Origin of the sequence: Streptomyces sp. NPDC057939, assembly GCF_042887545.1 — a bacterium.
Lineage (GTDB): Bacteria > Actinomycetota > Actinomycetes > Streptomycetales > Streptomycetaceae > Streptomyces.
In genome coordinates this window covers 232317-289204 of the sequence record NZ_JBHVPG010000003.1, presented here as the reverse complement: position 1 = coordinate 289204, position 56888 = coordinate 232317, and the positions used below count along the sequence as shown (strand labels likewise).

General features: G+C 70.0%; 50 protein-coding genes, 1 pseudogene and 1 CRISPR repeat array (1 of these 52 only partly in view). Of the genes and pseudogenes, 22 read left to right on the top strand and 29 right to left on the bottom strand.

The window, feature by feature from the left end; genetic code table 11:
• Both casA and ACFVS6_RS05620 read right to left on the bottom strand, forming a co-directional pair.
• On the bottom strand, positions 1-1443 hold the 5' end (the start) of the coding sequence (gene casA, locus ACFVS6_RS05625; RefSeq protein ID WP_389700908.1) for a type I-E CRISPR-associated protein Cse1/CasA. It extends 3099 nt beyond the left edge of the window; the window shows 1443 of its 4542 coding nt (coding positions 1-1443); the start codon lies at positions 1441-1443; its stop codon lies beyond the left edge, outside the window.
• A 134-nt stretch (positions 1444-1577) separates the two neighbouring features.
• On the bottom strand, positions 1578-1796 hold the full coding sequence (locus tag ACFVS6_RS05620) for a hypothetical protein (RefSeq protein WP_389700906.1): 219 nt from the start codon (positions 1794-1796) through the stop codon (positions 1578-1580).
• A 564-nt stretch (positions 1797-2360) separates the two neighbouring features.
• Positions 2361-4224: direct repeats of the CRISPR family, unit length 29 nt; unit sequence CTGCTCCCCGCACCTGCGGGGATGTTCCC.
• Positions 4225-4710: 486 nt separating this feature from the next.
• Here ACFVS6_RS05620 and ACFVS6_RS05615 point away from each other — a divergent pair.
• Positions 4711-5208, top strand: coding sequence for a GNAT family N-acetyltransferase (locus ACFVS6_RS05615; RefSeq protein WP_389700905.1), 498 nt, complete (start codon positions 4711-4713; stop codon positions 5206-5208).
• A 209-nt stretch (positions 5209-5417) separates the two neighbouring features.
• Here ACFVS6_RS05615 and ACFVS6_RS05610 read toward each other — a convergent pair whose 3' ends face one another.
• A complete protein-coding gene (locus tag ACFVS6_RS05610) occupies positions 5418-5594 on the bottom strand; it encodes a hypothetical protein (protein ID WP_389700903.1) in 177 nt (58 codons plus the stop codon).
• A 1102-nt stretch (positions 5595-6696) separates the two neighbouring features.
• Between ACFVS6_RS05610 and ACFVS6_RS05605 the strand changes: the two genes are divergently transcribed.
• The 7 genes from ACFVS6_RS05605 (at position 6697) to ACFVS6_RS05575 (ending at position 13071) form a co-directional block, all read left to right on the top strand.
• On the top strand, positions 6697-8088 hold the full coding sequence (locus ACFVS6_RS05605) for a trypsin-like serine protease (protein ID WP_389700901.1): 1392 nt from the start codon (positions 6697-6699) through the stop codon (positions 8086-8088).
• 293 nt (positions 8089-8381) lie between these two features.
• Positions 8382-9182: a hypothetical protein gene (locus ACFVS6_RS05600; RefSeq protein ID WP_389700899.1), complete on the top strand. Its 801-nt coding sequence runs from the start codon at positions 8382-8384 to the stop codon at positions 9180-9182.
• Positions 9183-9257: 75 nt separating this feature from the next.
• Positions 9258-9815: a matrixin family metalloprotease gene (locus tag ACFVS6_RS05595; protein WP_389700897.1), complete on the top strand. Its 558-nt coding sequence runs from the start codon at positions 9258-9260 to the stop codon at positions 9813-9815.
• A 1-nt stretch (position 9816) separates the two neighbouring features.
• Positions 9817-10356, top strand: coding sequence for a hypothetical protein (locus tag ACFVS6_RS05590; RefSeq protein ID WP_389700895.1), 540 nt, complete (start codon positions 9817-9819; stop codon positions 10354-10356).
• Positions 10357-10506: 150 nt separating this feature from the next.
• Positions 10507-10998 carry a hypothetical protein gene (locus tag ACFVS6_RS05585; RefSeq protein WP_389700893.1) on the top strand — a complete coding sequence of 164 codons (492 nt, stop codon included), beginning with the start codon at positions 10507-10509 and terminating at the stop codon, positions 10996-10998.
• A 147-nt stretch (positions 10999-11145) separates the two neighbouring features.
• Positions 11146-11754 (top strand): hypothetical protein, encoded by a 609-nt coding sequence (locus ACFVS6_RS05580; RefSeq protein WP_389700891.1) that lies wholly within the window; start codon positions 11146-11148, stop codon positions 11752-11754.
• Positions 11755-12588: 834 nt separating this feature from the next.
• Positions 12589-13071 (top strand): GNAT family N-acetyltransferase, encoded by a 483-nt coding sequence (locus ACFVS6_RS05575; RefSeq protein ID WP_389700889.1) that lies wholly within the window; start codon positions 12589-12591, stop codon positions 13069-13071.
• A 727-nt stretch (positions 13072-13798) separates the two neighbouring features.
• Here ACFVS6_RS05575 and ACFVS6_RS05570 read toward each other — a convergent pair.
• Together ACFVS6_RS05570 and ACFVS6_RS05565 are read right to left on the bottom strand one after the other, a co-directional pair.
• Entirely contained in the window at positions 13799-14299 is a 501-nt protein-coding gene (locus tag ACFVS6_RS05570; RefSeq protein ID WP_389700887.1) for a hypothetical protein, read from the bottom strand.
• A 218-nt stretch (positions 14300-14517) separates the two neighbouring features.
• Positions 14518-15639, bottom strand: a complete 1122-nt coding sequence (locus ACFVS6_RS05565) for a serine hydrolase domain-containing protein (RefSeq protein ID WP_389700885.1) — start codon at positions 15637-15639, stop codon at positions 14518-14520.
• Between the two features lie 131 nt (positions 15640-15770).
• On the opposite strand from ACFVS6_RS05565, the gene ACFVS6_RS05560 reads away from it, so the two are divergent.
• From ACFVS6_RS05560 to ACFVS6_RS05545, 4 genes are all read left to right on the top strand, one after another.
• On the top strand, positions 15771-16403 hold the full coding sequence (locus ACFVS6_RS05560; protein ID WP_389700883.1) for a TetR/AcrR family transcriptional regulator: 633 nt from the start codon (positions 15771-15773) through the stop codon (positions 16401-16403).
• Between the two features lie 180 nt (positions 16404-16583).
• Positions 16584-17021 (top strand): glutaredoxin domain-containing protein, encoded by a 438-nt coding sequence (locus ACFVS6_RS05555; protein ID WP_389700882.1) that lies wholly within the window; start codon positions 16584-16586, stop codon positions 17019-17021.
• Positions 17022-17307: 286 nt separating this feature from the next.
• Complete coding sequence (locus ACFVS6_RS05550) at positions 17308-17814, top strand: hypothetical protein (protein ID WP_389700880.1); 507 nt, start codon at positions 17308-17310, stop codon at positions 17812-17814.
• Positions 17815-18449: 635 nt separating this feature from the next.
• On the top strand, positions 18450-18968 hold the full coding sequence (locus ACFVS6_RS05545; RefSeq protein ID WP_389700878.1) for a hypothetical protein: 519 nt from the start codon (positions 18450-18452) through the stop codon (positions 18966-18968).
• A gap of 185 nt (positions 18969-19153) precedes the next feature.
• Here the strand turns inward: ACFVS6_RS05545 and ACFVS6_RS05540 are convergent, their stop codons facing one another.
• Complete coding sequence (locus ACFVS6_RS05540) at positions 19154-19639, bottom strand: hypothetical protein (protein WP_389700876.1); 486 nt, start codon at positions 19637-19639, stop codon at positions 19154-19156.
• 340 nt (positions 19640-19979) lie between these two features.
• On the opposite strand from ACFVS6_RS05540, the pseudogene ACFVS6_RS05535 reads away from it, so the two are divergent.
• Positions 19980-20372, top strand: a pseudogene (locus tag ACFVS6_RS05535) (zinc ribbon domain-containing protein); the annotation flags it as partial.
• A 420-nt stretch (positions 20373-20792) separates the two neighbouring features.
• On the opposite strand, the gene ACFVS6_RS05530 reads toward ACFVS6_RS05535, so the two are convergent.
• The 3 genes from ACFVS6_RS05530 to ACFVS6_RS05520 form a co-directional block, all read right to left on the bottom strand.
• Entirely contained in the window at positions 20793-21560 is a 768-nt protein-coding gene (locus ACFVS6_RS05530) for an enoyl-CoA hydratase/isomerase family protein (RefSeq protein ID WP_389700874.1), read from the bottom strand.
• Positions 21561-21594: 34 nt separating this feature from the next.
• Positions 21595-22569 carry a cytochrome P450 gene (locus tag ACFVS6_RS05525; RefSeq protein WP_389700873.1) on the bottom strand — a complete coding sequence of 325 codons (975 nt, stop codon included), beginning with the start codon at positions 22567-22569 and terminating at the stop codon, positions 21595-21597.
• Positions 22570-23034: 465 nt separating this feature from the next.
• Positions 23035-23703, bottom strand: coding sequence for a TetR family transcriptional regulator (locus ACFVS6_RS05520; protein ID WP_389700871.1), 669 nt, complete (start codon positions 23701-23703; stop codon positions 23035-23037).
• 845 nt (positions 23704-24548) lie between these two features.
• Between ACFVS6_RS05520 and ACFVS6_RS05515 the strand changes: the two genes are divergently transcribed.
• Entirely contained in the window at positions 24549-24983 is a 435-nt protein-coding gene (locus ACFVS6_RS05515) for a hypothetical protein (protein WP_389700869.1), read from the top strand.
• A 451-nt stretch (positions 24984-25434) separates the two neighbouring features.
• On the opposite strand, the gene ACFVS6_RS05510 is transcribed toward ACFVS6_RS05515, so the two are convergent.
• From ACFVS6_RS05510 to ACFVS6_RS05500, 3 genes are all read right to left on the bottom strand, one after another.
• On the bottom strand, positions 25435-26826 hold the full coding sequence (locus ACFVS6_RS05510; RefSeq protein ID WP_389700868.1) for a multicopper oxidase family protein: 1392 nt from the start codon (positions 26824-26826) through the stop codon (positions 25435-25437).
• A gap of 392 nt (positions 26827-27218) precedes the next feature.
• Entirely contained in the window at positions 27219-27407 is a 189-nt protein-coding gene (locus ACFVS6_RS05505; RefSeq protein ID WP_389700866.1) for a hypothetical protein, read from the bottom strand.
• Between the two features lie 240 nt (positions 27408-27647).
• The gene (locus ACFVS6_RS05500) at positions 27648-27827 is read right to left on the bottom strand and encodes a hypothetical protein (protein WP_389700864.1); all 180 of its coding nucleotides are present in this window, start codon (positions 27825-27827) and stop codon (positions 27648-27650) included.
• Between the two features lie 338 nt (positions 27828-28165).
• Here ACFVS6_RS05500 and ACFVS6_RS05495 point away from each other — a divergent pair, with 338 nt between their 5' ends.
• Positions 28166-28702, top strand: coding sequence for a hypothetical protein (locus ACFVS6_RS05495; RefSeq protein ID WP_389700862.1), 537 nt, complete (start codon positions 28166-28168; stop codon positions 28700-28702).
• A gap of 114 nt (positions 28703-28816) precedes the next feature.
• On the opposite strand, the gene ACFVS6_RS05490 is transcribed toward ACFVS6_RS05495, so the two are convergent.
• The 3 genes from ACFVS6_RS05490 to ACFVS6_RS05480 all read right to left on the bottom strand — a co-directional run bounded on the left by ACFVS6_RS05490 (position 28817) and on the right by ACFVS6_RS05480 (position 31919).
• A complete protein-coding gene (locus tag ACFVS6_RS05490; RefSeq protein ID WP_389700861.1) occupies positions 28817-30352 on the bottom strand; it encodes an MFS transporter in 1536 nt (511 codons plus the stop codon).
• A 320-nt stretch (positions 30353-30672) separates the two neighbouring features.
• Positions 30673-31314 (bottom strand): TetR family transcriptional regulator, encoded by a 642-nt coding sequence (locus ACFVS6_RS05485; protein ID WP_389700859.1) that lies wholly within the window; start codon positions 31312-31314, stop codon positions 30673-30675.
• A 248-nt stretch (positions 31315-31562) separates the two neighbouring features.
• Entirely contained in the window at positions 31563-31919 is a 357-nt protein-coding gene (locus ACFVS6_RS05480) for a putative quinol monooxygenase (RefSeq protein WP_389700858.1), read from the bottom strand.
• Between the two features lie 282 nt (positions 31920-32201).
• Here ACFVS6_RS05480 and ACFVS6_RS05475 point away from each other — a divergent pair, with 282 nt between their 5' ends.
• A complete protein-coding gene (locus tag ACFVS6_RS05475; protein ID WP_389700856.1) occupies positions 32202-34016 on the top strand; it encodes a glycoside hydrolase family 15 protein in 1815 nt (604 codons plus the stop codon).
• 149 nt (positions 34017-34165) lie between these two features.
• On the opposite strand, the gene ACFVS6_RS05470 is transcribed toward ACFVS6_RS05475, so the two are convergent.
• Positions 34166-34735 carry a TetR/AcrR family transcriptional regulator gene (locus ACFVS6_RS05470; protein WP_389700854.1) on the bottom strand — a complete coding sequence of 190 codons (570 nt, stop codon included), beginning with the start codon at positions 34733-34735 and terminating at the stop codon, positions 34166-34168.
• A 160-nt stretch (positions 34736-34895) separates the two neighbouring features.
• On the opposite strand from ACFVS6_RS05470, the gene ACFVS6_RS05465 reads away from it, so the two are divergent.
• Complete coding sequence (locus ACFVS6_RS05465; protein ID WP_389700853.1) at positions 34896-35912, top strand: NADP-dependent oxidoreductase; 1017 nt, start codon at positions 34896-34898, stop codon at positions 35910-35912.
• A 486-nt stretch (positions 35913-36398) separates the two neighbouring features.
• The gene (locus ACFVS6_RS05460) at positions 36399-37691 is read left to right on the top strand and encodes a bifunctional adenosylcobinamide kinase/adenosylcobinamide-phosphate guanylyltransferase (RefSeq protein ID WP_389700852.1); all 1293 of its coding nucleotides are present in this window, start codon (positions 36399-36401) and stop codon (positions 37689-37691) included.
• Positions 37692-37818: 127 nt separating this feature from the next.
• Here ACFVS6_RS05460 and ACFVS6_RS05455 read toward each other — a convergent pair whose 3' ends face one another.
• Complete coding sequence (locus ACFVS6_RS05455) at positions 37819-38997, bottom strand: barstar family protein (protein ID WP_389700851.1); 1179 nt, start codon at positions 38995-38997, stop codon at positions 37819-37821.
• Between the two features lie 250 nt (positions 38998-39247).
• On the bottom strand, positions 39248-39850 hold the full coding sequence (locus ACFVS6_RS05450; protein ID WP_389700850.1) for a TetR family transcriptional regulator: 603 nt from the start codon (positions 39848-39850) through the stop codon (positions 39248-39250).
• Positions 39851-39999: 149 nt separating this feature from the next.
• On the opposite strand from ACFVS6_RS05450, the gene ACFVS6_RS05445 reads away from it, so the two are divergent.
• A complete protein-coding gene (locus ACFVS6_RS05445; RefSeq protein WP_389700849.1) occupies positions 40000-42129 on the top strand; it encodes an MMPL family transporter in 2130 nt (709 codons plus the stop codon).
• 379 nt (positions 42130-42508) lie between these two features.
• Here the strand turns inward: ACFVS6_RS05445 and ACFVS6_RS05440 are convergent, their stop codons facing one another.
• Both ACFVS6_RS05440 and ACFVS6_RS05435 read right to left on the bottom strand, forming a co-directional pair.
• On the bottom strand, positions 42509-43045 hold the full coding sequence (locus ACFVS6_RS05440; protein WP_389700848.1) for a hypothetical protein: 537 nt from the start codon (positions 43043-43045) through the stop codon (positions 42509-42511).
• 24 nt (positions 43046-43069) lie between these two features.
• Positions 43070-43558 (bottom strand): hypothetical protein, encoded by a 489-nt coding sequence (locus tag ACFVS6_RS05435; protein ID WP_389700846.1) that lies wholly within the window; start codon positions 43556-43558, stop codon positions 43070-43072.
• A gap of 510 nt (positions 43559-44068) precedes the next feature.
• Between ACFVS6_RS05435 and ACFVS6_RS05430 the strand changes: the two genes are divergently transcribed.
• Positions 44069-44296 (top strand): hypothetical protein, encoded by a 228-nt coding sequence (locus ACFVS6_RS05430; RefSeq protein WP_389700845.1) that lies wholly within the window; start codon positions 44069-44071, stop codon positions 44294-44296.
• A 153-nt stretch (positions 44297-44449) separates the two neighbouring features.
• Here the strand turns inward: ACFVS6_RS05430 and ACFVS6_RS05425 are convergent, their stop codons facing one another.
• From ACFVS6_RS05425 to ACFVS6_RS05415, 3 genes are all read right to left on the bottom strand, one after another.
• On the bottom strand, positions 44450-45913 hold the full coding sequence (locus tag ACFVS6_RS05425) for a membrane-associated oxidoreductase (RefSeq protein WP_389700844.1): 1464 nt from the start codon (positions 45911-45913) through the stop codon (positions 44450-44452).
• Positions 45914-46048: 135 nt separating this feature from the next.
• Entirely contained in the window at positions 46049-46489 is a 441-nt protein-coding gene (locus ACFVS6_RS05420) for a GNAT family N-acetyltransferase (protein ID WP_389700842.1), read from the bottom strand.
• A 176-nt stretch (positions 46490-46665) separates the two neighbouring features.
• A complete protein-coding gene (locus ACFVS6_RS05415; RefSeq protein ID WP_389701132.1) occupies positions 46666-47724 on the bottom strand; it encodes a protein kinase family protein in 1059 nt (352 codons plus the stop codon).
• A gap of 501 nt (positions 47725-48225) precedes the next feature.
• Between ACFVS6_RS05415 and ACFVS6_RS05410 the strand changes: the two genes are divergently transcribed.
• On the top strand, positions 48226-48921 hold the full coding sequence (locus ACFVS6_RS05410) for an ABC transporter ATP-binding protein (protein ID WP_389700840.1): 696 nt from the start codon (positions 48226-48228) through the stop codon (positions 48919-48921).
• A gap of 50 nt (positions 48922-48971) precedes the next feature.
• Positions 48972-51101 carry a hypothetical protein gene (locus ACFVS6_RS05405; protein ID WP_389700838.1) on the top strand — a complete coding sequence of 710 codons (2130 nt, stop codon included), beginning with the start codon at positions 48972-48974 and terminating at the stop codon, positions 51099-51101.
• 76 nt (positions 51102-51177) lie between these two features.
• Here the strand turns inward: ACFVS6_RS05405 and ACFVS6_RS05400 are convergent, their stop codons facing one another.
• The 6 genes from ACFVS6_RS05400 to ACFVS6_RS05375 form a co-directional block, all read right to left on the bottom strand.
• The gene (locus ACFVS6_RS05400; protein WP_389700836.1) at positions 51178-53295 is read right to left on the bottom strand and encodes a HelD family protein; all 2118 of its coding nucleotides are present in this window, start codon (positions 53293-53295) and stop codon (positions 51178-51180) included.
• A 414-nt stretch (positions 53296-53709) separates the two neighbouring features.
• Complete coding sequence (locus ACFVS6_RS05395) at positions 53710-54144, bottom strand: YdeI/OmpD-associated family protein (protein WP_389700835.1); 435 nt, start codon at positions 54142-54144, stop codon at positions 53710-53712.
• Positions 54145-54223: 79 nt separating this feature from the next.
• On the bottom strand, positions 54224-54637 hold the full coding sequence (locus ACFVS6_RS05390) for a VOC family protein (protein WP_389700833.1): 414 nt from the start codon (positions 54635-54637) through the stop codon (positions 54224-54226).
• A gap of 75 nt (positions 54638-54712) precedes the next feature.
• Positions 54713-55378, bottom strand: coding sequence for a glyoxalase (locus ACFVS6_RS05385; RefSeq protein WP_389700831.1), 666 nt, complete (start codon positions 55376-55378; stop codon positions 54713-54715).
• On the bottom strand, positions 55378-55956 hold the full coding sequence (locus ACFVS6_RS05380) for a helix-turn-helix transcriptional regulator (protein WP_389700829.1): 579 nt from the start codon (positions 55954-55956) through the stop codon (positions 55378-55380). The genes ACFVS6_RS05385 and ACFVS6_RS05380 overlap by 1 nt, the downstream gene beginning before the upstream one ends.
• 189 nt (positions 55957-56145) lie before the next feature.
• Positions 56146-56556, bottom strand: a complete 411-nt coding sequence (locus ACFVS6_RS05375) for a VOC family protein (protein WP_389700827.1) — start codon at positions 56554-56556, stop codon at positions 56146-56148.
• Positions 56557-56888: the final 332 nt, after the last annotated feature.

Below are 56888 nucleotides of genomic sequence, written 5' to 3'. Positions count from 1 at the left end.
GTGGACCTCGTCGATGACGACGACCTTGCCGGCCAGGGCCAGATGCCTCAGAGCCAGATGCCTGCTCTTGAGCCCGGCGAAGAGCAACTGGTCGATGGTGCCCACGACGAAGGGCGCCAGCATGCCCTTCTTACGACCCCGCAGCCACTGGTGCGCCACGAGTTCGGACGCGGCGACACGTTGGTCGGCCCGCTCGGAGCGCATCGAGCGTGTCGCCCCGTCGATGTCGACCGCGGCGATCGTACGGGCGCCGGCACGCAGGTCACGGGCGAAATCGTCGTTGAGGAAGGCTTTGGAGTGCGCCAAGGAGATGGTGTGTTCGGTGGGTTCGGTGCGTTCCTCACCACCGGGAAGGCGCCGCAGCCAGCTGCGCATGCGGCCGTACATGGCGTTGGCCGTCGCACGGGTGGGCAGGGCGATGAAACATCCTCCGGCCCGTGTCCGCGAGGCGAACACCTCGGCGACGGCGAGCGCGGCCTCGGTCTTCCCCTCCCCCATCGGAGCCTCGATGATCATCAGGCCCGGCGACTCGGCCTCGCGCGCCAGGCGCAGTGCCTCTTCCTGGAGCGGTCGGGGTCCCGGGAGTGCGAAGCGGGCCGTGAAGTGCTCGCCGGCGCTCGCGGTCACCTCGGCGGGGAACCAGGGCCGAGGAAGCTCGATGCCGCGCCACGCGGATTCGATCCGCTGCGCTTCGCCGCGGGGCCGCTCCTCGGGGTAGAGCAGGAACAGATCCGGATTGCTGGCGATCCAGTCGGCCAGGATGACGACTGCGCCGAGTACGACCTGCACGGTCTGGGGCAACTTGACGGTGCGCCAGTGCGGCAGCCGGTCCTGAACCCCGTACGCCGCAGCGCACGCGTCGAGCAGTTCCGTCTGGATTCCCGCCCAGAGTTGTTCGCTCCGGCCGGGGGTCCGCAGCAGTTCGGTGTGCTGGTGCAGGAAGGGGAATGCTTCGTGCCCGGGAGGCACACCGTGGTGGCCGCCCACCGCGACCGCGAAGGTCATGGCGGCACGGGGGGCCCATCCGTGCCGCTTCAGCCAGTCCTCCAACAAGACCTGGCCGGCCAACCCGTGCGGGGCGCGCTTGCGTTCATCGCCGAACTGCTTCGACGACGGCATGTCCAGCCCCTTGTCCCGCATGTTCTGGGCCAGCTGTTCAACCTGACAGGCGAAGGCCGGAGTGGCCTTGCCGATGTCGTGAACGGCGGCCAGCCAGACCGCGAGGGCTCGGGCGTCCGCGTCCCCTCCGGGGAGGCACTCCGCGACCAGCACGCGCACGTTCAGCGGAAGCCATTGGTCCCACAGCCGTTCCGCCATGGCGGCCGAGTCGGCCATGTGCCTCCAGAGCTGGAGCCACTTCTCCGACTTCCGATCATGTTTGGCCCACACGGAGCGCGCTGCTGTCGTCAGCCCCGCGCTCCAATGCGGCGCGTCGTGATGCATCCGAATCCCCCCAGGATTCCGGTACTTGCCGGCCGGCGCCGGCGCCGGCTTCCTCCGAGGGAGCGGGGTCCCTCTGCCCACTCCGTGACAGAGGGACCCCGCTCATGATCAAGGAAGAGGCCACGCCTCGAACGTCATTCCCCGGCAATCACCCGTGTGGGTGACCGACGCGCGACGATGAGCACCACGATCACGACCACGGTGACGAAGGTGCCGCCCCGGATCCAGGCATCGACCGGCACCGACGAACCGGCACCCCCCGCCAGCACGGCAACGAGTACGGGCAGCAGCCACGACTGTGGCTGCTGCCCGTTGATGACCAGGGAGACCTTCCGAAGTAAGCTTCCAAACATTCGCTTCTCCTTCGCGAATCAGGATCGAGCCCACTCCTGCGTCTTGGTCGACGGGTGGGCTCGGCCTGCGCGCTGACGCGCAGGTTCGCTCGGATGTCTGACGACTTCGAGGCCCTTGCCGGGCCGTCACACATGACCGTAGCGCATCGACAGGGGTCCCAAGTCTCGTCTTGTTAAACGAACTTGAGCTCAATCTTGGTGTGAGGAACATGCACAGTTGCCTCACCCGAAGAAGAGGATCTCTCCAGGTGTCACCCATCCCCACCGGAGCGGGGAGCATCGATGTGCTGAACACGCACAGGGGTCATCCCCACGAGTCGGCGGGGAACATCGAACCGGTGGACCACACCGGCTCGCCTCCAGCACCAGAACAGTACCCAGCGCCCCAGCACCGCGCAGCCGATGCACGCAATACGAGCCACCAAGCACTTCAGCGGGGCGGCGGCCTGACGGCCCGGGGAGCGGACCCGCCTGAGGTAGAGGCCGGTTCGACAGCATATGACCGTTTCAGCGAAAGTGAGTGAAACGAAAGCCTTGCCAGCATAAAATCGCAGTTCAGCAAGCCTGCTCCCCGCACCTGCGGGGATGTTCCCGGAGCGGCCGGCGTCCGGCTCACCGGGTGGGTCTGCTCCCCGCACCTGCGGGGATGTTCCCCCGCGCGGATCGCTCTTGTCGTCGCTCCACTCCTGCTCCCCGCACCTGCGGGGATGTTCCCGACGTCGCTACGGGTCAGCAGCTCGAAGAGGACTGCTCCCCGCACCTGCGGGGATGTTCCCAACCCCCCAGAGTCACGACACCCGCTGACGGACTGCTCCCCGCACCTGCGGGGATGTTCCCGTGACAGAGAACGCCCCCGAGGCGAGCGCGACCTGCTCCCCGCACCTGCGGGGATGTTCCCTCCCACATTCACGCCCTGATCTGGACCGACGACTGCTCCCCGCACCTGCGGGGATGTTCCCCAAGCAGGCCGACGCCGCCCGAGTCACCCAACCTGCTCCCCGCACCTGCGGGGATGTTCCCATCCGGAGGATGGCCGGCTCGGACACGGCGGACTGCTCCCCGCACCTGCGGGGATGTTCCCTCGCCGTGCTCTCCATCGACGTGTCCCAGCACCTGCTCCCCGCACCTGCGGGGATGTTCCCAGCGCGTGTACCGCTACCGGTGCGCTCAGTGCCTGCTCCCCGCACCTGCGGGGATGTTCCCTGCCAGGATTGGCCCGGTAGTTCGGGACATCACTGCTCCCCGCACCTGCGGGGATGTTCCCACGCGGATGAACTCCTCCGCGCGGCCGAGGGCCTGCTCCCCGCACCTGCGGGGATGTTCCCGGGCACCCGTCGCACAGAGCGATTGCCGTCCGCTGCTCCCCGCACCCGCGGGGATGTTCCCCAGCTCGTTCGGTCCGCGACGTGGGAGTACACCTGCTCCCCGCACCCGCGGGGATGTTCCCACCCTCTACGCGTGGATGTCGGAGGCCGGCATCTGCTCCCCGCACCCGCAGGGATGTTCCTCACCATGAAAGCCAATGCTTTCAAGCCCATTGCTGCTCCCGGCACCCGCGGGGATGTTCCCTGGAACGGTCCGACCGCCCGCTCGTATTCGGTCTGCTCCCCGCACCCGCGGGGATGTTCCCCACGGGACCACGCTCCTGGCGTCGCTCTACGACTGCTCCCCGCACCCGCGGGGATGCTCCCACCTCCGCCACGTTGGCGGGGGTGATGTGCTGCTGCTCCCCGCACCCGCGGGGATGTTCCCGTCCCGTTCTCGCACCACACGCCCTTCGGCGACTGCTCCCCGCACCCGCGGGGATGTTCCCATGTCGATGATCTGCTCATGCCAGATCGTCACCTGCTCCCCGCACCCGCGGGGATGTTCCCTGGTTGGCCTGGCGGGCCCGCTCCATGGCGTCCTGCTCCCCGCACCCGCGGGGATGTTCCCACGTGGATCGTGACCAGCCTCGCGGTATCGGGCTGCTCCCCGCACCCGCGGGGATGTTCCCGCGCGGCCCTGCTCAGCCTCTACGCCGAGGTACTGCTCCCCGCACCCGCGGGGATGTTCCCGTCTACCGGGGCTCGGCGTCGGCCACCTCCGTCTGCTCCCCGCACCCGCGGGGATGTTCCCCTCGCCCGGAACGCTGGAGGGAACGGGGGCCTCTGCTCCCCGCACCCGCGGGGATGTTCCCGAGAACTGCGTGACGCGACGTCCCTTCAGCAGCTGCTCCCCGCACCCGCGGGGATGTTCCCCACGGTCACCCTTCGGGGTGTCGCAGACGTAGCTGCTCCCCGCACCTGCGGGGATGTTCCCGCCGTCTCGTGCAACGTCGCCCAGTGGCTGGGCGCTGCTCCCCGCACCCGCGGGGATGGTCCGCCCTGGCAGGCCCGATATCGGGACCCGAACGGCAACTGCTCCCCGCGCCCGCAGAGTGGCCCCGACAATGGCCTGTCGTAAACGATTCGGATCCCGTGGGCGATCGCCATCCGGGTTCTCGGGAGTGCTGTCCTCGTTGCTCGGCCCGGACCCCTCGATCCATACTCATGGCACTGCGCCGGCGGGCGATGTGACACTCGCGATGGTCGACCAGGTCGGAGTGCGGTGGCAGGCCACCGCGGAAGCCGAGTTCCTGACGGTTGTGTGCCCGATCGACCTTGCTGGGACGCCGCGTGCCTTTCGCCTGTGGGTGGCGGCTTCCTGCTCCGGGCGGTCCGCTCGGGCCGGGCCGCCGCCGCTGCCGCTGCCGCCAACGTATTGGCCTCGTACGTCAAGGGCCCGTTTCGGACTGCCGATCCGGTGCGGGGCGTCGTTTGGGCTTGCCCTCGTCCAGCTCGGCTCATGGTAGGGCGGGCGGCCGATGGCCGTCTCCCGGGCGGCAATGGGTCGTCGCCGACTTTCCGGCAGGGCTGTTGGGTAGGGTGAGTGGATGATCGAATGTCGTCGTGCCAGGGCTGACGATGGGGACGTTCTCGGTGAAATCCACGCTGCGGCCTGGGAAAGGACGTACGCCCCCTTCTTCGAGGCGAAGTTCGCGGCACGAGCGGTCGAAAGCCGTCGCACCCGCTGGCACGAGCGGGTCGCGCGGGCGACGCCGGAGATCTTGGTCGCCGAGCTGGGCGATCGGCCGCAGGCCTTGTCCTCGTTCGCGCCGTCCGAGACCAGGCCCGGGGCCGCCGAGATCCTCAGTTTCTACAACCACCCGGACAGCTGGGGCAGCGGCATCGCCGCCGCCCTGATGGCCGAGACGCTGCGGCAGCTACGGGCCGATGGGTTCACCGAGGTACATCTGTGGACCCTGAGGGACACCCCGCAGTCCCGGCGCTTCTACGCGAAGACCGGTTTCAGCGAGAGCGGAGCCGCACGGGACTGCGACTTCGGCGAGGGGCACGTCCTTACGCAGGTCGAGTACGAGCGGCGGGACTGAGGTCGAGCGGCGGCCCGTCGGCCCATTGCGCGCCCGGATGATCGTTCAGTGGTCCGCGCCGAACCAGCAGGCCGGTTGGGAGCCGCCGATCGCCGATGATCGTCACACGAGCCATTCCACACCACGCGAAACCACACGAACGCGCTCATGGATCGAGCCCCGGCGCCGCGCCGCCAACCACGCACGAGCACACGTCAGGTCAGTTCGGGTCAGGTCAGGTCGGAGATCGCCATCGGGAACGTGTTCGTTTCGCTCCCGGTCGGCACCACGCGCGCGTTGTTGATGTACAGGTGCAGCAACCCGTCATCCGGACACCTCAGGGCCACTGTGAGACCACAGATCCTGCGACCGGCGGTGAGAGCGACGGCGATGGCGGTCTCGAACACGCGGTGTCCTTCCGGACACCGAATGACGGGTTGGATTCCCGGACCGGACGGCGATGAGGGCAACGGGGTGTCCGAAGGCTCAAGCCTCCACGCGTACTGTCCGGGGAACCCGGCCTCCCAGCCGTTCGGTAGGCCCAGTGGCAGGCAGCAGCCGAAGCACCAGCACTCGCCGTTGAGCTCGAACTCCTCCGAGCCGCACGTGGTGCACACGAGCAGCATGGCCTCGGCCCGATCGCTTCGAGCCGACCCCCTCACCAGTCGCAGGAGGGCTCCACGCCCCTCAGCCTCGTCGACAGGTCCAGCACTCCACACAGTTTCACTCCCCTTGGCCCGGTCAATCATTCTGCACAGTCGCACCTCGACGGACAGCAACCGCAGTTCAGAACCTGGACAGCCCGGACGGCTCGTAGGACGCCGGTCCCTCCGTATCAGTCGGGGGCCTTGACCTGTCGGGCCTCGTCGGCCGCCTCGACATTCGAGCCAGGTCGCGCGTGAGGCGCGCCAGGAGCATGGGGTGCCGGTCGCTCGGGCGGAGCGGGACTGGGCGCGCAGCGCAGGCAGCCGGGCGCGGTCCACTTCGGCGAGGCTCGCCCAACGGCAACAACGCACGAACGCATCGATCACGCCGCTGTCGTCGGTTCGGCCGGTGCTCCGGTGAGCCGTTCCGGCGTGCGCTCCAGCGACAGCTTGTCCCGGGTGGTCTCCAGTCGGCGGAAGAGGAGCGGGCACGTTCCGCAAGGGAATCTCAGCGCGAAGGCCGGCTCGTCGTCGACCGTCAGCAAGCGACGCCGTGGGCCGCCGCCGAACTCGTGCAGTTCCGCATCCAGTGCGTCCGTGCCTCGGAGGGGAGGTACGCCGACAGTTCGGGGACGGCCCGGTTTTGGTCATCACGGACCGACCGGGCCCGCAGGCGGCCGGGGTCCTTGACGGGGGGTCCGGCGTGCGCGGTGTCCCTGTGCCAACAAACTCTTTGCACCGTGCGACACCGGTGTGCAGACTGGGCGCCGTTTCACGTTGATGACCAGGGGGGTCAGTGAGAATTTCCTTCGCGCGCACGGCTGCACTCATGACGGCAGCGGCATCTGTCGGCGTCTGTGGGTTGTTGGCAGCGTCACCCGCGCAGGCCATCGTCACCAACCCGTCCAACATCGGTGGCTGGGCCGAGACCGTCAAGATCGACATCGGCAACGGGCAGCGCGTCTGCACCGGTGCCCTCGTCCGCGACGATCTCGTCGTCACCGCCGCCGGTTGCTTCGCCGAACGCCCCGGTGCGGCCCTGCTGCGCGGCAAGCCGGCGATGGCGGCCAAGGTCTGGGCCGGTACCGACGACCTGGCCACGGCCCAGGTCCGGAAGATCGTCAGCCTGGATCCCGCCCCCGGCGGCCGGGATCTGGTCCTGGCGCAACTCGAAGCCAGGATCCTCGGGGCCCCCGTGCTGCACGTGGCCGCGTCGGACACCCCGGTGTTCGAAGAGGTGCACACCGTCGTGGGTTGGGGCCGTACGGCGACGGAGGCCGCTCCGAGCCGCTCCCGTTACACGGGCCTGATGCTCGGCCAGATCGGTGCGGCCGACATGAGCGCCCGCGTCAACTCCTCGGCCGACTCGCTCTGCGCGGGCGACACCGGTGCCCCGTTGATCCAGTCGGAGCCGGGCCACCGCTACCTGACCGGCATCGTCAGCGGCTTCGCGCAGGCGGGTTGCCTGGGCGGTCCGGCGACCGGAGCCACCAACGTCACCGTCACGCGGACCGACAACGCCGCTTCCTGGCTTCGTAGCCGCCTGTCCTACGGCGACCCGGCGTACCCGACGCTTCCGTCGGGTGGGCGTCTGAACCCGGGTGCCGTGTTCTACGCCCACGGCAAGGCCTCGCTGATCATGCAGGCCGACGGGAACCTCGTCCTCTACTCGGAATCCGGCGCGGCTTTGTGGTCGTCCAACACCTACGGGAATCCCGGCGCCTACGCCTCCCTCCAGAGCGACGGGAACTTCGTCGTCTACAAGAAGGACGGCGGTGAGGGCAAGGGCGGCGCACTGTGGTCCACCGGCACCTGGGGCAACCCCGGCGCGACGCTCAAGCTCCAGGCGGACCTCAACCTGGTGCTCTACCGCCAGAACGGCTCCGCCGCCTGGGCCTCCAACACGTGGGCACACGGTTCGGACACCCTGGCGGCCGGCCAGAACCTGGGCTCCGGCCAGACGTTCGGGGGCGCCGCAATGGAATCCGGCGGCAACCTCACCCTCCGCAATTCCGAGACCAATGCGGTGATCGCTTCCTACCCCAACGGCTGGAACCCCGGGGCGTACGCCCGCATGCAGGCCGACGGGAACTTCGTCATCTACAAGAAGGACGGCGGTGAGGGCAAGGGCGGCGCGCTGTGGTCCACCGGTACCTGGGGCAACCCCGGCGCCCGGCTGGTCGTGAGCTTCGGCAACCTCACCCTGTACAAGAAGGACAGCAACGAGATCCTGTGGCAGAGCGTCCCCGGCCGTTGATGCCCTGATCTCCATGACGCCGCCCCGCTGCGGCCGCTGTGGAAGCGCTGGTCGAGGCCGTTCGTCATGGCTTCGACCGGCGCGGTCGGCAAGCTCGGCATCTCCTGTAACCCCAGTGGCGTACGGGCGCTCTTGACGGTCGCGACCGGAGAGCCCCTGTCGGCCCGGGCAAGGGCGACGTGCGTACAACGCCGCCGGCCGGAAGCGGGCTCCGTCCTGAGCTCGTGCCACAGGGGGCGGCGTCATGTCGGCCCCTCGCCGAAGGGCGGATCCGAACCTGGGACCATGAGCGGATGTCCGAGGAACCGAACCCGATGTCCAGCCTGTGGCCGCTCGCGCCGTCCGGGGCGAGCGATTGGCTGCTGGAGCTGTGCGGCGACGGCCTGACCGGGTTCATGCCTCCGGCGATGCCCGACGCGGCGTGGGTGCTCAACGCCATGTACGAGCACGAGCGGGGGCCGGTCGACGTGTCGTACGAGGAGTACCACCGGGCCGGTCTTGCCGACGGGAGCGCCCGGCCGCACATCGTCGGGGGCATCGATCTCGACGAGGTGAGCATCACCACGGGTGGGGGTCTGGGCCGTGCCCGGCACCCCGGAACCGGTTGGCGGCGGCTGCGCTGGACCGAGCTCGCGCGGCGGACCGGTGACCCTATCGTGCCGGACGGGCTGATGCCCTCCCATCGCTGTTTCCCATCGGCCAAGAAGGAGGGAAGCTGGCCGCTGGGCACCGTCCCGCCCACCGAGGGGAGCCTGGATCGTGAGACGTGGAGCCGGTTGATCACCCTGCTCATCGAGTACGGTCCGGCGGGCCCCGACACCCGCTGCCTGGCCTACCACAGCCCGTTGGTGCTCGGAGCGGACGACTACGACAACCTTCAGGTGCGTGCGGGGCGGCTCGGCGATGCCGAGGTCCTGTACGACCGGTCCGAAGCCGACTTCAGCCCGTCCAACCTCTGGTCCGAGGACCGCTCCTGGGTCCTGTGCACCGACTACGACCTGTGGGCCACCAAGATCGCCGGTTCTCCGGCCCTCATCGAAACGTTGTTGAACGACTCCGAGGTCGAGGCCGTTCGCCTGCCTTGGGCCCACTGACGACGACCCTCCTCGGCACCCTCCCACCATGGAGCGCGCGAACGCGCACCCTGTGTAGCCAATACGATGCGGTGCGTGAAACGTCGACGCTTACCACTGCTCTCCGTCGCAGCGGCCTGCGCAGTGCTCGCCGCCGCTCCTCCGTCGCCGGCCCACGCGGCGGATCCCCTCCCCTGTGTGAAGGGCGAGTCCGAGTCGAGAGACAGGTCGGCCGTCGACGACGGGGAGATCCGCTTCACCGACGAGACCGCCTACGACGACGCGCGCAGGTTCGCGATCTCGGCCTGGCAGTACGGCGGCGCGAGGATCAAGATCCTCGGCGACAGCGCCACGACCGTCAACGACCTGGAGTTCCGCGACGAGAACCTCGGCAGCGGCAGGGACGCGCCGGTCGGGGAGTACCGGTACCGCGCGGCGCCCGGCTTCACCGACTACATCGTGTTCAACAAGCAGCGGATGGGCAAGGACGCCGATTACCAGCGTCACGTCGCACTCCACGAGTTGGGCCACGCCCTGGGCCTGTGCCACAAACCGGAGGGCAAGGTCGCCACCCTGATGTGGAAAGAGATCAGGATCTCGATGAACCGGCCGACGGACGCGGACAAGGCCAACCACAAGAAGCTCTGGGGCTGAGATGAAGAAGGTACTTCTGTTCGGGGCCTGCGGCGCCGTCGCGGTCCTCACCGCGACCGGCGGGTTCCTGTACTACGACCGCGCGGCTTCGAGCACCGAGAGCCTGTGCTCGACGGACCTCTCCTCGGACGCCGCGGTGCTGCGCAATTCCGACGTCGTCGCCCTCGTCACCGTGCTGGGGAAGGGCAGGCTCTACAACGAGACGGTGGAGGACTCCGACGGGGTCCAGGTGTTCACGGTGCGCACCGACAACGTGTTCAAGGGCACGCTGCCCGGGCAGACGCAGATCACGCAGAGCACCGCGCCGACGGAGGAGGGCAACCGGCCCTTGGAGCCGGGCAGCCAGTTCGAGGTGGCGGTCCAGCAGCTACCCCCGGGCCAGTACGCGGAGGGTGTCGTCTTCCCCGAGGCCGGAGAGGGCGCGGTCGTGTTCGCGCGGCCGGCACGGGGCAAGGCCGCCGCCGCGCTGGCCGAGCACTGGAAGGCCGAGCTGACGAAGAAGTACGTCGAGCCGGCGTGCAACGACGTGGTCTCCAACTGAGTCCCGGGGGGCACAGCGGATCGGCTCCGGCCGCCCACGGTCTTGACGCACGCGGTGTCGCCGATCCCCGGCCGCGCCGATCATGGACATCATCGGTACCCGGTCGGGTAGCGACCGGATTGACGACCTGTGAGGTACCCCTTGGGAAGAATGCTGGACGCTTTCGAGACCACGGTTTCGCCGAGCTATCGAATATTCGGTCTGGTCGATACGAGCGTCGACACGTATTCGCCGGACGCGGATCGCGGGAGATGGCTGCTTTCCGCGCCGGGAATGGTGTACCTGCAAGTACCGCCCCAGGTGGGCCGGGCCCGGATACGACTGGAGAGCTGGACGACGCCCGCCCCGACGAACGATGCCTCCTGGTCCGGGGCCGAGGATGTGGAAGTGGAGCTTCCTGAGGGCGAGCTCGCGCTGGAGACCATCGATCAAGGGCAGTGGCCCGTCCCCCTCATCCTGCCCTCGGCCGGCGTGTACCGGATGCGCTGGCAGTGGATCTTCAACCGGGAACGCGGGCCGTTCACGTCGCCCTTGGCGGGGGTACGAGAGACGCTGCCAATGCCGTCGGGCTTCGAGGACAAGCTGGGGGATCTGGACCAGTACTGCCTGGTCCAGATCTGGCGCACGTCCGCAGCCGCATGACAGTGCTGTCGTGGGTGCCCGTCCCGCCTCGAAAGTGGGACGGCCGCCAGACCACCCTCCCCGGCGGGCGCGCCCGGGGGGGGGGCCGGAACCGGAGTCCCCTTTCACCCCCGGAAGAGTCCGAAGGCCTCTGATTCACTGGGACGCATGGGAATCCACGAATTGGGCGCGAGGACACGCCGGTTGATGGCCCACGAGGGACGGTGGATGACGAGCCTCGGGCTATGGGTGGCACGGCGCACGGACGGGGTGGGGGCCGGCGACGTTCCTGTCGGGTACGCACGTGCTCAGGCGCCGACCGCGTACGGGCTGATCTTCGTGTTCGTGGTCGAGACGGTCGGCGTGTCGTTCATGCTCGCCGCGTACCCGGTCGCCCATCTGATCATGCTCCTCCTCGATCTCTACACGGTGTGCCTGGTCACGGGGCTGCACGCCGCGGCCGTCACACGCCCCCACGTCGTGGGGCCGCACGGGCTCCGGGTGCGACGCGGTGCGGCCCTCGACCTGTGGATACCCATGGACAAGGTGGCGTCCGCTCGCCACGACCTCCGGTTCCCGGACGCGAACAGGCCTCAGGACGGCGTGCTGGAGCTGGCCGTCGCCTCGCAGACCTCGATCACCGTCGAACTGCTCCAACCGGTGATCGCGGTGAGTCTCCTGGGAACACGCACGGAGGTTCACACGGTCCGCTGCCACGCCGACGACCCACGAGCCGCCGTCACGGCCATCAACAGCTTCCTTCGGATCAACAGCTGACAGATCCGCAATTGACGGGTCGACAGCCGGCGGGGGGGGCACCGCCACCATCGGTCGGGCCGGGCAACCGCCCGGCCGTGAGGTACGAGGAGCCGGTGCCGCGGGAAGGACCCGCGACCCGCCCCCGGGGGCAAGGGCCGATCACCATGGGCCGGCCCCACCCTGTCCGAACTCTCCCCCGAATTTCTCGCCGAGCCGGCCGAACCGGGCGCCATCGGCGGTGCGGCCGGTTCAGCGCACTTGACGGTCCTGCGCGGCTCATTCCGGGCGGCGTCGCCGTGGGTGTCGTCCGAGACCTGCCCACCGACACGGAGTTTCGCCTGATACGACAACGGTGGTCGATGTCCTTCAGTCCGCCGGGGACGCGGGCCCCTTCGTACCCTCGCGTCCCGGTCGGCGTCAGGGCCTTCCCCTCCGCCTTGGACTGGGACACGGCACTCCTCCTACCAGCGTCCAACGAGAACGGCACGGGACGCTCCCCCGCCCGGGCATTCTGGTCGTCGATCCGCGACGACGGCCCGCACCCCCTCGTTCCGGATGGCGAGCCGGGGCCGTTCGACTTGGAGCTGTCGGAGTACGCCGGCACCGTTCGGGACATGGTTCCCCCGAGCGACACCTGGAACGGACGATCCGATCCGCGCGGCACCCACCTCGACGGATACGGCGGAGCCACTCACACCACGCCGAGGAGCTGCCACAGAACGGTAGGTCGGCCCTCGATGCGGTATCCGGCACCACCCACAACGACCCCGAGTTCACCGAACGCGGCCGACGCACCCGGCTACCGCTTCCCGCCGTCAGTCACCCCCGGCCACTCTCCGGAAGGACAACAGCGTGCACCAGCCCCGACTGGCCACACCATTCGACGCGATGGAGATCTCCCGCCTGCGCTCGGAGAACATCCTGTCCGAACCGCTCGACAGCGGGTGGCTCGCCCGGTGCGCCGACCAGCTCGCCCTGCGGCTCCGGCCCCGTGGTGACGCCCGCGCCTACGTGATCGACTCACCCACCGGCGGACTGGCCACCTGCGCCCTCGGCCTCATCCACGCCGTCCTGCCCGCCCCCAAGTACCCCCAGGGGCTGGCCGTGCGCATCCACGCCGTGGCCACCGATCCCGACCACCGCCGCCGCGGCCACGCCAGGGCGGCGCTCGCCGCCCTCCTCGACCACCTGGAGAGGGACGGAGTCACCCTGTACGAGCTGTACGCGAGCGAGGGCTCCGCCTCGCTGTACGAGACGCTCGGCTTCACGGCCGACCCTGCCTGCATGCGCATGACCCGCTTCCCGACCCCGGCTGCCGAGGAGAGCGCGTTGTGAGCAAGATGGGGCGTCCGCTCGGGCGTTCGCCGGCACTGCCGGGAGTTCAGGAACATCCGTGCTCGCCTCGCCTGCCCCACCGGCGTCCCCAAACCCCGTGGCGGCGGCCCCGAAAGGCCACCTGGCGCCGAGAAACAAGTACCGGGCACCACGCTACGAAGGCGGCAAGAACGTCAAACGCCCCGAGACCCCCGGGGCCATCGACAAGCCCGGCAGATCTTGGCGGATGGAAGACAACCTCGGGGGCGGTCCTCCCAGGGGCGGACCCGGCCGACCAGGTGGAGTCCGCCGTCGCGAGGTGCCCGGAGCACGGTCAGCACGCCTTCGCTGATCTCCTCGTGGTCGAGCCATCGGGTGTTCGACCCGCGCCCGGTGAACCCGAGGACGACGCCGCGGTGCGCGCACGGCTGAGGGCTTCGGGCGGTCGGGGTGCGGGTGCCGTGGGTGCGGCGGCATCACTCAACGCCGCTGCGAACCTGACGGGCTCGGTGTAATCCGCGCTCACCGGCACCAGCACTCCACCGGCCGCGCCGTGGCTCTCGAATGCCGGCGGACCGGCCGACCCACGTGACACGACCACCGTGGTGAGTCCCTCCCGTAGCAGCGCGCCCACGACTCAGGCCGGCATCCCCGTACCACCGACCACCAACACCGGACCTGGACCTGGACCTGCTCCAGCCTTCTGAACTGCGGGTCCAAGGGTCTGCGGGTCCATGGGCCGACCGGTCTACGGGCCTGCGGGTCCACGGGTCCACGGGGCCGCGAGGAGAACGACTCCATCGGCCTGGACATCGAAGCCGAGCACCGGATGGCCGGAGTCGCCTTCCGGGTCCATCAGCACCGGCTTGCCCAACCGCCGCCCGATCTCCCGGAGGAAACCGCAGAACACATCGAGTCGATCCTGGCCCTGCAACTCCCTCAGGTCGACATCGAAGTCGACTTCATCGTCGGAACGAAATCGGAAGATTGCCAACACATCGGCAGTCGGCCAGACCCGCAGGTCCGGGCACTCGGCATGTTCCGACCGGGACAGCACGGCCTCCGCCCGAGGCACCGGAAGTACCCTTCCTCCTTCGGAGTACTGGTACCTCCAGCCCTTCTCCACGACAAGGTCGAGGACCGCCTGCCAGTCCTCCACCGAGGCATCCGGGACACGCACGTCCGGCAACGAGCCCATCAAGTCGGGGTCGAACAAAGGACTCACGTCGTCCCACAGCAGGTCTGTCACCCCGCCATGCTGCCCGGCACGACGACTCAACGCACCCCCGTTTCCCTTGACCGTGGAGTCAGGGGCACACCACGCCCGGCGGGACAGTCACGGAGGCCGTACGAAACGGTTGGGGGCTGGTGGGCCGGCCCTGAAGGTTGCCGGTCCCGTGCTACCCGGCGCCGGATGGCCGCCCGGTCCACCCCGGTCCACCCCGGTCCACCCCGGTCCACCCGGGCCTACCCTGCCCCACCGCAGTATCCGCGCTGGAAGGCGGTCCAGAAGTCCGTGTCGATCCCGGTGTCGGTGAACGAGTTCCAGTTGGTGTGGGCGACGAGTTGGTCGCGTCCGTCGCGGCTGTTGAGGGCGAAGGTGAGGTAGCCGAGTGCGCTGCCGCCGTGACCGTACGCCGGGCCGCAGGCGGTGGCGTAGACGTGGATGCCCAGGCCGTAGGCGACGGCTGGCGGGGCGGCGCCGGTTGTGGGGACCGTGTCGGTGAGCATCGCGTGAAGCAGGTCCGGGGGGAGGAGACGTCCTTGCAGCAGGGCCCGGTAGAAGCGTGAGATGTCGGCGGCGGTGGTGACCAGGGCGCCCGACGCGCCCGCCTCGGACGGGCTGAACGCCGTGACGTCGAAACGGGTCGCGTCCGGCGCGTTCGGCAGCAGCGACGAAACGTCCGCGTAGCCGCGTACGTGGGCTCCGTCGATGACGTTCCGCGCCAGCGGGTACGAAGTGTCGCGGAGCCCGAGGGGGGCGAGGACGCGGCGTTCGAGGTTGGTCCGCAGGTCGCGGTCGGTGATCCGTTCGACGATCAGGTCGAGCAGCAGGTAGTTGGTGTTGGAGTAGCGGAATCGGGTGCCGGGAGTCGGGAAGTACCGGGGTTCGGCCAGACCGATGCCGATCAGCTGGTCGCGGGGCCAGTACTGATCGAGCCGGCGGAAGTGGGGAAGCAGCCCGTCGATGTAGTCGTGGAGCCCGCTCGTGTGGTTGAGCAGTTGACGGACGGTGATGGGGGTACCGGACAGTGCGTTGTCGGTGCGGACCTGGTCGGGGAGCAGGCTCTGCACGGTGTCGTCGAGGCGCAACCGGTGTTCGGCGACGAGTTGCAGGACGACCGTTGCGGTGAAGGTCTTGGTGACGCTTCCGGTGCGGAACTTCAGGTTCGGTGCCATCGGCGTGCCGGCGTGCCGGTCGGCGACTCCCGCCGCGCCGAAACGGTCGTCCGAGCCGCGGCGCGAGAGCAGAAAGGCGCCGGGGTTGGGGTTCGGGTCGGCGACCACCTGGTCCACGAGGGCCTGGAGGGCCGGGTCACGACGACTGCCGGCCGCCTGTCCTCCAGCGGTTTGACCTGCGGTCGCCATGCCGGGTGGTAGCAGGAGAGCAAGGGCAAGTCCAAGCCCTAACAGGCGGGTTGAGCGTATGCGGATCACTGCACGGACCCCCTCCGGTAGCAATATGGCCATACGGTTATAGCACGCGATACCGTACTCACGTGCCGAGAGTTGCCGACCATGACGCCCGCCACGGGCAGATCACCGACGCCGTCCAACGCCTGATCGCACGGCACGGCCTCACCGCCGTGACCGTCGCGCGGACCGCCGCGGAAGCGGGCATGTCCGTCGGCCTGGTGCAGCACTACTTCACGGCGAAGGACGAGATGCTGCTGGCCACGTTCACCCGCGTCAACGGGCGGTTCACCGCGCGAGTGGACGAGCTGGTGAACCGGGGCGAGGCCGAGGGCCGGACCGTCGCCGAGATGCTGCGACATGCGCTGGCCGAGCTCCTACCGCTCGACGACGCCCGCCGCACCGAGTTCCTGGTCCGTCTCGCCTTCGCGGATCAAGCCGCGCACAGCGCGGCTCTTGCCGCCGTCCAACGGGAGACCCTCGTGGGCATCCGCGCGCGCGTCGCCCGGGCCATCAGGAACGGGACGGAGTGCGGCGAGGTCGCTCCGGGGATCGACGCGGCCGACCAGGCCCTGCAAATCGTCGCGTTCGCCGACGGTCTGGCCCTGCATTCACACATCGACCCCGACGGCACACCGGGACCGGCGATCCTCACCGCCCTGGACGGGCGGATCCGCCGCGTGTTCACCGGCACCTGCCGACGCGCCCGGCTCGGTTAGGTATCCGGCCCCCGCCGCGGTCACCCGAGTCCTGATCGAAGCACATGATCGGAGCGCATGATCGAGGCACCTGATCGGAGCGCATGATCGGACGACGGCTGGTCGTGCGGCCTGCGACCGCGCGGGTGAGCGGCGGCCTGGTTCGAGGAGCTTTTCGACCCCTCGGTAGTCTGCGTCCTCATGACGCGCACTTGGATCCTGCCGATGCTGCTCGTGGTCTGCGGCTCACTCGTTTCGGCCGGGCTGCTCGTCAGCGGTAGCCCCGGCGGAGCGGCATCGATCCTGCTGGTGTTCGTGCTGCTCGCAGGCGTGAACTCGGCTCTTGTCTTCCCGAGATCCATTGGTGCGCTGGAGGCGCAGCGCCGCAGCGCGGTCGACGGCCGCCCGGTCGTCTTCTGGCGGCCGGGCTGCACGTTCTGCATACGACTGCGCATCCGGCTGGGCCGGCACGCCCGTCAGGTGCACTGGGTCAACATCTGGCGGGACCCGGCAGCAGCGGCAGCGGTGAGGGCGGCCAACAACGGCAACGAGACCGTGCCGACCGTCGTCGTGGCGGGCCGGCCGCACACCAACCCCGATCCCGACTGGGTGCGCGAACAGTGCTCCCCTTCCGCGTGAAGGTTGCGGGGGGGGCGGCCTGGCGTCCTGCCGGCGCAGAAACCGGCCCAGTGCCGCCCCGGGGCAACGAGCGCGCTGTTGTTCGAGGCATGCGTTCCGGCATCGGCGTTCGATGACGCCTGGCCCCAGGGCTTCCCGGTCCGGACCCACGACATGGACGCGGATCCGTTCTTCGCCGGGGAGGGCGATGTGGACGCGGCCCGCGCCGTCGTCGGAACCGCGCTGGATGCTGAGTTGTTCCTCCACCCCGGCGAAGCCTTCCGAGGTCGGCTCGCATACTGGTCCGATGAGTTCGCTGTCCGCACACCGTCGGTTCCGGGACCCGCGCAGCACGAGGTACGACTTCCTCGCGTCCGTTCTCGTGCGCTGCCCCGGCTGTGACCAGGTCGCGCACGTTGCGACGGGGCCGGAGGCGGGCGAAGTGCACGATCCGGATCTCTTCGCGCCCAGGCGTCTCGTCTGCCGGAGCTGTGGAACGGCGAAGGAATGGAACCGCGGGCCTGTCGCCCTGCACCGTGACCGGTGCGAGCCGGCCACTGATCCGTTCTTCAACGTCCGTCTGTGGCTACAGGCCGAAACCCGGCACGGGTGGGTATGGGCATACAACCCGGAGCATCTGGACCTGATCCGACGATTCGTGCGGGCGCCGCTGCGCGAAGGGATCCCCTGGCACGACCACGGCCGGAAGATGACCGTGGTGGCCCGCCTGCCCGCGTGGATGCAACAGGCGAAGAACCGCGACGAGGTGTTGCGGGCCATCGCCCGCATCCACGCCTCACTGCTCAGCAGCTGACCCTGGCGCGTTGATTCTCTCGATCACGCCGCCCCGCGTCCCGGCTTGGTGCTCGCTCGTTCCCGCCCCGGTCCGTCGTCTTCGACCTCGGTACGGATCCCGCCCGCGGTTCCCTCCGTGTCCGGCTGTCGCCACGGGCGCCTGCGGCGCGCAAAGGTCCGACGGACCGTCGCAACCCGCGGGCAGCCTCTCCGACGGAGGTCGCGCACGTAAAGGGCCCCGGCCAGACCCCGGGGGGGTGGGGTCTGGCCGAGGCGGCCCAGACGGGCCGGGGGGAGGCCGGCCTGGGCGATCAAGGCGGGATGCGGGAAGGGCGGTCGCCTCACGGCGGAGGGCGCTGCTGGGCTTCAGCCGAACGATCTTCCCAGCAGGCTGTTGGTTGGGCCCGGGGACATCGTCCCTTCCCGCACCCACACAGATTGAACGGTCAACGACCGACTGTTGTTCCCGCGCACGCCATCCAATTCCGGACCAGGCCGCGGCCCGCCCCCACCACGGCCCCGGCCCCCGGCCCCGGCCCCGCCCAGGAAGGAGGAAGTGGGAAGGGGGGCGCCGTCCCGCGCCCCCGGGCAGCCTCCGTCGGCAATTCCCGAATCAGCCCGGGGTACCGGACGTACGCACCGGATGATGTGCGAATGAGCAATCGAGAGGAACTGCCGGCGGCGGTCGACACGAAAGCGCTGCTCGCCTTGAGCGAGGGGCACCACGAGCGCATCGCACGGAGTACGGGCACGCGCGAGGTTGGCGGCCATCTGGTGAAGACCTACTCCCTTCACGCGCCGGGCCGCACGGTGACGGAGGAGGACCTCGCCGCCGTTCTGCGGATCGCCGACGCACACCTGGGTCTGGGCCGTACTCGGGGGTCGCTCGGGCTCTCCGTCCTGATCGTGCACGCCGGCGCCGACGGTGACTACGTCCTGGTCCACAGTTGGATCGAGGGACACATGTCCGACCTGGCCGTCTTCATCGGGCCGGCCGGGCGCCCCGACCAGCTCCGCCCGGGCCGCACCGGCCTCGCCCCCTGTGTTTGGGAGGCCGCCATCCTGGCCCACGAGCGCGACGCGTTCTCACGACATGTCCTCGATGGCAGCGGCCCGATCACGAGCCGCCTGGCCGCTTGGGGTGCGGACACCCTGACGGGAACCGTCCGCTGAACCTCGTCCCGGAACTGCGGCCGGCACGTCCCGAGAGTCCGTCACGGTCGCCGAGACGGACCGGCCCCGTTCTGTCGCGACCAGCCCATTCGAGACACGCGCCACGGCGGCCCCGCCGTCCGGACTCGGCGTGGCCCCGTTCCGGAACGGCGTGCGGCCCCCGGACGGTACGGCGACCCCGGACTTCACCGGTTGGCGCCGGCGGCGCGCCGTTCGCGGTTGATGCGCGTGGCTGAGAGCGTGGCGATGGTCCAGGCGGTCACCCACACCGCTCCCACGAGCAGTGCCGCGAGCGCGGTGAGCATGCGGGGAGGGGCGGCGCCCAGGCTCGGTGCCAGGCCCGCCGCACGAGCGCCGAAGCCGAGGACGCCCGCCCCCACCATCGCGATGCCCGCCCAGGAGACGACGAGCGCCGGCCATCGGACGAGCGGGGTCCGCGGCGGGCGCACGAGGAGCAGTGCGACGACGGCCATCAGCAGACCGAGTGCCGCGTTGGCCAGTTGGGCGGTCCCGACGTCGGCGACGGCGGCGTAGGCCTCGGGCGGCGCGGGGAAGCCCGGCATGCCGAGCTCGCCCTCCCTCGCCAGGTCCACCTTGCTGACGGTGTAGGCGAGGGCGCCGAGGCAGGCGGTGAGGGCTGCGGCCAGGTGCTTCTTGTCCGATCGGGGCATGGGCTCATCCTCCGATGAGCGGCGGCCGGGGCACTTCCCCCGCTGGTACCGACCTTCTCCCCCGGACGGGGGAGAGAGCCCGGCTGCCACCGGGCGCGGTCCCCTGGTCCCGCGATCCCGTGATCCCGTGGTCCTGGTTCGGCAGTTCTCATGGCGCCTTCGTCATCCTGCCCGCCCCGCGCGTCGATCCAGAGGCGGCGCCGTGGACGCGGCGGAGCCGGTCCCGCGGTATCGGCCGGCGCGTCCTGCCCGCAACACTGCTGCCCCGGGGCAGCCCGGGCGAGCCGGTTCGTCACCGGGGTGGGGCGGCGTTGTCAGTGGTGGCCGATAGCTTGACGACATGCATCTGTGGAATTCCCCTCGCATCGAGCCGACGGTGGGTCAGCGCAGCGCGCCGACGCGTACGTTCGGTTGTGCGCGGGTGGTCCACGACGATGCGCCCGTCGCCCGGAAGGCGGCATACGGGGTGGCCGGGTCACGGATCGCGACGGGGTGTCGGCCTGGGCCTCTCGCCCGCACGCGCAGGGCGAAGTCCGTGTACGACGCCGGGTGGGGCATGGTCCGCCGCGCGCCGGAGGAGAAGGCCGTCCGTGCCGGTCGGTGCGTCGCTCCTGTGCCGCGGCGGCCGCCGTCCTCGCAGACCTGCCACGCCTGCTGGATCGGGGACGGCCGGCCGCTGCACGTTCGCGCGTGGACCTGCGGTGGGTGCGGCATGACGCGTGACCGTGACCTCGGCGCAGCTCGTGTGAACCTCTCCGCCGCCGGACGGGCGGAGAGGCTGAACGCCCGTGGCGGACCGGTGAGCCCTGGTGCGGCATTCCCTGGCGTGGCAATCCCTGGTGCGGCAATCCCGCACCAGGCACGGCCCGATGAAACGGGAACCCGCCCGAAGCCCCAGTCGGTCCTCATCGACGGCTGGGCGGGGCTCCCCGCCCGGGGCGGGGAGGACGTCAAGCAGTCATCGGACTCCAGGGTGACGGGCGGTCAGGTAGGTCGGTGGCCCGGATCGGTGCCGCCCTCGACGGGCGCCGCGGCACCGATGGTGTGGGCGGTCGGCTCGGAGGCGCGGAGAGCCGCCGTGGTCGCTTCGCCGGGACTGACCCCCGGGCCGGAGGATCAGTCGGTCGTGGGCCGGCGTTGCGCCTTCCGGCGATTACGCCCTGGGCAGCGACCGCCGGGCGATCGAAGCCGTCAGCAGTTCCTCGTCGAAGTACGAACCGACGGCCAGCTGGGAGGCACCTGCGCGTGCGTTCAACATGGTTTTGGTGATCCGCATGGCCGTGGGGTCACGACGGGCGATCTTCTTTGCCCAGTGGGTGACGGCCGCGTCGAGTTCGTCTGCGGGCACCACCTTGTCCAGGATGGACATTCGCTCCGCCGTGTCGGCGTCGAACGCGTCGGCGGTGAGCAGGAACCGGCGAACCGGGCCCTGTCCCCCCTCTTCCAGGAGCCGGGGCAGGACGCCGCCCCATGCAGGCGGGACTCCGAGGCCGACCTCCGGCATCCGGAATCGGGCGGTGTCCGCTCCGATGCGCAGATCGCAGAAGATCGCGAGTCCGAGTCCGGCGCCTATGACGTCGCCGTGCAGACGGGCGATGGTCACCAGCTTCATTTGCGCGAGTGTCGAGCAGACGCGCTGGGCCTTGTAGCCGAGGGACGTCAGCTCGGAGCCCGACGGGTCCCTCTGCATCAGTTCGGGGAACTCCGAACGGTCGCCGCCCTGGCAGAAGTGATCTCCCGCGCCGGACAGCACCAGCACGCGTACGTCGGTGTCGTCCTCCAAGTGGCGCAGGAGTGCCAGCAGTTCGGTGAGCATCTGGCCGTCGACGCTGTTGCCCGTCTCCGGTCGATCGAGCTGCACCTCGACGATGGCTCCCTTGTTGGTGTCGGTCACCCGGAGGGTCTTGAAGTCATGGAGCATGCGGGCGTCGTCTCGTTTCTCAGGTGGTTGATGGTCAGGGGAGGGTGAGGTGAAGGGACGTGATCCGTCGGAAGGCGACCCGCGGAGCCCACTGCGGGGGCCCGCTCAGGCGCGGCCGTACGGGGCGGCCGAGGAGCGAGGTGAGCAGGGTGACCGCTTCCAGCCGGGCCAGGGCGTTGCCCGCGCAGTAGTGGATCCCCGCTCCGAAGGCCAGGTGGGTCGCTCCACGATGAAGCTCGAAGCGATGGGGTTCGGGGTAGCGAGCGGGGTCGTGGTGGGCGGCTCCCACCATGAGCTGCACCATCTGGCCGGCCGGCACGAGGGTTTCCCCGAGCTGGATATCCGTCGGGGCCACACGGCTGATCATGTGGATGGGGGCGTCGTAGCGCAGCACCTCGTCGACGGCGTCCGGGATGAGCGCGGGGTCGCGGCGCAGGGATTCCAGTTGCGCGGGGTTTTCGAGGAGGAGGCGCACCGCGGTGGACAGGATGTGCGAGGTCGTCTCCAGCGCCGCGAGGATCATGAAGAGCGCGAGGCCGTGGACGGCTTCGTCTGCGCGCTGCCTGTCGGGTTCGAGCGCATCCCAGGTCCGGAGCCACGCCGAAACCGGGTCGTCCCCCGGGCGTATTCGGCGCTCACGTATCAACTCGTCGAAATAGGTCCGCAGTTGTGCCGTGGCCGCATCGGAGAGAGCCAACTGGCTCGGCGTGGGGAAGAGCTCCTGCGCGAAAACTTGATCATGCGTGAGGTCGCGCAGGAGTGCGTAGTCGGCGGCGGGTATTCCCATCCACTGGCCGATGGTGATGATGGGCAGTTCTTCGCTGACGAGGGTGTGGAAGTCCGCCGGCCCGTGGCGGAGTTGATCGGTGAAGTCGTTGAGCAGCCGGTCGACGGCCCGCTCCGCGGACGGACGAAGACCTGTCAGTGAGCTGTGCGGGAACAGGCTGCCGAGAGATCGGCGCTGCTTCGTGTGTTGGGGTTGGTTGAGCATCGGCAGCGACGCGGCCATCTGTTGCGATGAAGGCGAATCCGATCGGTTCGAATACCTTCTCCGCCAATCCGCATCGGGAACGTGCCAGGCCTTGTCCCGCAGAATCTGGTCGCAGAGAGCGTATGACGTGACGACGTATCCACCCCACGGTGCGGGGATGACCTCACCCATTTCGGCGAGCTGCCGATAGGCCGGCAACGGATCCGATTGGCCTGCCTCGGTTCGCAGCTTGGAAAATACCGCCGCCAATGCCCGCCGGTCGACTCCGACAGGGGCCATGAAAGTCTTCAAGGTATCTCTTTCTCGCAAGATCAAAACAGCGATGGCCAGCGCTGCATACCCTCACCATTGAACGTCTACGCAAGAGGAGAGTTTCCCCACACCAACATGCGCCACCGTGAGACGCGCGGAGTCGAAGGATTGCCGCTTATGTGAACAGATGGTACAAAACACCAAGGTTCTTGAATATACTTCAATCGACCCTCAGCACTGTCGACCGAGCAATTCCTGATGGAGATCCCGGCCTCTCGTGGGTGAAAAATCGATCTTCAGGAGAATGCGCGGATGCGCGATGACGGTCATGAGATTCTCGTACATCGTTGCGATTCGCCCCTCAAGGCCTTCCAGGTTCCCGTGAATCGAGTGGCCCGTCAGAACGAGGCCTGCCCAGGCGCCGGAAATCTGGTGGGCCTGCTCCACCGCGTTCACATCGGAGCCGATCTCGCCATGACGGCGGGCTTGGTTCAGCTGGTCGGTGGTGAGCCTGATCCATTCGGGCCAGGGCGTTCCGTATGCGTCCCGCGCTTCATGGGTCAGGGACAGGCGCAATGCGGCCATGGTTTTCGTGTCGCGAGAGATCCTGTGCCCAAGAATCATTCCGGTGTCAACCAACTCTTGGAGCTTCATGTCCCGAGGGACGAGGCCGTCGACTTCGAAGGCGGATTCGAGGATCGCCGCCGCGAGGGTCTCCTTGGAGGGGAAATGGAAGTAGAAGGCCCCCTTGGTAACCTTCGCATCTTCGATGATCCCGTTGATCGTCGCTCCGCCGAATCCTTTCTGCACGAATTGTCGGCCGGCCGCGTCAAGGATCTTCCCGTACGTCCATTTGGCGCGGTCCGATTTCGGCCTGGACCGCCGAGGCACTTCGGACACCTCATGCACCCTTTCGTCGCCCTCCTGGGGGCTCGAATCAGCCTCCGGTGAATTCCCAGCCACGAGATCCCGCCCTCGCATTCACGAACGCACGGCGGCCGGGGCCGCCCTGTCACAAACCCTGAGCTCCCCGCGGACTGCGAAGGGACGCCGGTCCATGGCGCTCTCCCGCACACTCCCCCGCGACGACGGGCGGCCGCGCCGGGTCGGGTCGGGGCCGAGCCGCGCCGTGCGCTCCCGTAACCCGCCCTTCCCGTCGCGTGAGTGGCGACGGGCACCTCCTGCCTGCTTCCGGAGTCGGTTCCGGTTGCCGCCTGAGACGCGGGCATTCCGGACCGGAGGGCCGTCGGAGCAGACCGATCGGTCGCCTGCAAACCTGCAGAATGACTACGCGGACAGGACACCGATCCCGTAAGCGGTGGGGAGGATTCTATGCACCCCGGACTCCCCGGGACCGCGCATGGAGCAGTTCAGGACAGGCGCAAGCAGAGATATGGCTTGCTCCGGAGCCTCTGGGCAGAATGCCCTCGCCCTCGGGAGGCGGTGTGAACCGAACAGACCGTGCGGTCTTCCAACAGTCCAGATGGTCTGTTGGAAGCGAGAGGGAGCGAGCGAGCGAGCGAGGGAGGCGGGCGGGCAGGGCACCTCGCGTCGACACCGGCACCGCTCCGCCCCGGGCAGCCGCCCAGTGGTGATTTCGCAGGTCGATGCAACCGACGCAGCCGACGCAGGTCGACGCAGGTCGATGCCGTCCGGCAGGCGCTCGGTCGTGTCACGGACCAGACTGGCAGGTGGGGTGCGGGAGAGGAGAGGCCCCGTCCCGCTGCCGGCCAGGAGGAGAAGCCATGTGTGCACTGCACAGGAAGTGGCTCTGGTGTGCTCTCGGGTGCTCCGCTGTCAGTCCACTTTTCGCCGTTGCCGCCGTCTCGGCGGCGCCCACCCAGCAGTCGACCTTCAGTGAGGTGGTGAAGCCGTCGGACTCCATCACCATCCCGGCACTGACCTGCCCCCAGGGCGCGTACCTGGAGAGCGGCGACCACTCACCCGGGCGACTCGTTCCCAGGGGTGTGCAGGTCAGTGAGCCGGGCGGCGTGGGAGTCACGATCGGGGAGGCGGACTGGGAGCGCCTGCCGACCGGGAGCTACGCGAAGGGGACCCGTCCCGGAAGCGCCACCAACTGGGACCCGACCGCCGCGCACGAGGTGACGGTCACCCTGCACTGCACCACCGACCTGGCCAAGGCAGCCCGGCAGAGCGAGCGTCTGGGGCCTCGCGGCTGAGGGTGCCGCACCGGAGCCGGCCCGACTCGGGCCGACTCGGGCCGGTCACTTCGGCCGGATCCGCCGTGCTCAGCGGTTCACGGGCGAAGTCGGTTGTGCGCGGGCGGAGTTGAAGGATCTGCCTCACGGGGAATGTACGGGGCGAGGGCGGTCCGTCGTACGGGATCCGTACGCCGCCCACCGAGGAGGTATCCATGTCCGATTCCCCCGTGCCCATCACACCGGAGCAGGAGGAGCCCACGAAGCGGGAGCACCTGAGGCTGCCTCTCCTCGCTGCCTGTGGGTGCGGATCCGGCTGCGGCTGCGGGTGCCAGTCCGGCGCCCCCTGTCAGTGCGGCGGATGAGCCCGCCCGCCGTCCGCCGCTCGCCCTGAGCGCGGGGAAGCCCCCCGCCGCGACACCCGCGGCAGGGGGCTTCCTCACAGCCGGGTTCTACTTCTCCTCATCCCCGCTCATCCGTTGTGGCCCTTGCCGTGCCCGGATGGGCTGTGGCCCGAGGGCTGGTGACCCGAGGGCTGGTGGCCCGAAGGCTGGTGACCCGAGGACGGCTTGCCCGCGGGGACGGGGCCCGACGAGTCCTGACTCGGCACGCCCTTGCGGACGATGTCCAGCACGGCCATCATGCCCATGTTTTCGTGGTTCAGGATGTGGCAGTGCAGGACCGTCTTCCCGGTGAAGTCGAGGAACTGGGTGCGGACGATGACCGATCCCCGCGCGGGCACCGTGACCGTGTCGTACCAGCCGCGCGACGGGCTGACGGGCGTCCCGTTGACGCTCATGAGCTGGAACTGGTTCGTGTGGACGTGGAAGGAGTGCTGCTCGTCGCTGGCGTTCACGACGGTCCACTCCTCGACCGTGTTCAGCACCGACGTGAAGTCGATCCGGTCGGGATCGTACGTCTTGCCGTTGATGTAGAACTCGGTCCCTGCCGAGTTCTCCGTGTAGACGACGGTCTTACGGGCGGCGATCTCGGCGTGGGTCAGGTCCTTCACCGGACCGAACTTGGTGGGGATGGACGCCGGCCTCATCGGCTTTCCATCGGTGACCACCGTGGCGAGGTCGGCCTGCGGGAACTGGTTGCCGGCCGAACCGGTGTTGTACGGCAGCGTCTCCAGCTGGGCGACACCCGGCTCCTGTCCGGCCTGAACCAGGACGTCGAAGCGGGCACCGGCGGCGATGACCAGACTGTCCGCGGAGTACACCCGGTGCACCGGGTGCCCGTCCTGGCCGATCACGTGGAACCTGGAGCCGGGGAGGTGGAGCTTGTAGTAGATGTTGGCGCCGATGTTGGCCAGGCGCCACAGCTGAGTCTCCCCCGGACGCATGTGGATGACCGGGTTCTGCTGGCCGTTGACCGTGCGGTTGGTGGCAGCACCGATGCTGAGCGGCGAGGTCTTGATCGAGTCTCCGTCGACCTGATCGTCCTTCAGTCCGATGGTGTGCTCGGTGATGTCCTTCAGGTCGCGCGGCAGGTACTGCCGGAGGTCGTCGATGATGAGCACACCGGATTCCCCACCCGCCACTTGAGCGGCCGAGTAGAAGTGGGCGTGCGAGTGGTACCAGTACGTACCCGGCAGGATGCTCTTCGGCAGCTCGTACCTGTAGTCGCGCGTCTGTCCGTACCCGATGGCGATGAAGATGTCATCGGCCGGGGGACGGGGCGACACGTGAAGTCCGTGCAGGTGGATGTTGGTGTCCTGGTCCACGCGGTTCGTCATCCGCAGTTCGATGACGTCACCGGGCCGGGCCCGGAGCGTGGGAGGCATGTAGCGGCCGTTGTACGTGAACGCGTACAACATCTGATTGCCGACCTGCACGCGCTTGCGCTCCACCGTGATGGACACCCGGAGGCGTCCGTTGTGGCTGACGAACTCGGGGGGATCCTGCAGACGGGGTCCCGATGCGGAGGGAGGCTTCGGATCCGCCGGCGTGGCGGCGGCGACAAGTGCCGCGTCGGCAAGGGGTGCTTGAGCGGTGGTGAAGAAGACAGCGAGCAGAAATAGGGTCGCCCAAAGCGCCTTTGGTCGGGGCCGCATTTACGGTTTCTCCTTGTGGACTTGTCCTGTGTTCCAGCTTCGGATATCACCTCGTGACGGCGAGGCGTGGAACACGGGTGCGTGACCACGAGGAGTTCGCCCGACCAGCCCCCTCCTGTCCCTTCCGGACCGCTCCTTCCCGTCCGCGCGACAGCGCGACAGCGCCCGGGCCTTGACGGCCCGGGCATGGATGTCGACGGCTATGCCCGGTGGTGCCGAGGCGGTACGGACCGGGCGCTCGTGAAGCAGGCGTGGATGCACAGGGAGCCGCAGGCGTCCTTGCGCAGGACGGCCTCGGCCATCATCTGCCACTCGGGGAGTTGGGTCAGGGTGAGCTCTTCGGCGCCCGTTCCGGGGCGGGTGGACGTTCCGCTGATGACGGTGCTCATGATTCCTCCTATGAGGGTGCGGGTCGCACACCCTCAAGAACACCACCCGGCCTCCCCACCCGGTGTCGTGCCTTCGGACGGTTCGGCGGATGACGTGCGGGGCGGTGGCCGAGGCCGTGGCCGGTCCGCCGCCCCGGCGACGGGACGGGCCGTGGGGGTGTCGTCGCCGGGGCGGCCGAGGCTGTCGTCGAGGCGGGCCGGGGCAGGCCCGGGCGGGCCGGGCGAGGCTTCGGCGACACCCTAGGGGCGGCTCTTGCGGCGCGGCGGGACGTCCGTCTTCACCTGCATGCAGGTTCCCATGCAGAAGACGCAGAAGGTCTTCGCCCAGGCGTCCTGTTCGGACGCCTGTACATCCAACCGTTCGAGGGTGAGGGGCCGCCCGGGCGACGGGGCACCGGTGACGGGAAGGTCGTTGTCCATGAGATGTCCTCCCAACGGGGACGAGTGGAAAATACGACCATCATCTGCACGTCCGCGACCGGCCGACGTCATGCGACCGGATGACGCGGAGGACCACGCGCGACCCGCCCGCCTCGTTCCGGCGCTCGGAGGGCCGTCCCGACGATCGCGGGGACCTGGCCGATCTCGGCGTCGGGGCGTCACGCCCGGCTTCCGCCGATCGCGCGTGTCCACCTGTCGGTGGACAGCCGGTCCGTCGGTCGGTTGTCCAGGTCCGCCCCTCCCGCTGCCTAGCGTGGGATCGGGAGGGGCCGACGAACCGCGGAGCGCCCCCGTATCTCATCGAAACGAGGGGTCCCATGAGCCCGTTCCTCACCGCCCTGACAGCCAGCGGGGTGATTCTGATCATCATCCTGTCCACCGACCTGGGCACCCGTCAGATCACCAACATGCGGCTGCTGCGCTCGATCATCGCCATCGCGGTCGTGATCGCGCTCTTCGTCCGTACGCTGCCCCTGGGCGGAAACGATCCCTGGCTCCAACTGGCCGGTATCGGTGCGGGAGTCCTCTGCGGCCTGATCGCCGCGACCCTCCTGCCCGCGCACAGGAGCTCCGACGGTCACGTCTACACCAGGGGCGGCATCGCCTATGCGATCGTGTGGACCCTGATGTCCGCCTCCCGCGTGCTGTTCGCCTACGGTTCCGAGCACTGGTTCGCACAGGACGTCATCGTGTTCAGCATCGAGAACAAGTTGAGCGGACAGGACGTCTACTCGAACGCCTTCGTGTTCATGGCCCTGGCCATGGTCCTCACGCGCACCGCCGTCCTCCTCGTCAAGCGCAGCCGGTTGCGCGGTGCCCGGGTCTCCGCGGCCGACAGCGTCCTCGGCGCGTAGAACCGTTCCAGGGCACGGTGGTTCCTCCGGCGTCCGAGGGGCGTCGCGCTACCCCGATGGAGACCTCCTCGTGGCGCATCCGGCGCCGGCCACGCTCGTCCGGCGGGTGCACGGTCAGCTGCGCGACCCCGGTCCGCTCGGCTCCGCCTTCGGGGCGGAGGCGGAGTCCTCGGCGTAGTAGCGCCGTAGCAGCTCCTGCTCGGCGTCCCGGTGCGGGAACATGAAGAAGATCAGCAACGCGCCCAGGGCGATCGCGGCCAGGCCGATGGCGTACGCCCAGTCGTCGCCGTGGAGGAACGACTGGCGTGCTGCCGCGACGATCTGGTCGGCGTATTGGGGGTGCTGCTGGGCGACCTGAGCGGCGGAGGAGAACGACTTCGTCAGCTCGCTCTGGACCTGGTCCGACACGTCCTTGCTCTCGGAGGAAGCGGCGATCGCCGACCTGAAGGCAGAGGCGTAGCCCGCGGTGAGGAGCACGCCCATGATCGACTGCATGATGGCCCCGCCGAGGTCCCGTTGCAGGTCGGCGGTACCCGAGGCCATGCCGGCCCGGAGCACGGGCACCGATCCCGTCAGCGAGTGGGATGCGGGCGTTCCGGCGAGACCGGCGCCGATGCCGAGGAGCACGTAGGAGAAGCCGATCTGCCAGTAGCTGCTGTGCTCGTCCCAGAACAGCAGCATCCAGCCGAAGGCGAGGAAGAGGAACGTGTAGCCGATCAGCAGGGTCGTGCGGGCGCCGCGCGTCTCGACGAGCTTCGCGGACTGCGGTGCCACGAGGACGATCATCACGACGAGGGGGAGGATGGCCGCGCCGGCCTCGACGGGGTTGTATTCGAGCACGTTCTGCAAGTACTGCTGGCTGATGAACGCCGAGCCCATCATCGAGCCGTACACGATGATTCCCGCGCAGGCTGCGACCCAGAACGTGCGCCGGCCGGCGATGCGGAGGTCGTACAGCGGGTTGGGGGCCCGGCGCTGGCGCAGGAAGAACGCCGCTCCGGCGGCCAGGGCGATCACGACCAGGCCGACGACCAGTGGCCCCTGGTGCGGGACGGCGGCGAAGTTGATCGCCAGTACCAGTCCCGCGATCAGGAGGACGGACAGGATGCCACCGAGGTTGTCCACCGGTTCGGTGGACTCGTTGGCGTGCGCGGGAACGAACAGCAGGGCCATGACCAGCGCCACCACGGCCAGGGGCAGGGTGACCAGGAACACCGAGCCCCAGTAGAAGCGTTCGAGCAGCGCGCCCGCGATCACCGGACCGAGCATGGAGATGCCGCCGCCCAGGGCCGACCACAGCGCGATCGCCTTCGTCCGCCCCGGCCCCGCCCACAGGGCGGTGATCAACGCCAGGGTGGTCGGGTAGGCCATGCCCGCCGAGAGCCCGCCGAGGATCCGGGCCGCGACGAGGACGCCGTCGTTCGACGCGAACGCGGCGAGCAGGCAGGCGGGGACGGACATGGCGGTGCCGAGGAGCAGGAGCAGTTTGCGCCCGTGGCGGTCACCGACGGCACCCAGATAGAGCACCGACGCGGCGAGGCCGAGGGAGTAGCCCACGGCGATGAGGTTCAGCGAGGTCTGGGAGGAGTCGAAGGCCTTCCCGATCGCGGGCAGCGCGACGTTGGCCACCGACAGGTTCAGGTTGGCCACAGCGGCAACGGTGATCAGTGACGCCAGAACGAGCGTCGCCCGCGCCGGGGCCTCGGACGGAACGTCGGTGTCAGGCGCGCCGCTTTTCGGCATGGAACCTCCGGGGCGAAGTGGGGCTTGGCAAGAGTCTTGCCTGATCCACCGTGCCGCACATCGCCCCATTGGGATGACAGGCCCACCGTCCCTGACGGGCTCCGCCGGTGGCCGCCGGTGCTCGCCGGTGCGGCGCGGCGGGCGCGGGGCCCGGTCCGTCGCGCCGCGGTCGCCACCCGTCGTCGCCGGCCGCGGTCGGTTTCAGCGGTCGCCGGCCGCCGTCGGCTTCAGCGTGGGCGGGGGAACAGGCGCTCGACGGCGGTGACCAGGGCCGCGCGGCGGGCCTCGACGGAGGTGTCCGCGGCCAACTCGGCCGCGGCGGCGCCGATCTCCGGCTGGCCGGCCCAGGTGGTGGCCATCTGGTTGATCAGGCCGAGCACGTCGACCGGATCCCAGACGGGATCGATCAGGCCGGCCCGCTGGGCGTCGCGGAGCTGTTCGACCTTGCCGGTGATGGTGGCCGGCAGGGGGGAGACCGTCTCGCTCTCGGCTGCGTCGTCGGCGGCGAGTTCGAGGCGGCCCCAGGTGATGAGTCGGTAGTGGTCCGGGTGGGCCGTGAAGTGGTCGAAGAGGATGCCGGCGTAGCCGGGCAGGTCCGCCGGGTCCATGCGGGTGGCCTCGACGAGCACGGCCGTTTCGTGCTCGGCGATGTGGCGGTAGAGGGCCTCTTTGCTGCTGAAGTAGGCGTAGACCCGTTCCTTGCTGGTCCGTGCCTGCTTGGCGAGGCGGTCCACTCGGGCGCCGGCGATGCCGTAACGGGCGAACTCGTCCTTCGCCGCGGCGAGGATCCGCTGTCGGGTGTCGGCGGTGCCGGTGACGGTGGCGGTGGCCGTGTTCGAGGTCTTACGGGAAGCGGCGGAGCGAGGCATGGGGACACGATAGGCGACCGAACCGTTCGGTTTGCCATGCGTGTGGTCAGGTCTTCTCCCCGAGGGCCGGGCGATGCGGAGAGCGGGTCCACCACGAACCCGACGAGTACACCCTGTTCGGTTCGGATCCGTGGCGGTTCGGATCCACGGCGGGCCGGGCCGGATCCGCGACGGGTTCGTGGCGCCGGGCGGCAGCCCGGGTATCAGCAGCCAACGATCGGCGGGCAGCGATGTCAGCGCCGGCAACATCAGCGGCCGACCCGGCGGAAGGCCTTGAAATCGGTGCCCCCACCGCCGAGGAACGTGTCGCGGAACCTCTGGGTGAGGTTGCCGACCATCGTCAGCTGGATCATCTCGGTGGCCTCGGCCCAGTCCTTCTGGCCGTCGGCGGTGAGTTCCATGTGCTTCCGGACGGCTTCCTCGTTCTCGTAGTGCTCGTGCTGGAAGTACGAGCCGTCGGGTGCCCGGAAGATCTCGTAGCCGAGGACGTACGGCTCCTGGGCCTCGGTGACCGGGAGGACCTTGGCCAGGTAGTCCTGGAAGCGGCCCTCCATGCCCGGCTTCACCCGGTAGTGGAACAGGGCGTACACGACGGTGTCGCTCATCGACTTCTCCTTGCTGTGTTCGCGCTTGCCGCGTTCGCGCTCCGATCCGGTTCGGTCCGGTCCGGTCCGGTCCGGTCCGGTCGGCACCAAACCAAACCGTTCGGTGTTGACCGTACGCGGGAGCATTCCCGCAGTCAAACCGAACTGTTTGGTTTGAGTCTCAGGACGTGCGCCCGTCCTCCGGCGGTAGGAAAATTCGACGCAGGCGTACTGCCGCACCGCCGCAAGGGCCGGTCCCCGTCCCGAGGCGCTGCGACTCCCGCGACTGCGGAGGTGCCCGAGATGAACGACCGGCCCATCGCGGACTACGCCCTGCTCTCCGACTGTCACACCGGGGCACTCGTCAGCCGTCACGGGTCGGTCGACTGGCTGTGCATGCCGGACTTCGACTCCCCGTCCGTCCTGGGCCGGATCCTCGGCCCCCGGGCCGGCCATTGGCTGATCCGGGCGACCGGCCCCTCGCACCAGAGCCGGCGCTACCTGGAACGGACGATGGTTCTTGAGACGACGTTCAGCACTCCCACGGGCACGCTCACCGTCACGGACGCCCTTGCCACCGGGCGCAGCGAATCGGGACACGACCTCGGCCTGCACGCGCCCCATCTCCTCGTCAGGGTCGTGCGTTGCACCGAAGGCCGCGTCGCCTTCGAGACGGAATTCGCCCCGCGACCCGAGTACGGTCTGAACAGCCCCCGATTGGTGCCGGTCGAAGGGGGGCTGCACTGCCTCGGCGGGCCCGACACCCTCACCCTGTGCTCGCCGTACCCCCTTGAGACGACGGACGCGGCCCGGTGCTCCTCGGAACTGCGCGAAGGCCAGTACGCGGGCTTCGCCTTCCAGCACGTACCTGCCGACGGCCAACCCACCATGTGGTCCCAGGACGAGATCCTCACCCACTTGCAGGACACCGTCGACGCGTGGCGCGCCTGGTCGGGGCAGCACCAGACGTACGAGGGACCGTGGGCGGAACTGGTCCACCACAGCGGCCGCGTCCTGCAATCCCTCAGCTTCCAGCCGACCGGTGCCATCGTGGCCGCTCCGACCACCTCCCTGCCCGAGGAGACAGGTGGCGTCCGCAACTGGGACTACCGGTACGCCTGGGTCCGCGACGCCTCGTTCACCCTGGACGCCCTGTGGGTCGCGGCGTGCCCCTACGAGGCGGAGGAGTTCTTCCGTTGGCTGGCACGGGCTGCGGCCGGGGACCCGGAGCACCGCCCCGATCTCCAGATCATGTTCGGCATCCGCGGCGAACGTGACCTGAGCGAACGAGAACTGCCCCACCTGCCCGGCTGGCGGGACAGCCGTCCCGTCCGGATCGGCAACGGCGCCTGGGCCCAGCGCCAACTCGACGTCTACGGCGAACTGCTCGCCGCCTTCCACAAGTTGCGCCACCACCTGCACGACGCCGACGACAGCACCAGGGCCTTCCTCGCCGGGCTGGCCGACACGGCCGCGGTCCGCTGGCGCGAGAAGGACCAGGGCATTTGGGAGGTGCGCAGCGAACCGCAGCACTTCCTGTACTCCAAGCTCATGTGCTGGGTGGCCGTCGACCGGGCCTTGGACCTCGTCGACGAGTTGGGCGCACAGGAACGGGTCCCCGTCTGGCGCCGGGCCAGGGACGAGATACGCGCGGCCATCGAACAGGACGGGTGGAGCCCGTCGGCGGGCGCGTACACGCAGGCGTTCGGCTCCGACATCCTCGACGCGTCGGCCCTCATGATCGCGATCGTGGGGTTCGAGGCTGCCGACACACCCCGGATGCGGGCCACCATCGAGGCGGTCGAAGCCCGCCTGACCGGGCCGGACGGGATGGTCTACCGCTACCTCACAGCCGACGACGGTCTGCCCGGCGGCGAGGGAAACTTCCTGCTGTGCACATGTTGGCTGGCCCAGGCGCTCGCTCTGGCAGGTGACGTCGAGGGAGCCCGCACCGTATTCGAACGCGTGGCAGGCTGCATGAACGACGTGGGGCTCCTCGCCGAAGAGGTCGATCCGGTTTCCGGCGAACTCCTCGGCAACTTCCCTCAAGCCTTCAGCCACATCGGTCTCATCAACGCCGCCTGGGCCATCCACCAGGCGGAGCTCCGGACCGGGTGACGTCAGCCCCGGCACGGACGTGTCGGCGCTGATCGACGAGAGTGGCCGGGTCGTCGTCAGGGCCCACGACCTTGATGGCCGGCCCCGATGTCACCCGCCGCTGACCCCGTCACCCGCTCAGCGCCTCGCTCCCTCAGCGCCTCGCCCCCTCACCGTCCACCGTTCGGTGCCGCCCCTCCGACCAGGATCGCGCTCGCGACGACGTCGAAGAGGTGATCGGCGCGGGGCGCGAGCGAGGGTTGATCGCCCAGCCAGGCGAGCGCCGCCACCAGCGCGAACAAGTCGGCGCCGTCGATGTCGGTCCGCGCCGCGCCCGCCTCCTGGGCGCGGGTGAGGAGCCGCGCGCCGGCGGCGCGCAGCGTGACGCACGAGGCGTGGAGCGCGGACTCGGTGTCCTCGATGGCTGCTGCCATGAGCGCGACCGCGCCCCGGAATTCCGTGGTCCACGCAACGCAGTCGCGTACCCATGAGACGAGAGCGGCCTCGGGCGAGCCGGAGGCCGCCAGGGCGCCCGCCTTGGCGGTCAGCTCGTCGAAGCTCGTGCGGAGCAGGGCGTCGAGCAGTGCCTCGCGCGTCGGGAAGTGCCGCAGCAGCGTGGCGAGTCCGACGTCCGCCCTGCGCGCGATGTCGCGCATGGAGACGTCGACGCCCTGCTCGGTGATGGCGGCGCCCGCTACTGCGAGCAGGTGATCGCGGTTCTTCCTGGCGTCGGCGCGCATCGGCCCTCTTGACTAAGTGGTTCAGTGGTCCATATATTCGGATCAGTGGTCCACTTATGTGGATCGCTGATCCGTTAACCCTATCGCCCAGTACGAGCAGGATGAAACGATGGAACGAGCGGCGGCACGAACGACAGGACCCACGGCAGCACGAACAACGATGCGGGCGATCCGGCTCCACGAGCACGGCGGCCCTGAGGTTCTGCACCACGAGGAAGTGCCCATCCCCACGATCGGACCGGGTGAGGTGCTCGTCCGCGTGCACGCGGTCGGCGTCAACCCCCCGGACTGGTACCTGCGGGACGGGATGACCAATCTGCCTCCCGAGTTGAGACCGAAGTTCAGCCTGCCCGTGATCCCGGGGACGGACTTGTCTGGAGTCGTCGAGGCCGTCGCTCCGGACGTGGACGCCTTCGCCGTCGGCGATGAGGTCTTCGGCCTCCTCCGCTTCCCCGGCTTCGAAGGCAGCACCTATGCCGAGTACGTGGCCGCACCCGCTGCGGACCTCGCACTCAAGCCGGCCAACATCGATCACGTACACGCCGCCGGGGCGCCCATGGCCGGCCTCACCGCCTGGCAGTTCCTGATCGAGCTCGGACACGACCACCCCTCCCCCTTCCAAGCGGCGCAGCACCGTCCCGTACCGCTCGACACCGACAAGACGGTGCTCATCAACGGAGCCGCCGGCGGCGTGGGGCACTTCGCGCTACAGCTGGCGAAGTGGAAGGGCGCACGCGTCATCGTCGTGGCGTCGGGCAAGCACGAGGCGTTCCTGCGGGAGCTCGGCGCCGACGAGTTCATCGACTACACCAGGAGCCGCCCCGAGGAGCTCGTGCACGACGTGGACCTCGTGCTCGACGCCGTCGGCGGCCCCCACAGCAAGCGCTTCCTGCGCACCCTCAAGCGCGGAGGCTCGCAGTTCCCCGTCTTCTTCGGCGCCTTCGACGAGGAGGAGAACGCGAAGCTCGGTGTCACGGTCACGGGCACCCAGGTCCGCTCGAACGGCGAGCAGCTCGCCCAACTGGGACGCCTGCTCGACGCGGGCACGGTCCGCGTGGCGATCGACAGCACGTTCGCCCTCGCCGATGCCCGAGCGGCGCACGAACGCGCGTCTCAAGGGCACATCCAGGGCAAGATCGTGCTGACCGTCGCCCAGGAGCGACCCGTTTCGCCCTGATGGTGGCCGCGGGACCGTCCACCGTATCGGCGGGTGGCGGTGGGGGCTGTGACCTGCCTCCGGAGCCGGGCGGGGCGGGGCGGAGCGGGTGATCTTCGGGCCATACTGCTCATGCGAGCGCCGAGGTTGGCGCAGGTCAGCGAGGTCGCGTTTCCGTCCGCTGTCGCCGGTGCGGTGCCGGCGAAGGCGGACAGGCCTACAGGTGCCCCGGCCTCCCCGCTTCCGGGCGTCCCGGCGTCCGGCCCTCCCGGCGTCCCGGCGTCCCGGCGTCCCGGCGTCCCCGCGAACGACAACGCCTCATCGCGGGCTGTTCCCGCTCGCCCGGTACGCCGTCGTGTCGCGCGCCCGGGCTGTTCGCCCCGCCCCCGGTCCGTTCGGAGGACGCGGGCAGCGGGGCGGGGCGCGTTCCCTGGAAGGGCCGGTCACTCAGCGGCGGGATCGAGTACCTCCCCGCTTCCCGGCCCACCCCTTCCGGAAGGACCACCCGTGGAACTCACCCTGCTCGGCACCGCCGCCCCCGAGGGTCTGCCCCGGCCCGGCTGCCCCTGCGCGGGCTGCGCCACCTCCGTCGGCGCGCACGCCCGCGCCGCGACGGCGGTCCTGGTGGACGGGGTCCTGCTCCTCGACGCGACGCCGGACGCCGGCGCGGGTGCCGCCCGGGCCGGGCACGCACCGTCCGGGATCCGGCACGTACTGCCGGCCCGCCCCGCGGAGGACAGCCCGGCCGGAGCGCAGCTGCCCGGCCTGCCCCAGGCCGGCCGGGTGCCCGCCGGGCAGCAGCTGGTGGCGGCTTCCGGGCACCGGGTCCGGGCGGTCGCCGTCGACGTGCCCGGTACCGGCTACGCGGTGACCGGCCCCGACGGCACCCGCGCCCTGTACCTGCCGCCCGGCGCGGCCCCCGCCGAACCCACCGAACCCACGGAAGCTGCCGGACCCTCCGGACCCGCTGCCCCGCTCCCTGGCAACCGCAACGGCGACGGCGACGGCGACAGCGACGGGGAGGACGTGGACCGCCCGTACGACGTGGTCCTCGCCGACGTGCTGGGCCGCCCGGAGGCGCTGGCGCGGCTGCGGGCCTCCGGCGCGGTGGGCCCCGGTACCGACGTGATCGCGGTGCACCTGGACCACGACGACCCGCTCGGCGCCGAACTGGCCCGCCGCTGCGTGGCGGCCGGCGCCCGGGCCGTGCCGGACGGGACCGCCGTGCTCACCGGCCGGCCGGTACCGGCCCCGACCGTGCCGCGCCGGACCCTGGTGGTGGGCGGGACCCGCTCGGGCAAGTCCCTCCAGGCGGAGCGCCGCCTGGAGGCCCACCCGGACGTGGTGTACGCCGCCACCGGAGGCGGCCGCGACGGGAACCCGGACTGGGTGCACCGGGTGCACCTGCACCGGGAGCGGCGCCCCGCGCACTGGCGGACGGTGGAGACCCGCGACCTGATCCCGCTGCTCACCGAGGACGGTCCGCCGCTGCTGGTCGACTGCCTGGCGTCGTGGCTGGCCGACGCGATGGAACGGATCGACGCCGGGGACGACACGGCCTGGCTGGGCGGCGGGCAGCAGAAGCTGCGTGCCCAATCCGTCGAGTTGGCGGCCGCGGTACGGGCTGCCCGCCGACGGGTCGTGCTGGTCAGCAGCGAGGTGGGTTCCGGGGTCGAACCCGGCACCGTCCGGCAGCGTCGCTACCGCGACGAGCTTGGCTGGCTCAACGCGGCGGTGGCCGGTACCTGCGAGGAGGTGCTCCTCGTGGTCGCCGGCCAGGTCCTGCCCCTGAAGGGCTGAGCACCCGGCCCGGGTTCTCGCCCCGCCGGAGTCGCCGAAGTCGCCGGAGGGCCCGCCCGACCTTCGCCGTCGCGGATCGGGCGCCCCCCTCAGGGTGATCCGAACCGGGGACGCCGCGTCCGTTGCTTCACCGGAGCACGACCGTGACACCGCACCCTTCGAGGAGTTCCACGACCTCCTCGAAGTAGGGGAGCCCGTCCTTCAGGTCCTCCACGACGTCCGCCAGCGCGTGGCGCGCCACCTCGGAGTCGTGCCAGATCAAGGTGAAGGGCGGCACCACCCCGAATCCACCGGCCAGGCAGTCCTTGAAGGCGTGCCACTCCCGGCCGAAGTAGCGGCCGGGCCCGAGCAGGGCCTCGGCGATCGCACAGTGCAACCCCGGCACATCGGTGACGAACCGACCGTCCAGGTGGTGCTCACCCCCGGATCGGTCCGGTCGGGGCACGGGCACCCGCCAGGCGCGCGTGGTGAGTTCCAACCATTCGGCCCTGCCCCGCGAGTCGTACGGAGCCCACGCGTTCGGTTCGGCCGGTGGGCCCTGACACCACTTCTCCCAGACCGGGCGAACCGCCGGCAACGGCCGGTCGTCGCCACCGTCCCTGAGGATGATGTCCTCCAGCCCGTCGCCGAGCACGGACGGTCGTACGCCGTCGATCGCCAGGCGCACGACGCGGGAGGCCATCACGGCACCGTGCCGGTCCAGCATCAGGAGTTCGAACCTCTCCTGTGGCCACCGGCGCGGTTCCTGCGTCCCCACGAGCAGTGGCTCCGTCGCCTCGCAGCCGATCAGCTCCATCGGGACGGGGGCCGGGTCGTCCCTCGGCTCGAACAATTCGTCGACGGCGGAGCACCGCCCCATGCGTGCAGCGGACACCGTCGTTCCCGCGAAGAGCTCGATCCGCGAGGCCGCGGGCAGTTCGACGAGGTTCTCGTCCTCCTTGACGCCGGCTCCGAGCACGATGTCGTACAGGGCCGGGTCGGCGGCGTGGGGCTGATGGGCCACCACGACCGCGTCGACGAGGGTCCACCACTGCACGGGTTGCTCGTCGTCCCAGACCTCGACGCACACGTCGCCCAGACCGCGCAACGAGACGTCGGACTCGCCCAGGATGTCGATCAGGACGCCTTCGGGGAGGCATCCCCGAAGGGTCAGCACCTCCCGGGGCAACGGCGCCGGGTCGACGAACAGGCCCTCGACTCCCGCGCACCTCCCCCAGAGCTGCTCCACGCCGTCCTCGTCCTCCTGCACCACGAGGTACTTCACCGGGAATGCCCGGTCCCAGCTGACGTGATCCGCGATACGCACCCAACCCCCGAACATACGAGCAACCTTCACGCCCACGATACGGATCCCTTCACCCGGGCCGGAACGGCGGACGGGTGGACGGGTGGACCGGCGGACGGGTGGACGGGTGGACCGGCGGACCGCCGGCACCCCGGCGGAGTCCGATCGGGCGGAGGTCGGGGCGGGGCGGCGGCCGGGCAGCGGCCGGGCGGCGGCGCCCTCGTCGCGTGGGCTGTCGTAACAGCGCCGTCCACTCGGCTGCGGGGACCGGTCAGCCGATCGTCGGGGCGAGGTAGCGGCGCAGGGCTCGCTTCAGCTCGCGGACGACGGCTTCGCGCTCCGGGCCGTCTTCCGCCGCGACCACGAGCGGGATCATCGACTGGAAGATCTGGATGGCCACCCTTGCCGTCAAGGCCCGCTCCGGAAGCGGGAGTTCGGGTGCACGTGCGGCGATCAGCGCTTCCACCCGGGCCAGTAGGGCGGACTGGATCGGGCGGGCGGCATCCGTCAGCCCGGCGGGCATGTCGGGGCGGGCGAACAGTGCCTTGAAGCCCGGGTTGGCCACGTTGAACGCGATGATCGGGTCGACCATCCGATCGACCACCGTGTCGAGGGCGGTGTCGGTGTGGTGAGTCGTGTCGAACGCCTCCTGGTGGGCCGCGCGGAGCTGGGTGACGAACCGATCGGCGAGGGCCTGGGCGATCGCGGCCTTGTTCGCGAAGAACTGGTAGAGCGAACCCGGCGAGATCCCGGCCTCGGCGGCGATGGCGATCGTGGTGGCCTTCTCGTAGCCGGACCTGGCGAAGACGACCGCCGAGGCGTCGAGGATTTCGACCATCCGCCGTTCGCCGCGCGCCTGGCGCCTCTTCGGCACGGACGCCGTCCCATCAGCGTGAACCATCGACTGAACACCCCTCACATCTCGCCCTGTGGGCGCCCCTTGAAAACACGAATGAACATTCGTAATCTGCCACGGCGGTCAAACACGAATGACTATTCGCAAATTCTACCGACAGGGGAACCATGCTCGGCAGGTTCATCGCGGAGCGGGCACGGTTGATCGTGGCCCTCGGCATCGCCGTCGCGCTTCTCGCGGGCGCCATCGGCGCCGGCACCATCAACGCGCTCTCGCTCAACCGCTTCGAGGCACCGGGCTCCGAGTCGATGCGCGTACGCGAAGCGCTGGCCCGGGACCACCGGACCGGCAGCCCCAACCTGGCACTGCTGGTGACCGCCCGTCAGGGCCGCGTCGACGATCCGGCCCTGACCGGGGCGGGCGAGGCACTCACCCGGGAACTCGCCGCCCACCCCGGGGTGGGCGCGGCCTGGTCGTACTGGAGCGAGGGCGAACGGGAGACCCTGCGCAGCCGGGACGGCCGGCAGGCCCTGATCCTGGCCTGGGCCCCGGGGGACGCCAACCAGGTCAGACGTGACCTCCTGCCCGTCCTGACACCGGCCTTCACCCGCACCTCCGACGCCTTGACGGTGCGGGTCGGCGGCAGCGACGAGGTGTTCCGGCAGACCATGACGCAGGCCAGGCAGGACTTCCTGCGGGCCGAGCTGCTGGTCCTCCCGTTGGTCCTGCTGCTGCTCTGGTGGGTGTACCGACGGATCTCCCCCGCGCTGTTGACGGTCGGGATCGGGCTCTTCGCGGTATTCGGCTCGCTGGCGATGCTCCGGGGCGTGGTGGCGTTCACCGACGTGTCGACCTTCGCCGCCAACATCGCACTGGTGATGGGAATCGGACTCGGCGTCGACTACGGCCTGTTCGTGGTCTTCCGCTTCCGCGAGGAGCTGCGCGGCGGCCATGCCGTACCGGATGCGGTCGCCCGGACCGTGCGCGGTGCGGGCCGGACGGTGCTGTTCAGCGGCGGAACGGTGGCTGCCTCGCTGTCGGTGCTCCTCGTCTTCCCGTTCCCGTTCCTGAGGTCCTTCGCCTACGCGGGGGTCGCGGTGGTGCTGGCCGCCGTGACGGGAGCCACCGTGCTGCTTCCCGCCGCGCTGAGCCTGCTCGGACGCCGAGTGGAGCGGCGCGGGCCGGTGCCCGACGTCACCGAGGGTCCCTGGTACCGCGTCGCGCGGCGGGTGATGCGCCGGCCGTTCGTCTTCGGCGGAGCCGCGTTGGCCGTCCTGCTGCTGCTCGGCGCGCCGTTCCTGGGCGTGCGGTTCGGACTGCCGGACGACCGGGTACTGCCCACCTCCGCACCGGCCCGCCAGCTCTACGACCAGGTCCGCGCCGGCTTCCCCGTGGAGGAGGCCGACGCCATCCAACTGGTTGCCTCCGGGGCATCGCCCGAGACGGTCGCCCCCTACGCCGCCGCGCTCTCCCGGCTCCCCGGGGTGGCCCGGGTGGACTCCTCGGCGGGTTCCTACCGGGGCGGCTCCCGGAGCACCGATCACCCGGGCGGTCCCGACCACCTGGGCCAACGGCTGGTCGTCCTGCCCACCTCGGCCCGGCTGGCCGAGGACGCCACCGGCCTGGTCCGGGACGTGCGCGCGGTACCCGCGCCGTTCCCCGTCGAGGCGGGAGGATATCCGGCCGAACTCACCGACTACCGCGACGGCGTGACCTCCAAGCTCCCGCTGGTGGGCGGGCTGATCGTGTCGGTGACCTTCGTACTGCTCTTCCTGATGACCGGCAGCCTGATCGCCCCGCTGAAGGCGACCGTGCTCAACGTGCTGAGCCTGTCGGTGATGTTCGGGGTCCTGGTACTGGTGTTCCAGCAGGGCCACTTCTCCGACCTGCTCGGCTTCACCCCGACCGGCACGATCGAACCGAGCGTTCCGATCCTCATGTTCTGCATCGCCTACGGCCTGTCCATGGACTACGAGGTCTTCCTGCTCGCCCGGATCAAGGAGGAGTACGACCGCACCGGCGACGCCCTGGCCTCCGTCCCTCTGGGCATCGCCCGGAGCGCACCTTTGGTGACGGCGGCCGCCGCGATCCTGGCCGTTTCCTTCGCCACCTATGCGACCGGCCAGGTGGTCTTCCTCAAGCAACTCGGCGTCGGGATGGCCCTGGCGATCCTGGTGGACGCGACGCTGATCAGGGGCGTACTGCTGCCGGTACTGATGCGGCTGGCCGGACCGGCCAACTGGTGGGCCCCGATGCCACTGCGCCGCCTGCACCGCCGGATCGGGCTGCCGGGCTGACGGGCTGACGGCCTGGCGGCCTGGCGGCCTGGCGGCCTGGCGGGCAAGCGCGCTGACCGCCCGATCGTTTCGGAAAGTGGGGCACGTTCTCCGCCGTCTTCGGGGTGCGGTACGTCCTCGCTGGTCAGGGCCGGGGTGCTGCCGAAGGCGCGGGGTGCGGGGTGCGGGGATGGACGTCTCCGAATTGCGCGCGGTACCGGGCGTACGGGCCGCCGCGGTGCTGTCCCGGGCCCTGTCCGACCTGCTCGATCCCGCACCCGGCGAGGTGGAACGGCTCTCCCGGACCGAGAAGCCGGCCCGGTTGCTGGAGACGGGCCGTGACGTACCCGCCGAGCTGCGGGCCCGGCCCGCTGACCGTCCGCACGGCGCGCGCAGCCGCTCAGACCTCGTCGAAGGCCTGGTCCATCTCGTCGAGTTCGCGCTGGTTCAAGGCGGTGCGGAGGTCGAGGAGTTCCGCGGTCCATGCGGGGCTCCGCAGGGCGAGGATGCAGTGGAGGGTGGGGTGGACGGTCGCCTCGGCCCGGTATGCGGCGTTCTCGGTGTGCCGGAACGTCATGTGCAGCGTGCCCTCGGCCGCCTCGGTGACCGGCACGGTCGGATCCGGGGCCCAGTCGTGGCCGTGGCCGCCGTCGATGCCCCGATGGCGGGGCAGCAGCAGAGCCACGGGAGAGGTGAACGAGGGCGTGGAGGGGAGGCCGGAGCGCACCGTACCGTCGGGTGCGACGTGACGGGAGCCGCGCGGGGTGCTGACGGTCCGCCCGCCGTGGTCGACGTCCAGGATCCACCGGTCGGTCGCCAGGTACCGCAGGGTTCCCGTCTCGCCGATCTCCCCGTCCGCGAAGACCGTGCGGAACCCGCAGGCCGCCTGCGGTGGATCGGCCGCGAGCATCAACCGGAGCAGCGTGTCGTGGTCCATGGTTCCGCCTCGTCCGTCCCGGGCTCAGGTGTCGCCCTTCTTGAACTTGCACGTCGTTGTTTTGTAGCAGGTGGCCCGGTCGCTCTGGACCGATCCCGCCGTGGACACGGCGGTGCCGTCGATCCTCAGGTGGAGGTTCCAGGCGTCCCAGAAGTACCGCTTGCCGTCGTAGGGCAGGCGGTTGTGTCCGTTGCCGTTCTGCCCCTCGGTGCGGGTGTACGACTTCGCCGGGGTGGAGCTTCCGTAGAGCTGGTCCTCGTATCCGTACACGGTGTCGTCCGGCCACTGCGCGACGTCGCGGCGGATCCGCAGGTTGTAGGTGAGGGAGACCGGGTACGCCGACGACCACCGCATGTCCACCCTGCCCGAGTGGTGGTGCAGGCCGATCTTGAAGTTGAAGGAGATCGTGTACTTCCTCCGGTCCAGGAGGGCGACCACCGTCTCGGTGCTGTTCGCGTGGTGGTCGTCGACCCTTTCCGCCCTTTCCGCGGGTCGTTCCGAAGGTCCATCCACAGGTCGATCCACGGGTCGTTCCGAGGGTCGGGTGGCAGCCGACCGGGGCGCCGTCCCCACCGGTCGACACCGCGCGCGGGTCCGCGACCGTACGGACCTCCGCGGGCCCCAGAGATCCGTCGGAGCGCGCGGTGAGGAGGGTGAACGTCCCGCCCACGCAGGTCCAGTCCCGTTCCGGATGCTCGCGCTCCCCGTAGCGGGCGCAGGCCTCCGCCGGATCCGGATCGGTGAGCCGGGCCGGCGGTTTCAGCACGGTCGGCGGGGTCGCGGACACCGCGTCGGCCGGCGTGGTCGTGGCCGCTCCCAGGAGCACGGCGCACACGGTGGGAACCAGCAGGCGAAGACTCATGCCACGGTCATTCCGACACGGTCACGGATCCAGTCCCGCTGAAGGAGTGAACACCACCCTGCCGACCGCGGACGGACGTCCCCCCGGCGTTCGAGGTGGCACCCGGCTGTGCCGCGCCCCGGACTCCTGCGCCGGGGCCGGAGGATCCGGTCGGCAGCAGCATGATGGAACGAGCCGGCACCGCGTGGCGGCTCCCGAACCGGGGCGCCGCCGCCCACCTGCCCCACCTACCGCGTCCGCGGTACGGGCGGGCCTTCGCCCGAGAACCGGTGTCCGGACCGGGTCGGGTCCACGGCACCCTGTGGCAAGCCGACAGCGCGGTCCCCCTCGGCGGGCGCCTCCTGGCGGTCAAACCCTGGCCCGGCTTCCACGAGGGACGCCTGGACTGACGACCGCGCAGGAGGCTCCGGGCGATGCGCGGAGGCCGCGAAGCGCGATACCACCGTCCGCTCCGGCACGGCCGGTACTCGCCGCGCCACGGGCAAGTTGCCGCGGCCCGCGGCCCCCTGACCGACTCCTCGCCTGCTCGACGAGGGAACGGATCATTGGCGGCTCACCGTACGGGTCACGCCCGCGACGATCGTCGTCGCCAGGATCCAGCCGGTGATGATCAGGACGTACGACAACCATTGGTGCCAGCCGACAGGCGCGAAAGCCGACTCCTGGCCGAAGCTGATGATGGGCAGGAGCAGATCGAGGGTGTAGAAGACCGCGTTGAAGGCGGGTCCCTCGCCCGCCTTGGCGGGCCTGGGGTGATCCAGGCCGTACGCGATCGATCCGATGGCCATGAGCGACAGCAACCAGACGGCCGCTCTCGACGGGCGGAAGCCGTAGCCGACGATGCCGTCCTGGACGTGGCCCCACAGCCGTCCGTACCAGGTCAGCGTGGTGCGCCGGCGTCGCTGCTTGGCAAGTTGGACGAGTCGGGCCGCGTCGTCGTCACCGACGTGACGGTAGGCGGCCGTCAGTTGCTCGTAGCTGTAGGGCTCGTAGCGGTCGCCGTCCTTCTCCAGCATCGGAAGCCGCTTCGCCGCGGGCTCGTGCGGGGTGAGTACGGTGTAGGTGAGGTTGCTGATCTGCACCCGCTCCGGCAGCACCTTCGGTTCGACGTTCATGATCTCCATCCGGGAACGCCGCAGGTTCAGGGCACCCTCGATCCGATCGCCACCCAGCCAGAGTTCGCCGATGACACAACTGCTGGCCCGTAGCGCCGTGTCGCCCGGATGCGACAGCTGGGCGTCGAGCAGGTCGAGACGGCCCGATATGCGCGAGCCCCGGAGCTCGATCCCGCCCTGCGTGCGTACGCGCCGTGCACGGACATGGGCTCCCACGGTGAGGTTCTGTGCGTCCAGGGCGGTGCCGTCGGGCCGATGGAATTCTGCGTCCTGAACGTTGATCCGCCCGGCGATGGAAGCGCCCGTGAGTCGTACCTGCCCGTGCGCACGCATCTCCGGTGCCCACAGGTCGGCACCGATCACGGCCTGGTTGAGCTGCAGCACCGGCTCGGAGTCGTCCGGCGCCGTGAACTCCGCCGTCTCCATGAACAACGCCCCGGAGATCTGCGCCCCGCCGAGCCGCACCGGCCCCCGCATACGGCAACCTGTCATCCGCAGCACCCCGTCGACCCGCAAGGTCTCCGCGGCCAGCCCCGGCAGAACCGACTCGCCCAGGTCGAGCTCGCGCAGTTGGGCGCCGTACAGGTCGGGAGCGCCATCGAATCGGCAGTGGCTCAGCCGGATGGCGGCATCGATCGTGGCGTGCTTCAGGTCCAGTACGCCGGTGATCCGCGCCCCCGTGATCCTGAGCGCGGCGATCTCTCCCTCCTCCTGCGGGGCCTTGACGAGCAGTGCCCGCAGCACTTTCGCCCGTACGGTCCGCTCGGCGCCCCAGTCGTTGCCGAGCGCCGGATCCTCGTCCTCGGCGGCGCGAAAGTCCACGGGCCCGCCTCGCGGGTAGGCCCGCCATATTCGTGCTTCTGCCGACGTCAGATCGTCGATCTCGCTCACGTCGGCATTCCGACGCTTCGCGCGCGAGCTGTCACGTGCCGCCCAGAGAACGTCATTCCGTTCCAATCCCCCGCCCCGCCCGGCCAGTAGCCGAGCCGGTCCCCCAATTTACCAACTGCGAGTCCGTGAGGATCTTCAACAACTTCCCGAGCAGCATCGAGGACCTCGCCGCGCCGTCCTCGGTACGGGTCCTGCTGCGTGGCGTTGCGCGTGAGCGTCCTTGCGGAGCATCCGGTACAGCACGCACGGGCGGAGCGGCCCCTCGGGCACGCTCGGATCCGCGAAGTCGTCCGCCGGGTTCCGGGTCATGCCGATCCGGCGCATCACTGCCTGGGACCGGAGGTTGTTGACCGTCGTGGACGTAACGATCTCCGTCAGCCCGAGCTCCTCGAAACCGAAGGTCAGGCAGGCCAGAGCAGCCTCGGTGGCGTAACCACGGCCCCACGCCGAACGCGCCAACCGCCATACGCCCAGGTGTTCCCGGACTTCGGGATCGGCGTTCATCGCGGCCCATGGTTCGAGGTCGGCCTCCCGCCACGGTCGGAGCAGGAGGCGGTCGGTACGCAGTGCCGGCATGCCGACCGGCCAACGCCATCGGGTTCAGGGTGTCGAACGGATATGTCTGCTCCAGGCTTACGGAATAGGCACCGGGCTTCGTTCGTCCGGACGCGGCGCGGCGCGCCCTGCCTCTCCTCGCCCCGCCTCGCACCGAAGAATGGGCACCTCAAGAAGGAGCGTGCCCGGGCATTCCCTCATGCTCCAGCGGCACGGTTGAGTTCGGCGACCGGAAACGGTGTCCGCTTGCTCCCCGACAGCAGCCGGTGGTGGAACCCTTGCAGGACAACGGCGCCCCGGGCATGACGTTCGATGACTGCCGCGATCTCGGGCGCAACGCCATCGGGCCTTCGCCCGTCGATCCACTCCCGCAGGAAGGCGTCCGTATCCGTTCCACCCCGGAGGCGGTCGACGAGGTGGTGGTGGATCAGATGGCTCGCGGTGTAGTGACGGTCGTAGGCGAGATGGTCCGAGAGGAACTGCCTCTCGGCCGTCGAGAGCTCGAAACCAGCGCTCAGGGCCAGCCCGAAGTCCGCGAAGTAGATCAGTCGGCCATCGGTCAGGAGGTTGCGGAAGTGGGCATCGAAGTGCACGAGGCCGCGAGAGCTCATGAACGCCGTGCCCTGCGCCAAGCCGTCTTCCACCCACGAGTACGGGGAGCCGCTGCCGGTCACCGCGGTCTCCCGACGCTCGTGCAGCCACACGCCGAGCGTCTGCGGCACGTGCTCCAGGAAGAGCACCAGGCTGTGGGAGGACCGGCCGATGGCCTCCAGTCGCTCGCGTACGGCCGGTGAGCCGTCCCAGTGCGCGACCGCTCCGTCGATGCCCCCGAACTCATTCATGAAGTTCTCGGGAGGGGAGTCGGGCAGGACACGCCAGTGGTACATCAGCGGAAAGCCCGCGTACTCCTCGCCCAGGACCCAGTTGGTTGTCATGGTGTGTACGGCCAGCTCCCGCCAGGCACCGAAGCCGGCCGAGCCCACTCCGTACTGGTAGAACATCGGCAGACCGAAGAGGTTCGCCGTTGACCGCATGTTCTCCGGCCGGGTCTCGACGTCCGTCAGCGGAACCCTCTTGACGAAGACCCGCGTCCCGTCGATGTCCAACTCCGCGGACCTGCCGCCGATGCCGTCCCCGCCCGCCGAGGCGGACGACACGACCTCGCCGAGCCGCCTGTCGCTCAGCAGGGACAGGCGGGTGGCCATGCTCCCGTAGGCGGCAAGCCGCGCGGCGTACGCGGGGTCGGGGTGGCGCATCAACAGCTCCTCGGTGCCCAGAACCAGGGCGTCAGTGCCCCATACGAACACGATCGACCCCATCCGCCAAGGTCGAATCCGTTCTCACGAGCGGCCCTTCCGGGAGCAACGTTCGGGGCCGTGCTCACCCTCGCCCGCGAGGACAAGGCCCGCGCCCGTACTGCCGGCATGGACGCACGCACATCCGGCCAAAGAGTCCCTCCGAAGGCCGGCCCATGGCGGATATCGGATCTTCGCTTGTGCGGGTCGAACTGTCATGCGAGGTTCGTCGCAGTCGTAGCTGCACGCCCGCACGCCCGCCACGTACCCGCCAAGTACCAGGGCACGGGTTCCTTTCACCGTGACCACTCATCCGCCGCCACCGGGCTCAGAAGATCCGTGAACCGTTGGCGGTGGCGGTGGCGGCGGTGGCGGCGGCTTGCCGTCCGAACGGCTCTACAGGGCCGCCATCACGGGGTCACGTCCCTGTGTGCAGGCAGTACGTGCGTGCAAGGAGTAGTTGTGCCCTCATCCACTTCCGACACCTCCACCACCCCGGCCCTGTCCGCCCGGGGACTGCGCTACCGGGTAGCGGGTCGGACGCTGCTCGACGGGCTCTCCCTCGACGTTGCTCCCGGTACGAGCGTGGCCGTCACCGGGCCCAGCGGGTGCGGCAAGTCCACCCTGTTGAACTGCCTCGCGGGTATCACCCTGCCCACCGACGGGAAGGTCGTCATAGCGGGTCACGACGTCACCGCGGCCTCGGCCTCCGGGCGGGCCGCCCTGCGGCTGGCCCATGTCGGGATGGTCTACCAGTTCGGTGAGCTGCTGCCCGAACTCACCGCGTTGGAGAACGTGGCCCTCCCCGCTCTCATGTCCTCCACCCCGCCCGGGGAGGTGTACGCGCGTGCCGAGTCGCTGTTCGGCGAGCTGGGCCTCGCCGGTCTTCATGGTTCGCCCACCGGCACCCTGTCCGGAGGTGAGCGGCAGCGGGTGGCCGTGGCCAGAGCGCTCATCGGCTCTCCGACCCTCGTCCTGGCCGACGAACCGACCGGATCCTTGGACGGCAAGGCCGCTGATGCGGTGGCCGAGCTCCTCTTCGCCCTGCCGGCGGAGCGGCCGTGCGCGCTGGTGGTGGTCACCCACGCCCCGTCGGTGGCCGAGCGCGCGGACGTGGTGCTGACCTTGGTCGGCGGGAAGTTGGAAGGTGTTCGGTGAGGTCGAGGACCGGTTCCGGTACGCGTCTGCTGTGGGCCCTGGGGTTCCGCATGGCCCGTACCCGCGGCGGATCGACGCATCGGGCGGCGCTCACCATGGCGGCTCTGCTCGCGCTGACGACGGTGTGGGCCGTGGTGGCCGCCCATACCGTCCACGAGCGGCGCGATGCGCGCATGACCGCGCGCAACCCGGTCCCGGTGGCATCCGCCGCGGCCCAGGCCCGCTGGTGGGAGCGGCCCGACGAGGTGGGTGAGCGTGCCGTGTCCGTGGTCCACGTCAGGCCCCTGGCCGCCGGCATCGCGCCTCCGCCCGGGCTCCCGCGTTGGCCGCGCCCCGGGGAGGCGTACCTCTCCCCCGCCCTCGCCGAGGCGGCCCCCGACCGGTACGGGCAGCTAGCGGGCAGGATCTCGCCCGCGGGTCTCGCGGACGCCGTCGAGCTGGTGGCGTACGTCAACCCGGCGCTGGGCGGCTTCTTCGACGAGGTCGACGAACCCACCTCCTTCATCGGCGCGTTCGGCGCCCGCCAACACGACTCGTTCTTCGTCGCCTCCCACCAGTTCGACCGGGGGATCGCCGAGCTCGACCTGATCGTGGCACTGGTCGCGGGCCTGCCCGTGATGGCACTCGTGCTCGTGGCGGCCCGCAGCCGCTCGGAGGTACGTGAGCGGCGGCTGCTCCTCCTCGATGCGCTCGGCGTCCCGGTCCGGGGCAGGGCCGTGGTGGTGGCGGCGGAAGCGGCCCGGCCGCTCGGCTACGGGATCCTGGCCGCGTGCGCCGTGGCGGCGACCGTTTCGGTGACCTCCCTGACGCTGCCGTTCACCGGCTACCGCGTGTGGGCCGACGACCTTCGGGCGGCGCTCCGGTGGCTTCCCGTGTGCGCGCTGGGCACGTTCCTGGTCCTGCTCGCGCTGAGTGTGGCCGGCTGCCTCGTCCGCCGTCGGCGTGCCGGGTCGGCGCCCGCCCTCTCGGGCCCGGCCACCGGGGGCCGGTGGCCGGGCGTGGTCTTCGTCGGCGCCGTCGTCGTGGCCGCCTGGGGGTCGGAGTACCGGGGGACGGTGGGGAAGATCGGCTTCGTGGTCGGGGCGATGGCCGCCCTGAGCGTGCTTCCGTACGCGACCGCTCGCGTGGCCCGCGTCATCGGTGCCCGGCTGGCCCGTGGCGGTGGCCGACGCGGGGACGCGGCCATGATCGTCGCCGGCCGATGGCTCGCGGCCCGGCCGCAGGCCTTGGCCCGGCTCAGTGCCGCTCTCGTCGTCGGCCTCGGGATCGTGGTCATCGGGCAGGTGATCACCACTCAGTTCACCGTTCCCGCCGAGGCGGCCCGGTCCCGCTACCAGGCCGGGGACGACACGCTGATTCAGGTCAGGTCCCGCAACGTCCCCGCCACCGCCGAAGGGTTCGTCGCGGCCGTCGGCGCCGAGCGGGTACTGCGCTACTCCCCCGAGCCCGGTGGGGAGGGACTGCGGGTCACCGGTACCTGCGAAGCCCTGGCCGCGTTCGGAACCGTCACGCGGTGTCCCGTCGAGCCCGTGAGCCCGGAGAGTGTGTTCGCCGGACTGTCCGCGCTGGGACGGGAGGTGTTCGCCACGAGGGAGATGCTGCCCGGGCCGCCGGTCACGGTGTGCGCGTGTGCCGCCCCCGTCGAAGGGGAGGCGACGCTTTTCGGGTTCCTGGTGGTCAACCGTGACGGAGCGTCCGGTACGGAGGCGATCGAGCAGGCCGGCCACCGGCATCTGATCGGGCCGATGACGGCGCAGCCGGGGCAGGACTGGTATCTGGGATCGGCAGCCCAGGCGGCCCAGATCCGGTGGCTGCTGGACTTCGCGCTCCTCGGCATCGCCGCGCTGGCCGCCGCGGGCGCCCTCGGCGCCGCGGGGGTGTTCATCGAACAGTCCCAGGCCCTCGGCCCGCTGGCCGTCCATCAGACGGGACAGGGCTTCTACCGGCGGATCGCCCTGTTCAACCTCGCCCTGCCCCTGGGAGCCGTCGGGGTGGTCGGGTCGGGTGTGGCAGCCCTGCTGGGATCCCTGATGATCAACCTGGGCAAGGGGGGTTGGATGTCCGCCGCCCTGCTCGGTTCGGGGGTGGCGGTGGTCGCCGTGTGCGGTGTGGTCGTGGCCTGGTCGTGCGGACGCACCGCCTCCGCCCACGCCTCGTCCTGGACGCCACGAGCCGACTGACCGTCCGGGAGCACGGTGGTCCGCCGCCGGCCCGTGGGACGCGGACCTCGCGCCGGACGCTCGTGACGCCGGGGCGTCAGGTGGGCCGGACGGTGATCGTGCACAGGCGCTTGGTGGCCCGGGTCAGGGCCACGTACAAGTCCCTTTCCCCGCCCGGACGGGCCGCGACGATCTCCTCGGGGTTCAGGACGACCACCCCGTCGAATTCCAGGCCGCGCGCTTCGGACGCCGGCACGATGCGTGCGTGGTCGGAGATGCCCCGGGCCGTCAGCTCGCTCACCCTGGTGTCCGCGCAGAGCACCCCCAGAAGCTCGCCCGGGTGCGCGGCGCGCTGGGCGCGGAGTTCCTGAACGACGGCGGTGACCAACCCGTCCGGAGAGGTGGTCACGCTGCGGGGGCTCTCACCGTGGCGCAGTGAACGGGTGGGCTGCTGGTCCGGGGCGATCCGCGTGAGCAGGTCCCGTGCGCTCTCCAGGATCTCCTGCGTGGTGCGGTAACTCACGGTCAGGTCGTGCAGGTTGAACCGCGGCCCGACGTGGGGGCTCAGGGCCTCCTTCCAGTCGCGTGCCGTCGTGACCGGGCCCGCCTGGGCGAAGTCACCCACCAGCGTCATCGCCCGTGCCGGGCAGCGGCGGACGATCATCCGCCACTGCATGGCGGTCAGTTCCTGCGCCTCGTCGACGACGACGTGCCCGTACGTCCGCTCGGGAGGGCCGTCGACCAGGCTCGCAGCCTCGTCCAGCAACGGCACGTCGGCATCCGTCCACGGGGCGTCCGAACCGCGCAGCAGGAGGGACCGCTCTTCTGCGGTCAGGCGGGGCAGGTGCTCGGCGAGCGCGTCGGCGTTCGTCAGGAGCGCCTTCACGAGGTCACCGGGTACCAGCCGCGGCCACAACGCCTCGACGGCCCGGTCGACGCCGGCGGCGGCGGAGGAGGAGTGGTTGCCGTCGGTGTGGTCGTTGCTGTCGTCGCCATCGTCGTGGTCGTCGCTGTCGTCGTGGTCGTGGTCGTGGTCGTCGAGGAGGTCGGCTCGGATGGCGTCCACGTCCAGTTCGTGTGCCGGACCCGAGTCGGCCGCACCTTCGATGCGGCGCTGGGCGGCGCCCGTGAACCGGTCGAGGTTGATGCCCGTCGCCCTTTCGGTATCGGCGTCGATCTGCTCCAGGAGGTCGCCCATGTCCCGTTGCATCGCGTCGGTTACGGCGTCGACCAGGAGCTCTTTGAACACCCGGCGGGCGGGGTTGTGCCCGGGTACGGCTGCCACGGCGGCGTCGCGTGCCGCGGCGACCTGCTCGCCGGACAGGTGAACCGGTTCCCGTCCGACCCGCACGGTGAAGTCACCGGTCGGGGCCTGGTGGACGCGCAGCAGGCCGGCCAAGGCGTCGGCGAGTTCGGCACCGCCCTTGAGACGCGCCGTTTCGAACGGGTCCGCAGTCTCCGTGGACACGCCGGCCAGTTCCCGGCAGGTCGTCAGATCGACGTCGTTCTCGCCGAGAGAGGGAAGGACCTGGGAGATGTAGTCGAGGAACCGGGCGTTCGGGCCCACCACCAGGACACCCTCCTCCGCGGCGCGCGGGAACGCGTACAGGACGTAGGCCGCCCGGTGCAGGGCGACCACCGTCTTGCCGGTGCCGGGTCCGCCCTGCACCACGGTCACTCCTCGGTGGGCGGAGCGGACGATCTCGTCCTGCTCGGCCTGTAGCGTCGCGACGGCCGCGTGCATCCTGCCCGTACGCCGTGCCGAGAGGGCTTCGGTCAGCGGGCCGTCCCCCACGACGTCCTCGTCGGTCGGGGCGGTGCCGTCCAGGAGTTCGTCGCTCAGCGAGACGACCGTGCGCTCCTGGAGCCGCAGGTGCCGGCGCCGCCGCAATTCCATCGGGTGGACGGGGGTCGCCTCGTAGAACGGACGCGCCGCGTTCGCGCGCCAGTCCACGAGCAGGGGCAGGTCATCGTCGTCCGTGTGCAGTCCGATCCGTCCGATTCGCAGGGCCGTGCCATCGGTCCGGTCGATGCGCCCGAAGACCAGCCCCCTTTCGGCGCCCTCCAGCCGGTCGATCTCCTTGGCCAGACGCTCGGCGGCGGCCCCTCTCTCGTACGCCTCACCGGCGCTTTCCGGCAGGGCCTTCAGCACGGTCGCCCGGTTTGCTCGCGCCTCGGAAATCCGCTCGTCGAGCAACTCGTACAGGGAGGACACATAATCCCGCTCGGATGCAACCGCACGCACAACCACTTCATTCTTTTTGGGCAACAGGGGGCTCCTTCGATTCGAGCCACACCATACGGCCGGAGTTCCCTGAAGGTAAGTCTTGACTTACTTGGCCAGTCATGGCCCTGTGACTGAATGCATAAAGGTTGAACCGTCGTTCCGAATGCGGATACCGCCCCGGCGGCGCCCCGACGCCCGCCCGTCGGCAGGCCGGTCCTTGCACGAACCTGGGCCTCTCTTGGACCGGTAGCCGGCGTCACTCCGATCGAATTGGATGACGGCCGATGGAATGTTTTACCGACGTTCAGGATCGGATTCAACCGCCTATGGCAAGGGGTTATTGATCGAAGGAAACTTCCCCTGACCCAGCCGCCGGAGTCGGGGAGTTTCGTTTCTCGGGTTTCAGTCCCGAAGGGTGGCGATGGCCTTCTCGATTCGCCGCCGGCGCGTTTCGGGCTTCTTCGCGCTTTCGATGGCGCGCACGTGCTCGTGTTTGCGGCCGGGGGCAAGGTTGTCGTACGCGGCGCGGGCGACCGGGTCTTCGTCCAGGGCGCGGGCGAGGTCAGGGGGTTCGACGACTACGCGCGGCTCGGTGTCGAGTTCCAGCTCGACCTCGACCTCCTCGCCGATCGCGACACCCGCGGCCTGCCGGTTGGCGTTGCTGAGGCCGAGCAGGTGGCGGCCCCGCAGGATGGCGACGCGGCTCCTCCAGGAATGCCCGTTGACCGTGATGGTCACGGGCGGCCGCGCGCCCCCGCCGAGCGCTTCCACCACCTCGGGCGGAACGTCCAGGCCCCGCATGGGCTCGGGTGGCTCGACGTGGGACCGAAACTTCATGATCTTTCTCCTGTCGCCCTGGAGTGCTGGAGTACTGAAGTACTGAAGTACTGGAGTACTGGAGTACTGGAGTCCGTGGCTACTCGGCGTAGGGCTGGTCGGTTCCCTGGGCGCTGTGGCCGAGGCTCCAGACGTAGCCGTCCGGGTCGGCGAAGGTGCCGCCGTAGCCGCCCCACGGCAGAGCGCCGGCGGGCTTGAGGATCGTCGCACCGGCCTCGCGGGCCTCCGCCATGACCTCGTCGACCCGTGCCTCACTGCGGACGACGTACGTCAGAACCAGCCCGCTGAAGCCGCTGCCCTCCGGGTCCGTGCCCACCAGGTCGGCCAGGCCCTCGCGACCGTAGAAGCCGACCGGCGAGGCGCCGTCCGAGTCGAAGAACACCGAGATGCCGTAGTCGTTCCGGATCTTCCAGCCGAGTCCCTCTGTGTAGAACCGCTTGGCCCGGTCCATGTCCCGGACACCGAGGAGGATGGAACTGACGTGCGCCTTCATGTCGTACTCCTTGCACTGTGGATGCGACGAACGGATGGAGAGCGGGAGGGGTGGACCGATGGATGGGGCCGGTGGTCAGGACGGGGTGGGGGCGTGCGACGCGGCGGCCTCCCAGGCGAACCCGTCCGGGTCGGTGAAGACGCCGGCGGTGCTCCCGAGGACGATGCGGTGCGATCCGGTGCCGTCGGTGGGGACGCCGAGGTCCTTGGCGAGAGCGCGGCGCTTGTACAGCGCCAGCTTGACGGGGCCGGACTCACCGGCGGCGAACTCCACGTACTTGCCGCCGAAGCTCTTGGCCACGGTCAGACCCCGCTCGACGTAGAACTGCTTGGTGGCCTTCACGGACTCGACGCCGAGCAGCAGGACGATCTCGTCGACCTCGCGGGTGTCGGGGCCGGTGTCCTTCTTCGCCGAGGTCGCGATCTTCCAGATGGTCCCGTCCGGGGCCCGGACGACGCCGCCGTAACCCCACAGCGACTTCGTCGCGGGCTTCAGGACCGTGGCGCCGGCGTCCACGGCGGCGCCGAAGAAGCCGTCGACGGTGGCCGGCCCGGACACCGTGAGGCCCAGGGTGAAGCCGCGGAATCCCGTGGAGTGCGCCTCGGAGGCCCGCAGGCGGATGTGCGTGTCCACGCCGAAGGCGGTGTAGAAGCGCAGGGCGGCCTCGGGGTCGGCCACCTCAAGGGTGATGGACGCGAGGGACGTGTGGGCTGCGGTGGAAGCGGTGGTTGCCATGACCATCACGCTAGGGGCTCGGTGGCGGCCGGGGCTTCTCGATTCCTGACCGGTCTTGAGACCTGCTTCGCCACGCACGCCGGCATCCCCTGCACCCTGATCGCCGGCCCCGCCCCGCCGGCGATCGCCGCGGCATCGGCATGCTCGTCCGCAGTGGCCGACGTAGCCGCCGTGGCGGCCGCCCCAACCGCTGAATCCGCCGCGTCCGCCATGTCCGCCGCCTGACGTCGGAACGCCCCGGGCGGCATGCCGACCAGCTCCGTGAAGCGGGTGGTGAACGTTCCCAGTGACGCGCAGCCGACCGCGAAGCAGATCTCGGTGACGCTGAGGTCGCCCCGCCGCAGCAACGCCGTCGCCCGCTCGATGCGGCGCGTCATCAGGTACGAGTACGGGGACTCGCCGTAGGCGGCCCGGAACTGTCGACTCAGGTGCCCGGCGGACATGTTCGCATCACGGGCGAGCGCCTCCACGTTCAGCGGCTGCGCGTATTCCCTGTCGATCCGGTCGCGGACACGGCGCAGCCGCGCGAGATCGGCCAGGCGCTGCGCCTGGACGCGGGCACGCCGCAATTCGGGCTTGCACATGAGAACCCTCCCCTTCGTCGCTCGTCCGTCACTTCCGTCGACCCCACCAACGCCTTCGAGCTTCCGGGGTACCCGACTTGGCGGGTGCCCTGGACGCTCGGTGGTGGGTGATCGTGTGTGGTCGCGATGCCGACCCGCACGGCCGCATCGATACCCGTAGTGCTCAGCGGTTGTGCTCAGCGGTTGTGCTCAGCGCAATTCCTGGATGCGGATCAGGTTTCCCGCGGGGTCGCGGAACGCGCAGTCGCGGACGCCGTACGGCTGCTCGGTCGGCTCCTGGACGACCTCAGTGTCCCCGGCCTGCACCTTCTCGAACGTGGCGTTGAGGTCCGGGGTGGCCAGCAGGATCCAGCCGTAGGTGCCCTTGGCCATCATCTCGGTGATCGTCCGGCGCTCGTCCTCGGTGATGCCGGGATCGGCGGCGGGCGGCGTCAGAAGGATCGACGTGCCCGGCTGACCGGCCGGGCCGACCGTGATCCAGCGCATCCTGCCCTGTCCGACATCGCTGCGGACCTCGAAGCCGAGGACGTCGCGGTAGAAGGCGAGCGACGCGTCCGGGTCGTCGTGCGGAAGGGAGGTCGTGTGAATGGTGATGTCCATGATGAGCAGGCTAGAGGTGGCGCCGCGCACCGCGCTTCTCGATTCCTGATCGATTCGTACACGCTCAGAAATTCGTGGTGGAGCGGATGCTCCGTCAGTCGCCCGGCAGGGAACTGCCGGCACGCCCCTCATCGTGAGCACGACCCGTCCCGCCCCGGCTGCCGAGGGGCGCCGGGGCGGGAGACGGTGGGTGAGGGGGACGGGGGTGGTTGCTCCGCGTCCGGCGAGAGGGTCAATGGAGCTGGATGGCGTTCCAGTCCCAGTTCGCGTTGGCCGGGGTCGAGTAGCTGCTGGTGAAGGGCTGGATCAGACCGGCACTGTTGGCGAGGCCG

What these genes read in the sequence shown, in the direction of transcription:
- ACFVS6_RS05620 (WP_389700906.1), bottom strand. Translation starts at nt 1,796, where the DNA reads ATGTTTGGAAGCTTACTTCGGAAGGTCTCCCTGGTCATCAACGGGCAG.
- ACFVS6_RS05615 (WP_389700905.1), top strand. Translation starts at nt 4,711, where the DNA reads ATGATCGAATGTCGTCGTGCCAGGGCTGACGATGGGGACGTTCTCGGT.
- ACFVS6_RS05600 (WP_389700899.1), top strand. Translation starts at nt 8,382, where the DNA reads ATGTCCGAGGAACCGAACCCGATGTCCAGCCTGTGGCCGCTCGCGCCG.
- ACFVS6_RS05590 (WP_389700895.1), top strand. Translation starts at nt 9,817, where the DNA reads ATGAAGAAGGTACTTCTGTTCGGGGCCTGCGGCGCCGTCGCGGTCCTC.
- ACFVS6_RS05585 (WP_389700893.1), top strand. Translation starts at nt 10,507, where the DNA reads ATGCTGGACGCTTTCGAGACCACGGTTTCGCCGAGCTATCGAATATTC.
- ACFVS6_RS05580 (WP_389700891.1), top strand. Translation starts at nt 11,146, where the DNA reads ATGGGAATCCACGAATTGGGCGCGAGGACACGCCGGTTGATGGCCCAC.
- ACFVS6_RS05565 (WP_389700885.1), bottom strand. Translation starts at nt 15,639, where the DNA reads ATGGCGACCGCAGGTCAAACCGCTGGAGGACAGGCGGCCGGCAGTCGT.
- ACFVS6_RS05555 (WP_389700882.1), top strand. Translation starts at nt 16,584, where the DNA reads ATGACGCGCACTTGGATCCTGCCGATGCTGCTCGTGGTCTGCGGCTCA.
- ACFVS6_RS05550 (WP_389700880.1), top strand. Translation starts at nt 17,308, where the DNA reads ATGAGTTCGCTGTCCGCACACCGTCGGTTCCGGGACCCGCGCAGCACG.
- ACFVS6_RS05545 (WP_389700878.1), top strand. Translation starts at nt 18,450, where the DNA reads ATGAGCAATCGAGAGGAACTGCCGGCGGCGGTCGACACGAAAGCGCTG.
- ACFVS6_RS05540 (WP_389700876.1), bottom strand. Translation starts at nt 19,639, where the DNA reads ATGCCCCGATCGGACAAGAAGCACCTGGCCGCAGCCCTCACCGCCTGC.
- ACFVS6_RS05530 (WP_389700874.1), bottom strand. Translation starts at nt 21,560, where the DNA reads ATGCTCCATGACTTCAAGACCCTCCGGGTGACCGACACCAACAAGGGA.
- ACFVS6_RS05525 (WP_389700873.1), bottom strand. Translation starts at nt 22,569, where the DNA reads ATGGCCGCGTCGCTGCCGATGCTCAACCAACCCCAACACACGAAGCAG.
- ACFVS6_RS05515 (WP_389700869.1), top strand. Translation starts at nt 24,549, where the DNA reads ATGTGTGCACTGCACAGGAAGTGGCTCTGGTGTGCTCTCGGGTGCTCC.
- ACFVS6_RS05505 (WP_389700866.1), bottom strand. Translation starts at nt 27,407, where the DNA reads ATGAGCACCGTCATCAGCGGAACGTCCACCCGCCCCGGAACGGGCGCC.
- ACFVS6_RS05500 (WP_389700864.1), bottom strand. Translation starts at nt 27,827, where the DNA reads ATGGACAACGACCTTCCCGTCACCGGTGCCCCGTCGCCCGGGCGGCCC.
- ACFVS6_RS05495 (WP_389700862.1), top strand. Translation starts at nt 28,166, where the DNA reads ATGAGCCCGTTCCTCACCGCCCTGACAGCCAGCGGGGTGATTCTGATC.
- ACFVS6_RS05485 (WP_389700859.1), bottom strand. Translation starts at nt 31,314, where the DNA reads ATGCCTCGCTCCGCCGCTTCCCGTAAGACCTCGAACACGGCCACCGCC.
- ACFVS6_RS05480 (WP_389700858.1), bottom strand. Translation starts at nt 31,919, where the DNA reads ATGAGCGACACCGTCGTGTACGCCCTGTTCCACTACCGGGTGAAGCCG.
- ACFVS6_RS05475 (WP_389700856.1), top strand. Translation starts at nt 32,202, where the DNA reads ATGAACGACCGGCCCATCGCGGACTACGCCCTGCTCTCCGACTGTCAC.
- ACFVS6_RS05470 (WP_389700854.1), bottom strand. Translation starts at nt 34,735, where the DNA reads ATGCGCGCCGACGCCAGGAAGAACCGCGATCACCTGCTCGCAGTAGCG.
- ACFVS6_RS05465 (WP_389700853.1), top strand. Translation starts at nt 34,896, where the DNA reads ATGCGGGCGATCCGGCTCCACGAGCACGGCGGCCCTGAGGTTCTGCAC.
- ACFVS6_RS05445 (WP_389700849.1), top strand. Translation starts at nt 40,000, where the DNA reads ATGCTCGGCAGGTTCATCGCGGAGCGGGCACGGTTGATCGTGGCCCTC.
- ACFVS6_RS05440 (WP_389700848.1), bottom strand. Translation starts at nt 43,045, where the DNA reads ATGGACCACGACACGCTGCTCCGGTTGATGCTCGCGGCCGATCCACCG.
- ACFVS6_RS05430 (WP_389700845.1), top strand. Translation starts at nt 44,069, where the DNA reads ATGATGGAACGAGCCGGCACCGCGTGGCGGCTCCCGAACCGGGGCGCC.
- ACFVS6_RS05420 (WP_389700842.1), bottom strand. Translation starts at nt 46,489, where the DNA reads ATGCCGGCACTGCGTACCGACCGCCTCCTGCTCCGACCGTGGCGGGAG.
- ACFVS6_RS05415 (WP_389701132.1), bottom strand. Translation starts at nt 47,724, where the DNA reads ATGCGCCACCCCGACCCCGCGTACGCCGCGCGGCTTGCCGCCTACGGG.
- ACFVS6_RS05405 (WP_389700838.1), top strand. Translation starts at nt 48,972, where the DNA reads ATGGCCCGTACCCGCGGCGGATCGACGCATCGGGCGGCGCTCACCATG.
- ACFVS6_RS05395 (WP_389700835.1), bottom strand. Translation starts at nt 54,144, where the DNA reads ATGAAGTTTCGGTCCCACGTCGAGCCACCCGAGCCCATGCGGGGCCTG.
- ACFVS6_RS05390 (WP_389700833.1), bottom strand. Translation starts at nt 54,637, where the DNA reads ATGAAGGCGCACGTCAGTTCCATCCTCCTCGGTGTCCGGGACATGGAC.
- ACFVS6_RS05385 (WP_389700831.1), bottom strand. Translation starts at nt 55,378, where the DNA reads ATGGTCATGGCAACCACCGCTTCCACCGCAGCCCACACGTCCCTCGCG.
- ACFVS6_RS05380 (WP_389700829.1), bottom strand. Translation starts at nt 55,956, where the DNA reads ATGTGCAAGCCCGAATTGCGGCGTGCCCGCGTCCAGGCGCAGCGCCTG.
- ACFVS6_RS05375 (WP_389700827.1), bottom strand. Translation starts at nt 56,556, where the DNA reads ATGGACATCACCATTCACACGACCTCCCTTCCGCACGACGACCCGGAC.